This window comes from Xanthomonas fragariae (assembly GCF_900183975.1).
In the GTDB taxonomy this organism is placed as follows: domain Bacteria; phylum Pseudomonadota; class Gammaproteobacteria; order Xanthomonadales; family Xanthomonadaceae; genus Xanthomonas; species Xanthomonas fragariae.
In genome coordinates, this window is record NZ_LT853882.1 from 2464298 (window position 1) to 2521968 (window position 57671).

A 57671-nucleotide genomic window follows, 5' to 3' on the forward strand; every position below is an offset into this window, starting at 1 on the left:
GCTCGCCGTCCAGACGCGTCCGGCCGAAGTCCTGCTCGATACCGAGCAAGGCATCCAGCAGTTGCAGCGGCGCCAGCACGGTGTGCAGCTGCGCCACGGCGTTGATGAAATCGGGCTGGTCTTCGCGGCCCCAGGCAGGCGTACGGTACAGGCGCGACGCCGAAATCAACGTGGATTGCGGCAACACCCCAAGGGCGGCGATGGCCGCGCGCACGCTGGCGTCGGCCTGGCCCAGGTTGGCACCCAGGCCGACAAAGGCAGTGTGCATGCCCTACTCGCCTGCAGGCGCGCCGGTGCGGCGGCGGCGGCGACGCTTGCGCGGCGCGCCCTCTTCGCCCTCGTGATCGGTCTGCGCGGTTTCGATCGCATCAGCCAGCTCCTGGCCGGAAGACTTCTGCGCCTCGCGCCAGAACTCGACATCGGCCGCGTGATCAGCCGACGCAAACTGGCGCAGCACCAGGAAATCGAACGCGGCACGGAAACGCGGATGCGACAAGCTGCGCAACACGCGCTTGCGCTGACGCGAGGAGAACCGCGTCTGCAACAACCAGATTTCCTGCATCGGCAGCGAAAAACGGCGCGGCAGCGCCACACGCTCCAGCTGATGCAAGGTGACCCGGTCGGCGGCGCGACGCTGCGCGTCTTCCGGCAGCACGCCCTGCGCCTGCAAGCCCATCAAGGTGCGGCAGAACGCTGGCCACAGCAGCAACGCGAACAGGAACGCGGGCGACACTGGCTCATCGTTGGCCACGCGCGCATCGGTATTGCGCAGACCTTCCAGCACCATGGCGCGCAGCGCGCCGCTGCGGTTGGAACGCAGCGCAGCCGCACTTTCCGGGAACAGCACGCCGAGCAGGCCGTAACGCTCCAGGCCTTCGAAACTGGCCACGCCGTGCCCGGACAGGAACAGCTTGAGAATTTCTTCGAACAACCGCGCTGGCGCGGCTTCAGACAACAACCCGGCCAGACGCGGAATCGGCTCGGCGGTGCTCGCTTCAATATCGAAATTCAATTTGGCCGCCAGACGCACCGCACGCAGCATGCGCACCGGATCTTCCCGGTAACGCAGCTCCGGGTCGCCGATCAGTTTCATCAGGCGCGCCTGCACGTCTTCGAAGCCGCCGCAGTAATCGCGCACCGAAAAATCTTCGATGGCGTAGTACAAGGCGTTGCAGGTGAAGTCTCGACGGATCGCGTCGTCTTCGATGGTGCCGTAGACGTTGTCGCGTACCAGCCGGCCATTATCCAGCTCACGGTCGCCACTGCCGTCGTCGATGTTGGCGCGGAATGTCGCCACTTCGATGATCTCGCGACCAAACACTACGTGCGCCAGACGGAAACGGCGGCCGATCAGACGACAGTTGCGAAACAGCGCTTTGACTTCTTCCGGCGTGGCGCTGGTGGCGACATCGAAATCCTTAGGATGGCCGCCGACCAGCAGATCGCGGACTGCGCCGCCGACCAGGTAGGCACCGAAGCCGGATTCGCGCAGACGATACAGCACGCGTAGCGCGTTGGGGCTGATGTCCTTGCGCGAGATGGTGTGCTGATCGCGGGGGATGACGCGCAGCGTGAACGGAGATGGAACTGAGGATTCGATGATGGCGCTTCCGTCTTGTGTTTCAGGATTGCCCAACGGCTTTTAGCCCACTATACTAGCGTGCTACAAAAGACGCACCAAACGCTCCCTTCGTCTAATGGTTAGGACGTGGCCCTCTCAAGGCTAAAACAGGGGTTCGAGTCCCCTAGGGAGCACCACCGTCGTCCTGCCGCAGAACACGCCAAAGCCCCGCATTGCGGGGTTTTGGCTTTGTGGGGCACCGGTTGCTGCCGCTCATCGGGCAGCGCGCAACAATTCCGTTGACAGGCCGGGCTGGCATGGCACCGATGGCAATGCCATAGATACATCGCACTGATGCGCACATTGGCTGAGGCCGGTTGCAAGGTCGAGCACTTGCTGCCCGGGCGATGCGATCGACAGCGTGATTCAGTCCTGCGGCCACACGTCGTACCGCGTGTTGGCGCGGCATCGCGTCGGCATCGCTCTTACCGATCATGCCGATACAAAAATCATGTATGGCCCGATAAAGACATGGACCTGGGCAATCGTGCGTCCGCACCGACGCATCGTGCGATCAACGTCGCGCCTGCGCACAGTGATGGTAGATCTGCGTGGATATTTGCACTGCATGGCAACTCCTCAATGGGCAAGTGGATGAACGCCTTCGGCGTCGCTTTCGGTTTCGGTCAGGGCATCGTGGGCATGCAGATTTTCGAGATGGCGTTCTGTCAAATCGAACGAGGCATAGTGCTCGGCCAGCAACTTGCGCAAACCTCGCGCGGCATCTTCGACATACATCAAATCGGCGCCATTCAAGCGCGCAAACACTGACTCATCGATACGCCGTACTGCGGCCTGCACCGGCGTCGCATAGACCTGCTCGCATAGCCCAACCAGCTCGCGAATATCGAACCGCTGCACGCAGGCAATAAACTCCCTCCGCACTTGCGCACCGTTCTGCGACAACGCGAACACCGACGCCCCGCGTGCGTCGCGCGTTGGCCCGACATCGGCATGGATGGCATGTGGCTGCGCCAGATCGAGCACCACGCGCAGCCCATCGACATGCGGGGCGCTGCGGATACGGCATTGGCGCTCCGCTGCCGGACATAAGCAAGACCATCACCAAAAAAGGCCGCGCAATGCGCGCGGCCTTTTTTGATTTTCATGCAGATAGCAGGAATAACAGAAAAATTAGCCTTCCATTTGCTCAAGCTCCTTACCCTTGGTCTCGTGGACGTACTTGAGCACAAAGAATACCGAGATGAGCGCGGCGACGGTATAGATGCCATAGGCGCCGGCTAGGCCAATGCTGCCGAGCAGGATCGGGAAGCTGACGGTGATGGCGAAGTTGGCCGTCCACTGCGCAGCTCCGGCAATCGCCAGGCCCGAGCCGCGGATCTGGTTGGGGAACATCTCGCCCAGCATCACCCACATCACCGGGCCCCACGAGGCGTTGAAGAACACCACATAGACGTTGGCGGCCACCAGCGCGAGCATGCCCATGGCGTCGGACATGGCGAGCTTGCCATTGGGATCCAGCGAAGCCGTGGCAAAGGCGTAGGTCACCATGGCCAGCGACACCGCCATGCCCGCCGAGCCGATCCACAGCAACGGCTTGCGGCCGATCTTGTCGACCAGCATCACCGTGACCAGGCAGGCTCCGATGCTGAGGCCGCCAGAGAGCACGTTGATCAGCAGTGCGTCCTGCTCGGAGAAGCCTACCGCCTGCCACAGCACCGCACCGTAGTAGAACACCACGTTGATGCCGACCAATTGCTGGAACACCGCCAGGCCCACAGCGATCCAGACAATCGGGCGGACCTTGCCGGTGGCCTTGTTGATCAGGTCGGAGAACTTGGGCTTGTGCTGGTCTGCCGACATCGAGGCCGAGATCTCAGTCAACTTGGTCTGCGCGGCGGCGTTGCCGTACAGACGCTTCAACACCACCAGCGCCTGCTCGCGACGACCCTTGACCACCAGAAAGCGCGGGCTCTCCGGGATGACCAGCAACAGCAACAGGAACAGCAACGACGGGACCGCCTGCATCCAGAACATCCAGCGCCATGCGGCCTGCCCGCCCCACAGCGGCTCGGTGGAGGCACCGGCGGCATTGGCGAGCAGATAGTTGCTCAAAAACGCGCAGAACAGCCCACTGATGATGGCGATCTGCTGCAGCGTGGCGAGCCGGCCGCGATAGCGCGCAGAGGCGACCTCGGCGATATAGGCCGGCGAGATGACGCTGGCCGCGCCCACCGCAAAGCCGCCCATCACACGGGCGAGAATGAAAAAGCCGGAGTTGTGCGAAGCACCGGCGCCAATGGCCGAGAGCAGGAACAGCGCCGCAGAAATGATCAGGACGGCGCGGCGACCCCAGCGGTCGGCCAGACGGCCGGCGAAGAAGGCGCCGATGGCGCAACCCAGCAGCATCGAGGCGACTTCGAACCCGGTCTCGGCGGCGCTGGACTGAAAGGTCTGCTTCAGGCCATCGACCGTGCCATTGATCACGCCACTGTCGAAACCGAACAAAAAGCCACCGATCGTGGCCACGCAACTGATCAGGATGATGAAACGGGTGTTCTCGCCGGCATCGGGGGCGCCGTTTATGAAGACACTGGACATGGGTTCACCTGAAAGCATGCAAAGGAGCGGCCACGAAGGTGGCCGACATCGGCCGGCGAGGCAGTGCGCCGCCCGCCACGGGACATCAACGGGTCAGATACTGATTGATCAGGTTTTCATACGCTTCCTGGTGGCCGCTGATCTGCTTGGGCTCACCGCTGCTCGCAGCATAGTCGGCCAGGTCCACCAATGTGCTGGTGCCATCGGCGAAAGCCGCACCGGCAGCGCTGTCAAAGCTGGCGTAACGCTCGGCACGCCAGCGTTCCAACGGCGACGAAGCGAGCAGCGCATGGGCCACTTCCAGCCCGCGTGCGAACGCGTCCATGCCGCCGATGTGGGCCAGGAACAGATCCTGCGGGTCGGACGATTCGCGACGCACCTTGGCATCGAAATTCAGGCCGCCCGATGCCAGCCCGCCCTGACGCAGCACCACCAGCATCGCGCCGACGGTGTCGTACAGATCGGTCGGGAACTGGTCGGTGTCCCAGCCGTTCTGCGGATTGCCGCGGTTGGCATCGATGCTGCCGAGCAAGCCGGCATCAGAGGCGACCTGCAGGTCATGCTCGAAGCTGTGACCAGACAGCGTGGCGTGGTTGGCTTCGATATTGAGCTTGAAATCCTGATCCAGGCTGTGCTGACGCAGGAAGCCGATCACTGTGGCGCTGTCGAAATCGTACTGGTGCTTCATCGGCTCCATCGGCTTGGGCTCGATCAGGAAAGTGCCGCTGAACCCAATGACACGGCCGTAGTCACGTGCCAGGGTGAGAAAGCGCGCCATGTTGTCCTGCTCGCGCTTCATCTGCGTGTTGTGCAGGCAGGCATAGCCTTCGCGGCCGCCCCAGAACACATAGTTTTCGCCGCCCAATTCCACGGTTGCGTCGATGGCGGCCTTGACCTGCACCGCAGCGCGCGCCACCACATTGAAGTCCGGATTGGTCGCAGCACCATTCATGTAGCGCGGGTGCGAGAATAGGTTTGCGGTGCCCCACAACAGCTTGACGCCGGTATCGGCCTGACGCTGCTTGGCAATGCCCACCATGTGCTCGAGATTGCGCTGGTATTGGCCGATGTCGTCGTCATCCGGCGACAGGTCGATGTCGTGAAAGCAGTAGTACGGCACGCCGAGCTTGGTGAAGAACTCGAACGCAGCATCGGCTTTGGCTTCGGCACGGTTCAATGCGGTATTGCCCACATCCCACGGATAGGCGCGCGTGCCCGGGCCGAACGGATCGGCGCCGTTGCCGCAAAAGCTGTGCCAGTAGGCCACTGCAAAGCGCAGATGCTCGGCCATGGTTTTGTCGCCGATCTTTTTGTTGGCGTCGTAGAACTTGAACGCAAGCGGGTTGTCCGAATCGCGGCCTTCGAAGCCGATCTTGCCGATGCCGGGAAAATATTCTTTCGCGCCGATGTAAACAGTGTTGCTCATGGGGTGAGGTGTCCTTCGGTTCTGGGGAGTAAAAGTCAGCCGGCGTAGAGCGGGGTGACGCCACGCAGGTGCTTGAGAAAGTTCTGATAATGCTGCTGATACTGGACCACGCGCTGCGGATCCGGGCGCGCCGATAGCGTGTGGTCGATCTGCAAATGCTCCAGCACCACATCCGACAATGCATCCGCACCGCCGTCATCGCGATCGCAGGCCCACAACGCCTGCAGCCCGGCACCGAAGGCAGCGCCTTCGGGTTGGATTGGCACCACGACCTGCAGGTCGAAGATGTCAGCCACCATCTGCCGCCACTGTGCACTCTTGCTACCGCCACCGGTTAGCAGGATGGTGTCGAACTGCAAACCTGCAGCGACGAACGCATCGAAACCATTGCGCAGGCTGTAGGTGGCCCCTTCCATCGCGGCGCGATAGAAGTGCGCCGGGCTGGTGTTGTGCAGATCCATACCGAACAGACAGCCGCGTGCGGTCGGCAAATCCGGGGTGCGCTCGCCGTTGAAGAACGGCAGCAACACCAAGCCATCGGCACCCGGGGTGGTGCTGGCAATCAGCGCTTCGGTCTGTTCGCGGGTGATGGAAAACATGCGCATCACCGCCTCGGTGGCGACGGTGCAGTTCATGGTGCAGATCAGCGGCAACCAGCCGCCGCTGGAGGAGCAGAACGCGGCCCAGCGTGCGTCGTCGTCCACTACTGGGTGGTCGGCGTAGGCGAACAATGTGCCGGAGGTGCCCAGGCTCATGGTCAGGCGACCAGGCACCACGTTGCCGGTGCCGATCGCAGCCATCATGTTGTCGCCACCGCCGGTGGTGACAAGCACACCGGCCGGAAGATTCAGCGCTTCGGCAGCTGCGTCGGACAACGCATACACCGTGCCCGTTTCGACCAGCGGCGGCAGTGCATCGCGCAGATCGCGCTGTGCATCGACGGCGCCGAGCATGCGCTCGGACCACTGCCGCGTGCGCACGTCCAGCCAACCGGTGCCGGAGGCATCGCCGACCTCGGCGAAACGCTCGCCGGTGAGCCAGAAGTTGACGTAATCGTGCGGCAGCATCACCGTGGTCATTGCCGCATACGCCTCGGGGCGATGCTTGCGCGTCCACGGCAACTTGGAGGCGGTGTAGCCTGCCATGATCGGGTTGCCTGCAATGGCAACGCTGCCTGCCGCGCCACCCACTGCATCCATGATCTGGCCGCATTCCAGCGCAGTGCTGGTATCGCACCACAGCTTCACCGGTGCGGTGACGCTGCCATCGGCGGCCACCGGTACAAAGCCGTGCTGCTGACCCGACACCGAGATGCCGCGCACCTGCGCACGCTGCTCGCCATCGAGCTGCGCAAAGCAATGCACGATGCCGTCGATCCACCACTGCGCCTGCTGCTCGCGGGTGCCGTCGTCGCGGCTGATCAGCTCTATCGGCGCTGCGATGGTGGCGACCACATCGCGCTCTTGCGGATCGTAGGCCACCAGCTTGACGCTCTGCGTGCCCACGTCCAGTCCTATATACAAGCTCATTGCGTCACCAATCGGTTGTTGTCCAAGCCCACCTGCTGGGTGCGGCCTGCGCCCAGTTCCAGGTTCAGGGTCTGCCCTGCGTAGGACAGTTGATAGCGTCCGCCACGATCGCTGTGCAGGCGTGCCTGCTGCAAGCGGCCGTTATCCCATTCCAGGTCCACTCTGGCAGCGCCGCGCACGCGCAAACCGCGCACGCTGCCGCGCGGCCATGCTTTGGGCAATGCGGGCAATAGAAACACACTGCCGCCCCAGCTCTGCAGCAACATCTCGGTGATGCCGGCAGTGCCGCCAAAGTTGCCATCAATCTGGAACGGCGGATGCGCGTCGAACAGATTCGGATAGGTGCGCTCGGGCGCCAGCAGCAATTGCAGAACGCGGTAGGCATGCTCGCCATCGGCCAGGCGCGCCCACAGATTCAGCCGCCAACCGATGCCCCAGCCGGTGGCGTTGTCGCCGCGGATTTCCAGCGAACGCTTTGCAGCAGCGGCAAGCGTGGGCGTGTCGCGCAGATTGATCTGGCTGGACGGATGCAGCGCGTACAGATGCGAGAGGTGACGGTGCTGGATCTGCGGTACCTGCATGTCCCAGTCTTGCTGCCATTCCTGCAACTGCCCCGCCTTGCCGATGCGGTTGGGCGGCAATTGCTTGCGCAACTCACTCAGGCGTTGTGCGAAGTCTGCATCCACCTTGAGCACCTTGCCCATCGTGATGCACTGCGCGAAGAGATCGCGCAGCAGTTGCGCATCCATCGTCGGGCCGGCACACAGCGCAGCATTGAACGGGTGCTGGTTTTCCGGCGACATCGATGGATTGGTCACCATCGCGCCGGTTTGCGGATCGCGCACCAGGGTGGCGACGAAGAACTCCGCCGCGCCCTTGAACAATGGATAGATCTTGCCCAGATACGCACGGTCGCGGCCGTAATCCCAGCGGTCCCACAACTGCTGCAGCAGCCATACGCCACCCATCGGCCACAGGCTCCACTTCGCAGCATCGATCGGCCCGGCCTGGCGCCATAAATCGGTGTTGTTGTGGACCACCCAACCCGGCGCGTCGTACATCACACGTGCGGTGCGCGCGCCGGTCTTGGCAAGATCAAACAACATGGATTCCAGTGGTTCGAGACACTCGTGCAGCGCGTTGGCCTCGCTGGGCCAGTAGTTCATTTCGGTGTTGATGTTGATGGTGTATTTGCTTTCCCACGGCGGCAGCATCAGGTCGTTCCAGATGCCCTGCAGATTGGCCGGCTGCGTACCGGGCCGCGAGCTGCAGATCAGCAAATACCGACCGAACTGGTGATACAGCGCAGCCAGCGCAGGATCGTTTCCCTGAGCAAAACGCTGCACGCGTTCGTCGGTGGGCAGCTGCGCTGCTTCGCTGGTGCCCAGGTCGATCGCCACGCGCCGGAACAACCGCTGGTGATCGGCCAGGTGCGCGCGCAGCACTGCAGTGTAGTCCAGCGTGCCGGCCTTCTGCATGCTTGCTGCCGTCAGCGCAAGCGGATCGCCATCGACTGCGTCGTAGCGTCGGTAGCTGGTAGCGGCCGTAAGCAGCAGCACCACTTCATCGGCGCCTTCGATACGCAGACGGTCGCGTAAATAGCCAACCGTGCCACCCTTGACCTGCGGCAGCACGCGCAATGCGAAACGCAGCTTGCCAACGATACCGGCAAAGCTGCGGTTGCGACCGCTGAACAACAGGCCGCCCCGCTCCACCGTGACCTCGCCGCTCTGTGGACTATCGATGCCCACGCGCAACGAGATGGCGCGCGCACGATCGCACGACAGGCGCACCACGATGCATTGCGATTGCGCCGAAACGAACACCTCGCGCCGATGCAATGCACCGCCGGAACGGAACGTGGTGGTCGCCATCGCGGTATCGAGATCGAGCTGGCGACGATAGTCGCTGATGCCGTCGGCGCGATCGAAATCCAGCAACAGATCACCCAACGGTTGATACGGCATCTGCTTGAGCGGACGCGAAAGCAGCTTGGCGTCGGCCAGCGTTTCGGCCTCTGCATAGCGGCCGGAAAAAATCAGAGCGCGTACCTGCGGCAACGCCGCCAACGCCTCGGGGCTGGTGGCGTCGTACGGGCCTCCTGCGTACAGCGTGTCCTCGTTGAGTTGCAGGCGTTCGTGGGCAATGCCGCCCCACACCATCGCGCCCAGCCGGCCGTTGCCGACCGGCAAGGCCTGTACCCATTCGTTGGCTGGTTCGCGATACCACAGCTGCAAGGCGTCGCCGGCCGCGACGGCAGGCAGCGATTGATTGCCGGCTGCCTTGGCGACTGCCGGCGCAGCAACCGCGGACGCGGCCGGCGCAGCACCCAGCACCGCGAGTGCGGCACCGGTTGCTTTACAGACTTCCCTGCGGGTCAGCACGTGCACCACCGTGCTGCATGACCGGACCTACACGCCCGAGCCTCGCGGCGATCCGGCATCTGCGCACTCACTGACTGACAACGACCTGCGATCATCGACGACGCGCTTTGCCGGACGCAATCTTGCGCTGCAACACGCTGACCGGCCTGCCATCGTACTGGATGCTGGCGTCGGTCTTGGGTTCGAGCGCACCGGCATCCTCGCGCGGGCCGTCGACGAAGCGCACGTTGACGGTGCGCTTGGCCTGCATGCCGGTCCAGCTGCCTTCGCGCTTGCCGATGCTCAGCTCGCCCTTGGCCTGGTTCCAGCTCAGCGGAATGCAGCTGAACTCGCCCTTCTCGTAGCCGTAGCCCTTGCCGTCGTCCTCATACAGCGAGAACTGGCCGTCGGCGCCGGTGTAGACCACCACGGTGAGCGGTGCGTCCGGCGTCTGGTCCACGTATTCCTGCACCGGGCCGGTCGGCACGATGGAACCGGCACGCACGAACAACGGCATGCGCTCGATCGGCGCGGCCGCTTCGATGCTCTGGCCACCTTCGTAGCGCTTGCCGGTGGAAAAATCCAGCCAGCTACTGCCGGCCGGCAGATACACCTGACGCGAGGTGGCGCCGAAGCGGGTGACCGGTGCGACCAGGAACGCCGGTCCGAACAGGTACTGGTCGTTGATGTCACGCACCTTGGGGTCGTTCGGGAAGTCCATCATCATGCCGCGCATGATCACGCCGTCGCGCTGATAGGTGTCGCCGGCCAGGCTGTAGATGTACGGCAGCAACGCGTAACGCAGGCGGTTGTAGTAGACCATGCTGTCGTAGAACGGCGTGCCTTCCGGGGCGATGTTCCAGATTTCGCGGTACGGGAACTGGCCGTGCGAGCGGAGGATCGGCACGAACGCGCCGAACTGGAACCAGCGCGTGTTGAGCTCGCGCCACTCCGGCAAATGCGCCGGGTCCTGGTTTTCGTAGCGCTTCTCCACCGCAAACCCGCCGATGTCGAAGGTCCAGTTGGGCAGGCCCGACAGCGCCATGTTGACGCCCGCGGAAATCTGGTCGTGCATGTCGTCCCAGCGCGAGACGATGTCGCCGCTCCACACTGCCACTGCGTTGCGCTGGGTGCCTGCATAACCCTTGCGCGACAGGATGAACACACGCTTGTCGTCGGCCGCGCGGTCGCCCACGTATACGCCATGCGTGTGCGGTAGCGGGTACGAGTTGAAGAACTCGGTGGACGGGCCCAGCGCGGTCGGCGTGGTGCGTGCCTTGCGCTCGCCGATATCCAGGTTGGAATGCACGTCCGGCTCGTCGGCGTCCATCCACCAGGCATCGAAGCCCTTGCTGTTGAGCTTCTCGTTGACCTGGCGCCAGTAGATCGCCTGCGCTTTTTCCGAATACGGGTCGTAGAACGAGTTCTTGTAGCCCTTGGCGATCCAGTCCAGCTCACCCACTTCGACATTGCGCTTGTACATGAAACCGGCGGCATCCAGTTCCTTGTAGTTGGCGGTGGTGGGATAGAACTTGGGCCAGATCGAAATCATGATCTGCGCGTGCATGTCGTGCACGGACTTGACCATGCCATCCGGATCCGGGAAGTGCTGTGGATCGAAATCGTGCGAACCCCAGGCGTTTTCCGGCCAGTACGACCAATCCAGCACGATGTTGTCCAGCGACAGCTTGCGCTTGCGGTATTCGGCCAGCACGCCAACCAACTCATCCTGGCTCTTGTAACGCTCGCGGCTCTGCCAGAAACCATAGGCCCACTTGGGCAGCATCACCGATTTGCCGGTGAGTTCGCGATAGCCCGCAACCGCCCGGTCGTACGAATCAGCCAAGACGAAGTAGTAGTCGATCATCTGCCCGGCTTCGGACCACAGCGACAGATCGCGGGCTTCGGCGGCAGGCAGCGGGTCGCGATGCAGCAGCGCGATGTAGCTGGGGTCGATCAAGTCCCACTCGACCTTGACGGTATGGCGCTTGCCTGGCTGCAGATCGAGCTTGAACTCGTGATTCCACGGGTTCCAGTTCTGGCGCCAGCGATCGATGACAAGCTTGCCGTCGACGTACACCTTGGCGTACTCGCTCGAATACAGCGAGAAGGTGTGCTCGCCACCGGTGAGCGCTTCGATCTGGCCCTCCCAGGTGACTTGCATGCGGCTGTTCTTGTCCTTGGTGATCGCCTTCTTCGGAAACGTGGTCAGGTCGCTGAGGTACTGATAGTTCACCTCGCTCTCGCGACGTTCGAGAACCTGCTTGCCGTTGATCGCATAGCGCGCGGTCAACGCACCGGTCTTGCCTTTGGCGTCGTAGAGCTTGAGCGTCTTGGGCAGCGGCTGCAGGCCGCGCGGGTCGCCCAGGCGGCTGATCGAATTGTTGTCCCACAGCAGGCCGTACTTGCGGCTGGACACCAGGTACGGCACTGCCATGTCGAGATTGTTCTGCTGCAACTCGACGTTGTGGCCTTTCTGATTCATCCAGCCCTGCTGATGCTGGCCGAAGCCGTACAACGCTTCGTCATCAGGCGACTGAAAGCGCTGACGCACACTCAGATACTGCTTGCCTTCGACTTTGAGCGGGGCAAAGCTGCGCCCGCCGGCCACCTCCGACAACACCGGCTTGCCAGTGGCATCGGCGAAGCTGACATGACCATCGACGGTGGACACGGTAGCGGTGACCTTGCCGGTCTTCAGCTGCACGCTGTCGCCCTGCTCGGCCAGCTGAAATTTGCCCTCGCCCTGCACCGGCACGCGCATCAAGCTGGGGCTGCGCGCGAAATCGCCGTCCGGGTCGGCACTGACGCGGATGATGCCGGCATCGACCACTTGCAGGCGCACCGGTGCGGCGCCCTTGGCGCTCGGCACCACGGTGACGCCATCAGCGGCCTTGCGTACTTCCTGCGCATGCGCAGCATTGGCCAATAAGGCCAGCGACAAAGCCAGACAATGGGCCAGCGCTGTACGCCGATGTGCAGGCGCGGGGCCGGCAAAACGGATGGTGGCTTGCATGTTCACTCCGTTGGATTTGCGAAACGCTGCCGCGGGGGGGGCGGCAGCGCATGGGTTCGATGGATGCAACGTGGCGGAAAGCACGCTACGCAGATGTCCGGTTGCGCAACAGCGCTGGTCGACACGCTTATTCATAGGTCGCCAGCTTGATCTTGAGTAATTGCGGCGCGCTGGAAAAATTTACGCCGTAGTCGGTCTGGTCGCCGTTCCAGTTGCGCTCGAATTTCCAGTCGGTGCCTTCGTAGACGCCTTCTTCGACGCGGTCGTAGAGCATGTTGGCGGTCGCTTCGCTGGCCGGGTGCAAGCTCACGCGCACGTGGTAGCCGGTGACCAGAAATTCGTCCGCGCCCAGCTCCGCGATCAAGGCTGCGCCGATCGGCTCAGAGTTGCCCGGCGGCTTGCCATGGAACCAGAACTGCGGCACGCCATACGTGATCGTGGCGCTCCAACGCTCGTTGAGTTGCAGCTCCTGCACTGCCTGGCCAGGTTCTTCGGCAGTGCCGTGCAGCTTGCCTTCCGAAGCCGCCTTGGCGAACGGACGCATGCCGCGCTTGACCAACTCAAAGCCCAGCGCGAACGGCGCCAGGGTTTCTTCGTTGACGTGCTTGGCGCCCAACGGATAGTTGGAATAGTGCGTGTAATCCATGCCGAACGCCGACCAACCGATGCCGTCATGGCCCAGCGTGGGGAACAGATAACGCGCGTATTCCGGCCGATTGCCGGTTTCGGCAACGAACAAGGCATTGTCCGTACGCGCATAACGCTCCAGCACCGTGGTGTACATGCGGTACTCGGGCATGTAGATGTCCGGTGCCAGCAGATCGATATGCGGGCCGGCGGCCTTCCACACATCGAGCACGTTGTCGGTGGGGCCACCGCTGGCGTACTGACCGGGTTGGCCGGGATTGAACGGGCCGCGCAATGCCGCGTTGACGTACATCGGCAACGGATACTCGGCCTTGCCGGCTGCGGCGACCTGGTCGATGTAACGGCCGATCGACCATGCATGGAAGATCTCGTCCGCGTCGGCACCGAACACCTGCGCCCAGCTGCCCGGCTGCTTGTTCAAATGCGTGAGCAGTTCATCCGGCACCGGGCCGTCGAACAGTTTCTGCGCCATCGGCGAGAAGTCGCGCACGCTGCCGTAGGTGCCCGCCTCGTTCTCCGGCTGGATCATGATCACGGTGTGCTGCGGATCGACCTGCCTGAGATGCTGCATGAAGGCGACAAACGCCTTGCGATCGGCATCCAGCGTGGCCTGCGCATGCGGCGACAGCGAGCCGATCGCCTTGCCTTCGCGCGTCACCACCCGCGGGAAGCGCTGGTTGTCGGTCTTGACCCAATGCGGCGCATACGCCGGGCCGTTGTTCTTCCAGGTCGCAAACCACAGCAGCACCAGCCGCACCTTGTGCTCGCGCGCCTGCGTGAGCAGCATATCGACGAAGGAGAAATCGAACTGGCCTTCTTCCGGCTCGACCTGTTCCCAGGCGATCGGCACCTGCACGGTGTTGGGGCCAAGCACCTGCATCGCCGGCCACACTTTATCCATGACGCCAGGGTAATTGCTGGAGTTATTGACCTGCGCGCCCAGAATCAGGAACGGCGCGCCATCGACCATCAACGCGTGTTTGCCGTCCTTGCTGACGAACTGCGGCATCGGCGTCTGCGCAGCCGGCGCGTGTAAGGTCGCCGACCGCGTCGCTGCAGTGTTGGCAGCCGCTGCGACGGCGGCCGATTGAGATGTGTCGTGCTGCTCGCCGGACTGACACGCGGCCAAAGCCAGCGTCAACGCAGGCAGTAGCAGCGGACGCAGACAACTACGCGCGCCGGAGTGGCAAGTCACACGCACAACGGGGGAATGCATGGACATAAGGCTCCGTGTCACCAGGTATCGGTGCGGAATGGGGAAACAGGAAGGTTCTGGCGATTGACCAGATTGGCGTCGTCCGGGTTCTCGCTCCAACCGTAACGCACTGCCACCGGTGCACGCGCCGCATCGCTGCGCACGATCACCCGGTCGCCATCGATCTGCGCGGTGGCCGGATAAAAGTGCTGGTCGGCGCCAGCAATGCGCAAGCCCTGCGCCGCACCGCCGCCACGCACCTGCAACGCGCTGCCTTGCAGATCCAAGCTCAGCACTGCCTGACCATCGGCGAAGCTTGCGCGCTTGAACACCGGTGCGCTATACACCAGAGTTTCGCCATAGGCGACATGCCGCGCTGCCAGCGCCAAGCGATGGCCGACATCGCGCTTGTTGGTGGGATGGATATCGGTGGGGTTGCCGATATCGATGATCACCGCCTGCCCGGTTGCCGGCAGTGCCAGCGTCTTAGACTGCGACTCACGCAACAGCGCCCACGGACTCAGCTCGCCCTTGTCGCCGCCGGCTTTGAAGTTGGCCAGCTGCACCCACAGAAACGGCAGCGTCTTTGCGCCGCGTTCGCCGCGCCATTGCTGGATCATCGCAGCGAACTGTTCGCGGTATTTCACCGCACCGGTGTCGCTGGCATTGGTTTCGCCCTGGTACCAGATCACGCCCTTGACCGGGAACGGCTGCAGCGGATGAATCATCTGGTTGTACAGCAGCGTGGGCAGCTGATTCTGGTTGTCGGCAAACGATACGCGTACCGCGGCCGGGCGGAATTTCCAGCCGCCCAATGCACGCTTGGCGTCAGCCTTGGACCGTACGAAGCGCTGCGCGTCCGGGCCATGCATGCCGCCGCCGCCATTGAGGTCTTCCACGCGCACCGCGATGTGATTCACACCGGCATGCAATGCCGAGGCAGGCACGCTATAGACGCGCGGCAGGTTCCACTGCTTGACGGTCTCGCCGACCTGGGTGCCGTTGACGTAGGTGATGTCCGATTCGTCGATCTGGCCGACGCCAAGCGCAATGCCGGCCTTGGCCTCGGCTGGACTCAAGGTGACTGTGGTGCGGTACCAGGCGATGCCGTCCATGCCTTTATAACCGCTGGATTCCCATTGCTGGGTGACCGGGATGCTGTCCCAGTCGCTGTCGTCGAAATACGCTTCGCGCCATTGCGGGGTATCCCCTTCCACCTTGGGCCAGCGCGCGATGCGCTTGTCGGTGGCAGCCTGCGCGGCGGCATCGCGCTGCTTACTCGCCTTGATCGCGCCTTGGTTCTGATCGGCAGTCAAGCTCTGCGAGGCCGCATCCATCCACGCCTCGATGGAACTACCGCCCCAGGTGCTGTTGATGATGCCGATCGGCACGCCGGTGCTGGCACGCAGCTCCTTGGCGAAGAAGTAACCGACTGCGGTGAATTCACCAGCGTTCTCTGGCGTCGCAGCCTTCCAGTCGCCACCGGTCAGACCTGCCTGCGGCTGCACCGACCACGACTTGGGCACCTTGAAATGCCGCAATTGCGGGTCGTTGGCGGCAGCCACCGCTTGCGGGCCGTCGCTAGCCTGCGCAAGTGCGAACTCCATATTCGATTGCCCGCTGGCCAGCCAGACATCGCCGACCAGCACATCGCGCACCTGCAACTGGCCGCCATCGCCCTGCACGCTCAGCACGTACGGTCCGCCGGCGTTGTGTGCGGGCAAACTGACTTTCCACTGTCCTGTTGCATCGGCCTTGGCGCTAGCACGCTTGCCGTCGAAGCCGACCGTGATTGCAGCATTGGGCGCTGCCCAGCCCCATACCGGCATCGGTTGGTCGCGCTGCACCACCGCGCCATCGGCAAAAAGCAGCGGCAGCGTCGGCAGCGCCCAGGCGCCGGGGCTGGCCAGCATCAGGCCCAACAGGCAACTGCGGCGAACGAAAGAAGCGGTCATGCAGTGATCTCCAAAGTCGGTGCGGCCACTCGGCGCGCACTGATGCAACGACGCATATCGCCGGACCGGACACGCACTTGCTACGGCGCGCTCTACAGGCTGGCCCGCAAGGTCAGGCCATAGCGACGATCGTTGATCACGAAATCGCGGTAGCGCGAGGCAGTGCCCAGATAGCTTTCGCGCCGGGTATCGAGCAGATTCACGCCGTCCAGCGAGATCGACCACACAGCATTGATGTTGAAACGCAGCGAAGCATCCAGCTGGCCGAAGCCCTTGTTGTAGACCGGCAGATTGTCGGTGCCGTTGCCTGCGGTGGTCACCAGCCAGTCGCTGCGCCAGTTGTAGGCCACGCGGCCCTGGAAGCGCGAGGTTTCGTAGCTGAGGATCGCGTTGTAGCTGTTCTTGGACAGCCCTTCCAGCGGCACCGTCAACGCTTGCCCATTGGTATCAATGGCGATGGGGCTCGGCGCCTCGCTATCGACATAGGTGTAGTTGGTCTGCAGGCCGAACCCGCTCAGCCAGCCAGGCAGAAAATCGAAGAACTGCGTGTAGCCCAGTTCCGCTCCGCGGATCTGGCCGGTATCGCCGTTGACCGGGCGGGTGATCTGCCACGGAACGGGCTGACCATTTTCGTCAAGGTATAGCTCATTGAAGACTGCATTGGCGATGAAGCCTTCGACCTTCTTGTAGAACACAGTGCCGTACATCATCGACCCCTGCCCGAAGTACCACTCCAGCGCGGTGTCGAACTGATCAGCCTTGACCGGCTCAAGCTCTGGATTACCAGCCGTACCAGTGCGGGTCGAAGCACCAGAACTGCTTGGGTCAATACTCAAGCTCAGATTGGGGTTCAAGCGGTCAAACGGCGGACGCGAAATGCCGCGCGAGGCCGCAAAACGCCATTGCAACTGGTTGCTCAGCATCCAACGCAGGTTCAAGCTCGGCAGCACGTCGGTATAGGTCTGCTGTGCAGCTACCGGAATGAGCCCACCGCCCTCGCCCGCTGTACCGGTGCGAACACCCTGCGACCCGACTTCGGTGCGCACCACGCGCACGCCGATATTGCCGTCGAATGGAATCGCGTCGCTGCCCACGCCAAAGCGCAGCACGCCATAGGCTGCATAGGTCTGCTCGGTTTGCGTATTGATGTTGTTGGGCGCAAATTCCAGCGGGCTGGCACCGAAAGTGGCCAGGGTCTGCGCATAGTTGGCCACTGCGGAGTAGGCTGCGGTCAGGGTCGGCCCGAAGGTGTGGCTCTGACCACGGAAGAAGTCGGTAATCGGATTTGTCACCACGCCTACCGTCGGGTATTGCGAGAACGGCGCGCCGTCGCAATTGTTGATGCACATAAAGCGGTAAATATTGCCCTTGGTCTCGGCATCACGGTCGGTATAACGCAAACCTGCCTTGAAGCTGCGTGCAAAGTCGCTGTCGAATGCCAGCTCCATGTCGGCGCGCCAAGCGAACTCGGTGCCCTTGTTGTCGTCCTTGTTGTCCACATGGTAACGCCAGCCGTCGTAGTTGTTGACGTCGGTCAGATAGCCTTCGGCGCCGCTGGCATCGGTCACCGACAAGCGCGGCAGGTCGCCACGAAAATCGACGTTGAACTGCGGGCTGGTGTCTTGCCCGGTGGCCAGGATGTAGCGCGTACCGGTGGTGGTGGCATCGACATATTGAAAGTCGGTGCTGACATTCAATTTTTCGTTGACCCGCCATTTGGCGCCCAGCGAGTAATCGGTAGTGACCGAATGACGCTCGGTCAGGCTGGTGTTGGATTCGGTCGGCACGTTCTGGAACGAGCCGTTGACGAACTCGTTGCGATTGTTGACCTGGATGCCGGGCAAGCCTTGAATGGCTGTCTGTCTAGTCAACGCAAAAAACGAATAATCCTGCCAATGGAAGTTGTAATCCGAACGCAGCACCTGCGTATAGACCTCGACCGCATCGTTCGGACGCCACTGCATCGCAAATGCACCGGTCTTGCGCTTACGCTCACCGACGGTAGTGTTGATACCGGCACCGTGCGGCACTGACACGCCCTGGCCTTCATAGCCCGGCAGATCGGTCTGCGTGTACCACGGCTCGATCGAAATGGTGTCCTGCCGGAACGGGCTGGTCTGCTGCGAATAGTTCACCAGCAGGCCGATCTCGCCGATGCCGGTCTGCCAGCGGTCGCTGTACATGCCCGAGAACGCCGGCTTGCCGTCGTCGGCCAAGTCGTAGTGATCGTACTGCACGCTGCCGGCGATCTTGCGGCCTGCGTAATCGAAAGGCAGACGCGTGCGCAGATCCACGGTGCCGCCCAGGCCACCTTCGATCATGTCGGCCGACGGGTTCTTGTAGACGTTGACGCCGCCGAGCAGTTCGGCCGACACGTCTTCGAAGCTCAACCCACGGCCGTCGTTGGCGGTGAAGATGTCACGGCCATTGAGTTCGGTCCGCACCTGGGTCAGTCCGCGGATCGCGATCGAACTGCCTTCGCCATAGTTGCGCGAGATCTGGATGCCGGAGATGCGCTGCAGCGCTTCGGCAACATTGTTGTCTGGCAGCTTGCCGATGTCTTCGGCCACGATCGAATCGACGATCTGCTCGGCGTTCTGCTTGACCAACTGCGCCTTGGTGACGCTGCTGCGCGTACCGGTGACCTGCACGGTGTCCAGCTGCTGGGTGATGGCCTCCTGCACCGGAGCTGCAGTGGTGGTTGCATCCTGCGCGTAAGCCTGCGCGCTCAGCAGCGTGGCCACACTCAGTGCCATTACGGAGCGACGGAAATCACGGATCGAACGCTGACCCACAGTCCGGCCTGCCGGCATGTGGCGATGGTGCACTGACATGGTGTTCCCTCCCAGGACGCATGTGCTGCTAGTTTTCGCAGGCCGGCGCGCGAACGCCCCGCCCGTCGTTGTGCTGGCCTGACATCCGGCCGCGACAAGGGCCGAGGCTGGTGAATGCGTGGTAATCCTGATCGGGTTTACCCTACGGTTGCGGAGGCAGCATAGGGTGCGCTTGTCAGGCCATACCAATGAAATATTCCTGGAAAGGTATTCAATATAAAAATAGCAACACCAAAAAAACCGGCCAGTCTGACATCACGGGGCCAGACCGCTGGATTCGCCGTGGCAGGCTCAATTCTGCGAGACCGCGCACACTTGCTGCGTGATTGCCCCCACTTACCAGTTTATGCGCAGCACTAGCCAGTCGCCTCTGAAAAACCCCCAATACCCAATCACCACTACGCTTTATAGGTCGCACAGGCGTGGCAGAACGACCAGTTTTCGCTATGCTGAGGTCTGGTTTCTGGCAATTTCTGCCCATGCGTACACGCCGTCCTGCTACTGGGCACGTACCTGCCGACGCGTTGTTTCGTTCGCGGTTGGAGAACCAGATCGATCTGCGGCATCCGTCGGCGCAATTGAGCCAACGGATGCCGTGGGCCGCCTTGGAACAGGCGCTTTCGCGACATTTTCCGGCCACTGCGGCCGCTGGCGGTCGTCCCGCACTGCCGGTGCGTTTGATCGCCGGTTTGTTGTATCTCAAACACGCTTACGACCTTTCCGATGAAGCGGTCTGCGAACGGTGGCTGGAAAATCCGTACTGGCAGTTCTTCACCGGTGAGGTCGTGTTCCAGACGCGTTTGCCGTGCGATCCGAGCTCGCTGACACGCTGGCGGCAGCGCTTGGGTGAGGCCGGCATGGAAGAGCTACTCGCGCACACGATCAATGCCGTCCATGTGATGAAAGCGGTGGATGCGCGTGAGGTATCGCGCGTGATCGTGGACACCACGGTGCAGGAAAAGGCGATCGCGTATCCGACCCACAGTCGTTTGCTTGAAGTGGCCCGCAAGAAGCTGGTGCTGCTGGCCAAGCGTTACGGCAGTGCACTACGACAGAGCGACGCACGCCAAGGCCCGGCGTTGAGCCGTTTTGCCCGGCTCGGCTGTTTAGACAACGTTCCCGACGAGACCACGATTCTCAACTTTCGCAGCTTGCTGGAAACCCATGGCCTTGCTGTGCGGATGCTGGAGGCCGTCAACGCGCATCTGGTGCGCAAGGGTCAGAGCCTGCGTTCCGGCATGATCGTCGATGCGACTCTCATCGCTGCGCCCACCAATCTGTGGATTGTACGCCGGTAGTTGTTGCCGGCCAGGGGATAATGCTGTCTGGCGGCAGCCAAAGTTGCCAGATAACCGTAGAAATCGCATCGTATGCGTCAAATTTGTGCGCTATTGGCACGCAGCAGGCTGGAATTTTAGAGGTCCGGTGCGTTGTTCAGGGCTTCCCTAGGCAATCCAAACAGTGCTTTTCGCAACGACCTGATTCTCGCCTACACCAAAACCTACTGATGGCGTCATCGCCAGGGAGCATGCAATGGGTAGTGATCGCGATACTTCAAAGACCTGGGCCGATGGCGTGGCAACCTATCCGGCAACTGCGCGGGATTTGACTGCTTCTGGTCAGCCAGCAGAATCCGCACACTCGTTTATTTGTGGTCTGCTTCGATGGAACCGGCAATGACAAGTACAAGGACACTGAGCACATTACCAATATCGGAATTTTGGATAATCAGGTGCAAACGGCGAAGAGTAATAATGTCAAAAATATAGGCGGCTACTACGTTCCAGGCGTAGGCACCCAGGACGATACCCTTAACCGGAGCCTCAATGCTGCAGTAGGCTACAGCTATGGGCCACGGATGGAAGAGAGGTAGAAAAACTCCCACATCACACCGGGCAGGTCACAGGACGACGCGGGCAATGCCGTGAGCACATTGCGGGTAGTGGGCTATAGTAGATTTTCCTCCCCTTCCCACAGGTGGCCCCATGGCTGTGCGACCTCATTGCATACCGCAGCACCGTGCAGCGCTCCCCCTGCTGCTGTGCGCCGTCTTCGCCCACCCTCTGACTGGATGTTCACGCATGAACACGCCTGCCAACGATCCTGCCGCCATTCACCTGATCGGCAATATTCCCGTCGATGCCCACAACACCGTGCATATCGATACCCGCAAACCGATTCCGTTTAGCAACCATGCGTTCGGGGCGATGTGTTACGACACCTATGGCTGCAAGGTGCTGTACGACGGCAGGTATGCGGCCAACTTTCCCGAAGATGAGAAGCGAATTTCATCGGCTTCGCTGGGTGACGTCTACCCTGACAATCTTAAAGCCAATACGATCGGCATTCGCAACTTCCCGAACTTCCCGCCCCCTGCCGAGGTGACGTGGCGCTCCAAGGATGGCCAGCCGCATCATGCCCTGGTCGACCTCAATGCCATCTTCAAAGACAAGGTGGTGCTGCATCATGTGCAACAAGAGCAGTTGCCGCCAGTCCTGCGGGCGGATATCTCTCCGCATATCATCCTCGAAGTGAATGACCGCACCATCAATGTATATATGAAGGCGATGGTGCAGACGACTGTGCAACAGAAGCCGGGCAACGAATATAGTTATTTTCGCAACGACTTGATCCTCGCCTACACCAAGACCTACTGATGGCGAATTTGCCAGGGAGCATGTAATGGCTAACGCTAGTAACGACAAGAAGAAATGGGCCGATGGTGTGGAAACCTATCCGGCGACTGCACAGGATTTGGCTGTCTATCAAAAAAGCCGCGATGCGCTGTCACAGTTCCAGGCTCCCCTGCTGGTCAGCCAGAACAATCCGCACAGCCGTTTGTTCGTAGCCAGCTTCGATGGCACCGGCAATGACAAGTACAAGGACCCCGAGCACATCACCAATATCGGCACTCTGGATGATCAGGTGCAAACTGCAGTAAGTAACGGCGTTAAAAAGATCGGCGGCTACTACGTCCCAGGGGTAGGCACCCAGGACGATGCCTTCACTCGCAACCTCGACGGTGGTCTGGGCTACAGCTATGGGCCACGCATGGAAAAAATGTATTTGGAATTCATCAACCAAGCCAGCGACTGGAAGAAAGAGGATCCGCAAGCCGAGATAAGCATTGTCTCCACCGGCTTCAGCCGTGGCGCGGTCACCGCCGCCATGTTCACCCGCATGGTCCACGAGCGTGGCATCCAAAACCCAAGGGACATGCAGATCGACCAAGGCCCAAACGGCGAAATCCTAAAACTCACCCCAATCCACCCGCCGCTGGTCCCGCCCGGTCGTACCGCGCAGGTGGCGGGCTTGCTCGACCCGGTGGCCACCGGCGACATGAACCTGCGCGACACGCGCCTGCCGCCATCGGTGGTCTCGGGCCTGCAACTCAGCGCCCGCGACGAGCGCCGCGATATGTTCCCGGCCAAGGACATCATCGATCCGGGCCGCACCCAGGATGGGCGCCTGCTCAATCTGGTCAATCCGGGCGCGCATTCGGACATCGGCGGTTCCTACCGGATCGATGGCCTGTCCGTGCGCAACGGTGACCTGCTCACCGATTATGTCAACACCCTCAGCGACACGCCGTTCCTGCAACCGCGCACGGTGTCCACTGCGCCGGAAATGAACGTCATCCACCGTTCCGAGCAGCACCAGACTTTCTACACCACTACCATCGCGGCCACCCTGGGCAGCCGCGCACATGTGAAGGACCTGGCGGGTACCGCGGCCAACCTCAATCGCACCGATGCTCAGGACCTGGATACCGGCTTGCGCGCGCAGTTTCCCTTGCGCCCGGTGGCCGTGTCGCCGGAACGCACCGATTCCTCGGTGCCGGCGTTCGCGCTGCACAATGGTGCTGCCGACGCGCCAAGCTGGCAGCCGCAGATGCAGATGCAGCAACTCCAGCACGCGCGCGAGCGCAGCCATGCGCCGCAGCAGTGGCAGGTGCCGATGAAGGCAGATGCGCAGCAGGAGGCGCGGGCAGCGGCCGGCAAGCTGCCCTCCTTGCATGAGGACCCGGACGCATTCCTGGACCGCATGCTGGCCGCCGCACAGAGCGGCGAGCGCGATCAATTCCGGCAGATGACGCAGATCCTGGCCAATGAACCACCCGGTCGTGCGTTGCGCGCCGAGGCCATCGAGACGGTGAACCAGCAGGAACAGCAGGCAGCCCAGCAGGCGATTCAGGCGCAGCAACAACAGCAACAACAGCAGGAAACGATGCGCATCGGTGGGCGCAGCATGTAACGGTCGTCAGCAGCAAAGGAAGATGCACGATGAATGCAAAAGACCCGCTGACGTTGGTCAGCAAGGCCGCCTCGCTCATGGAGCAGTTCGAGCGCCGCTGCAATGAAATGGAGCAGCAGCAACGCCAGCTTGCGCAGCAGCTGGAGCAGGTGACGCAGTCGTTGCCCGGGGTGATGACCCGTTCGGCCGAGCAGACCTTGCAGCGCGTGCCCGACACGTTGGTGAGAAATGTCCAGCGGGGGATGGACCAGTCGGTCGCCGGTTTCGAGAAGCGGCTGCAGCACGCCGGTAGCTTGATCGGGGGAGGTGCGCAGTCCCTGTCCGATCAACTCAAACGCATCGAGCGGGCGCAGCGCCTGCTGCTCTGGAAAGGCGCGGCGGTCGTGGCCGGAAGTCTGCTGGTGTTGCTGGGCGGCGGCGGATGGTTGCTGGCCCACTATCGCCAGCAAATTGAAGACAACCAGTTGCGTGCGGAGTTGTTGCGCGCCTACAACGCCGCCGACGTAACCCTGTGCAACGGCCGGCTATGCGCCAATGTCGAGACCAAGGGCCAGGCCTACGGCGATCGCCGGCAGTATCGACAGGTCAAACCGCGCTGATTCCGGCGGCAAGTACACGATGGCACCCCCTGCCGTCTCAAGGGCCAGGGCAATGTGTTGCGCGCCATAATGTGACTGTCGGCGACACCTTGCGCAGAATTGCATTCCTGTGAGTCTGGCTTCGACCGATCATGGTGCGGCCCACGGTGCAAACAGCAGCACCGGTTGCGGTCGTCACCCGACGAAACTGATTTTCAGGACCGGCTAGACCGACGACTCCGGCGCCCGCAAACCGGGATACAAGCGCCGCGCGGTAGTGCGCAGCGCCTGCAAAACGCGCTCGGCACCAGGCGGCAAAATGTAATTGCGCCGACGAATGATGCCAAACGACTCCATCCGCACGCCCAATTCGATCGGCAACACGGTCAGCAGCTTGGCCTGGATCAGCGGCGTCAACGATTCCACCGGCAAAGCGGTGAGCATGTCGGTGCCGCGTAACAGCGCCGAGGTGACAGGCAAGGACGAGGTTTCAATCGCATTGGTCGGCGTCTGCACGCCGTGCTCCAAGAACATCGAATCCAGCCGCGCGCGCAGCATGCTATCGGCCGGCGGCAGGATCCAGCCATGCCGCACCAGATCCGCATGCTGCAGACCGGCCCGGCTGGCCAGCGGGTGACCGGCGCGCGCAATCACCGAATGCGGCTCGTCGGCCAACGGCTCGAATTCCAACTCGCCCACGCTTTCCGGCCCCAGGATGCGGCCGATCACGATGTCGAGCTGGCCATCCAGTAACTTGGCCACCAGCGGACGGCTGTAGTCCATCTCCACCCGCACCAGGATGTCCGGAAACTCGCGTTTAACCTCGGCGATCGCCTGCGGCACCAAGTTGGTGCCCGGATTGACCACGGTCCCGATCGAGGCCTGGCCCATGCGGCCCGCGCGCAGCGCGGCGATTTCTTCCTGCGCCCGGCCGATCTCCGACATCGCCGCACGGGCACGACGGATCAGCACTTGGCCATACCAGGTTGGCTCGACGCCACGGGCATGTCGCTCGAACAGCTTCACCCCGAGCATGTCTTCCATTTCCGCCAGCAGCTTGGAGGCTGCCGGCTGGGTCATGCTGGCGGCCTCGGCCGCGCGCAATACCGAGCGCTGCTCGTGCAAATGCAGCAGTAACAACAGTTGACGCGTCTTGAGCCGGGCTGCGTTGAACCAGGGAGTACCGGAATGTGCCATGGAGTGCCCTTGCAGCCGTGTATTCGTCGGAGGAATAGGATATTCCGAAAATTTCATTTGCCGCGCATATCTCCCCGCGCGAGGCTACCGGACGCTCCAGCAGGAGCCCCACAGCTCCCCCGACGTTGCCGACCAGTCGGTCGCCAGCGGACGCTTTCCGCTCTATCGCGAGTAACACAATGACCTCAGAAACCACAGCCAGCCCGTTCGCCCTGCCGCTGATCGCCATCCTGCGTGGCATCACGCCGGAAGAAACGCTCGACCATGTCGGTGCGCTGATCGACGCCGGCTTCGACGCGATCGAGATTCCGCTCAACTCGCCGCGCTGGGCCCAGAGCATTGCCCTTGCCCAGCAGACCTATGGCGAGCGCGCCTGGATCGGCGCTGGCACCGTGCTGCGCAACGAAGACGTCGACACCCTGGCAGAGATCGGCGCACGCTTTATCGTTACCCCGAATACGCGCCCATCGCTGATCCGCCATGCAGCCGCGCGCGGGCTCACCGTGGTGGCCGGCTTTGCGACCGCCAGCGAGGCGTTCGACGCCATCGATGCCGGCGCGACGATCTTGAAGTTGTTCCCCGCAGCCACTTACGGCGCGGCGCATGTGCGCGCGCTGCGTTCGGTGCTGCCCAAGCACATTCCGGTCTATGTGGTCGGCGGCGTCAGCCTGCAGACCCTGGCCGGCTTCAGCGCGCAGGGCGCTGATGGCGCCGGCATCGGTGGCGAACTGTACAAACCCGCGCAATCACTCGAAACGACCCGAACGCATGCACGCGCCTTCGTACAGGCCTACCAGGAACTGCAAGGATGAAGATCACCCGCCTCACCACTTACCACGCTGCACCGCGCTGGCTGTTCCTCAAGGTCGAGACCGACGAAGGCATCACCGGCTGGGGAGAGCCGGTCATCGAAGGCCGCGCACGTTCGGTGGAGGCCGCCGTACACGAACTGGCCAGTTACGTCGTCGGTAAGGATCCTGCGCGCATCAACGACCTGTGGCAGACCATGTATCGCGCTGGTTTCTACCGCGGCGGCGCCATCCTGATGAGCGCCATTGCCGGTATCGACCAGGCCTTGTGGGACATCAAGGGCAAGGCGCTGGGGGTGCCGGTGTACGCGTTGCTGGGCGGCCTGGTGCGCGACCGGATGAAGACGTATCGCTGGGTCGGCGGCGACCGCCCCGGCGCGATCATTCAGCAGATCACCGATTACCGCGCACTGGGCTTTGATACGTTCAAGTTTAACGGCACTGAGGAAATGAAGCTGATCGACAGCGCGCGGGCCGTCGATGCTGCGGTGGTCAAGGTTGCCGAAATCCGCGAGACCTTCGGCAGCACCATCGACTTCGGCATCGACTTCCACGGCCGCGTCGGCGCGCCGATGGCCAAGGCGCTGCTGCGCGAACTGGAGCCGTTCAAACCGCTGTTCGTCGAAGAACCGGTGCTGGCCGAACAGGCCGAGTATTACCCGCGCTTGGCTGCGAGCACCTCGATTCCGCTGGCAGCCGGCGAGCGCATGTTTTCGCGCTTCGAATTCAAGAACGTGCTGTGCGCCGGCGGCATCCAGATGGTGCAGCCGGATCTGTCGCATGCCGGAGGCATCACCGAGTGCGTCAAGATCGCCGCGATGGCCGAAGCCTACGATGTCGGCTTCGCACCGCACTGCCCGCTCGGCCCGATCGCGCTCGCTGCATGTCTGCATGTGGACTTCGTTTCGCACAACGCGGTGCTGCAGGAACAGAGCATCGGCATCCATTACAACGAGGGCGCCGACCTGCTGGATTACGTGATCAACAAAGAAGATTTTCACTGTGTCGATGGCAGTATCGCCGCCCTGCCCAAGCCCGGGCTCGGTGTGGAGATCGACGAAGAGATGCTCAAGCGCGCAAACGAAAATCCGCCGGATTGGCGTAACCCGGTGTGGCGTCACCCCGACGGCAGCATCGCCGAATGGTGAGCACGCCCGAACACACCGCCGTGCTGGCTGTCGACAGCCGCTGCACACATGGCGAAGGCGTGCTGTGGTGCGAGCAACGTGAAGCGCTGTACTGGGTCGACATCAGCGAAAAACGCCTGTGGCGGCACCATCCGCAGAGCGCGCATACACGCTACTGGATGCTGCCTGATCGCCCGGGCTGCATCGGACTGATGGACGACGGCCGCGTGCTGATCGCGCTGGCCAAGTCGCTCTGCATCGCCGACCCGGACAATACCGACGGCGATGAGTTGCCGCTCGAAAAACTGGCCGACGTCGAAGCCGACAACCCGCTCACGCGCAGCAACGATGGCCGCGCCGATCGCAATGGCAACTTCGTGTTCGGCACCATGGACGAGCACGACGACAAGGCCGCGCGCGGGGCGATGTATCAGTTCTCGCTGCGCCATGGTTTGCGTGCGCTGCCGCTGCCCGGCGTGTCGATCCCCAACTCGATCTGCTTCAGCCCCGACGGCCGCACCTTGTATTACTGCGATTCGGTGCGCCCGCACATCTTGTGCTGCGATTACGATGCCGATAGCGCGCAGACCGGCAACACGCGCGTGTTCGCCACGCTGGACCGCGACGATGCCGAGCCGGACGGCTCCATCATCGACAGCGAAGGTCATCTGTGGAACGCGCAATGGCGTGCCTGGCGCGTGGTGCGTTATCGCCCCGATGGCAGCGTGGAGCGCATCGTGCAACTGCCGGTCAAGCACGCTACCTGCAGCGCCTTCGGTGGCGCCGCGCTGGACCGCCTGCATGTGATCAGCTCGCGCCTGGACCACAGCGCCGAAGAGCTGGCCCGCACACCCGAAGCCGGTAGCCTGTATATCTGCGACGTGCCGATCAACGGCCTGCCCGAGAGTCGGGTGGCCAGCGCATGATCGCCATCGACTGGGGCACCAGCAGCCTGCGCGGCTATCTGCTCGACGCCCACGGCAAGGTGCTTGAGCAACGCCGCGGCAGCGACGGCATCCTGGCCTGCCAGGGCCGCTTCGCCGAGGTGCTGAGCAAGCTGATCGACGGCTGGCAAGGCCCTGTGCTACTCTCGGGCATGATCGGCAGCCGCAACGGCTGGGTCGAACAGCCGTACCTGCCCTGCCCAGTTGATACCGCCGCGCTTGCCCAGGCACTGCGCAGCAACGACGACCTGCTGGCCGGACGCACGTTGTGGTTCGTGCCTGGCGTGAGCACTGGCGAACGCGGCGGCGTGCCCGATGTCATGCGTGGCGAAGAAACCCAACTGGTCGGCCTGATCGCCGCACTCGGCGACGGCGAGTACATTGCCTGCCTGCCCGGCACGCACAGCAAATGGGCGCGCATCGCCAACGGCCAGCTGACCGGTTTCGCCACCGTCATGACCGGAGAGCTGTACGCCTTGCTACGCCAGCACAGCATCCTGGGCAAGCTAATGCAGGACGATCATGCCGACCTGGACACCGGCGCGTTTTTGCAGGGTGTGAACCGCAGCGCCGAACTTGGCGGCCTTAGCCACCACCTGTTCGGCACCCGCACGCTCGGCCTGTTCGACCGGCTGTCCACACAAGCACTGCCGTCCTACCTCTCGGGCCTGTTGATCGGCCACGAACTGCGTGACCACCGCGGCAACCACGTCACCGTCTACCTGGTCGGCAGCCCCGCCCTGGCTAAACGATATGCGCTGGCGCTGGCGCATCTAGGTGTCAAAACCCAGCTGTATTCGGAACAACTGGCGGCCGCCGGATTGTTCGCACTGGCCAAGCAGCGCAAGTTGGTCTGACCGGAAACTCTGCAGGGAAAAGCAAACAAAGCCCCTTTCCCCGGGGAGAAGGATTGGCCTGAGACAAAACTGAAGGCAGCCACCGAACGGACTAGGCTTGAAGTCCAGCAACCCCACACCCACTACCGGACTGCTTTAGAATTGACGGGCTTAACGCCGGATTCCGCCATGCCTTTTGTTGTCACCGAGAACTGCATCAAGTGCAAATACACCGACTGCGTCGAGGTCTGTCCGGTGGATTGCTTCCACGTCGGCCCGAACTTCCTGGTCATCGACCCGGACGAGTGCATCGACTGCACCTTGTGCGAACCAGAATGCCCGGCCAACGCAATCTACCCGGAAGACGACGTCCCAGCCGGCCAGGAAGCCTTCGTCGCGCTCAATGCCGAACTTGCCAAGGCCTGGCCGGTTCTCACCGTGCGTCAGGAACCGCTACCCGATGCCGCCCAATGGGATGGCAAGCCGAACAAGTTGCCGCTGCTGCAGCGCTGAGGCAGCGCGGCGCGCGATATCCGGCGAGACACTTGTCGACGACGCAGCACTGAGACACCGCACCGAAACGTAAAACGGGCGCCCAGGGCGCCCGTTTTACTGTCAAACATGCCGCAACGACCTCAGCTACCCAGCTTGCCCTTGAGCGCAGTGATCACCGCCAACGGCGCTGCCGCCGTTGCCGGCATACCACGCGGATCCACGGCCGACACATAGCTGCCGGCATCGGTCTTGACCACGCGCACCAAGAAGCTGGAGCCCTCGTAAGTCACGTCGTAGGAACCGAGCATCTGCGCCTTGCTGGCGATGGTCAGGCCCGCAATGTCGGCCAATGCCGCGCCGACCTTGGTAAACACTTCATCGCGCTCGCCTGGCACGGTGAACCCGCTGTTGGCGCTTGCCGACGGTGCCGAGGTGTTCTGCTGGGTGGTCGACGCCAGCGTCGGCACCTTCATCGCACCGGAGGTGTCGGGCAGGTTCAGATCCGGCGGCACTTCCAGCGGGCGGGCTTCCGGGGCCAGCGCGTAGTCACCGCGTGCGCCCTTGTGAAACCAGCTGCAACCACTCGTCGCGGCGACGGTGGCGGTCGCCAGCAACGCGAGCGAAAGCACGCGGACGGGGGAAACGAAATGAGGCATCGATAAATCTCCTGGGTCAGGCCGCGAGCATTTCGCGGCTGGAAAGCGCTTCCAACGCAATCGCGTCGGCGGCAAGGCGGTCGGCGGCAGGCTGGTGCGCCGCAGAAAGTGGCAATAACGGCAAGCGCAGGCCGTGGCCGATCCCGGCGCGCTGCAGCAGCGCCTTGACCGGGGTGGGATTGGATTCGATACCGCAGAAGCTGTGGTACTCGCTCAGGCGCGCGTCCCAGGCAATGGTGGCCTCGCGCTGGCCATCGCAGGCCAGATCGCACAAGCGCCGGTACGCTGCCGGCAAGACATTGGACGCCACCGAAATCAGCCCCGCAGCGCCGGACAGCATCGACTGCGCAGCGCTGCCGTCGTCGCCACTGAGCAGCACGAAGGTGTCGCTACGCAACGCAACCAGCGCGGCAATGCGCTCAGGTTCGCTACGCGCCTCCTTGATGCCGACGATATTCGGATGGTCGACCAGCTCGGCAACCGTTGCCGGCAGCAGATCGCAGCCGGTACGTGCAGGCACGTTGTACAGCACCACCGGCAACCCGCCGCTGTCGGCGACCGCCAGGAAGTGCGCTTTCAAACCGGCCTGGGTGGGACGTACGTACGGCGGCGTGACTACCAGCGCGTACTGCGCACCCAGTGTGGCGGCACGGCGCGTCTGTGCGATGGTCTTGGCAGTGCCCGACAGCCCGGTACCGGCCAGCACCGGGACACGACCGACCACCTGCGTAACGGCGGCGCGCAACAGCATGTCGTACTCATCGTCGCTCAGCGCGGCGGCTTCGCCGGTGGAGCCGGCAACCACCACTCCCTGCACTCCACCGCGCAGCTGCTGTTCCAGCAGCCGCCGCCAAGCATCCAGGTCGAGCGCGCCATCGGGACCGAAAGGGGTCGCCAGTGCGGTGATGATGCCGGAAAGGGACAAGATTCTGTTGCTCTTACGTGACAGGAAAAGGCCCGCGCACGCGCGGGTTGCGACCACCTGCATGTTACTTGCGGCGCGAAACCACGGGCAAGTATGCTGGTCACCGCCAGGGCGCCTGCCCGGGCGGCCATTCAGCCTGATGCAATGCCGGAAGCCCCTTTGACCGACTCTACACCTCGGCCTTCGCCGACCGAAAATCACCTCCTGATCAATGCCTATACGACGCATCCGGAGTCCCCCCTGTTGCCCGTCACCCGCCGCATCGCCGACAGCGGCTGCAATCTCGTGGACGCCCGCCTGGCCACGGTAGGGCGCGACGTCTCGGTCACCGCCCTGGCAACTGGCTCCTGGGATTCGGTCGCCAAGCTCGAAGCCATGCTGACCCGGCTGGAACGCGAGGAAGGCCTCAAGCTGGTGTGGTACCGAACCGGCCCCAAGCAGACCCAGTCCAACCTGCTGCCCTACATCGTCGAGGTCATTGCCGCCGACAAGCCGGGCATCCTGTTTCAACTGGCCGATTTCTTCGACCGCCAGGGCATCACTATCGAGAACCTGCAGAGCACGCGCTACCGCGCCATGCAGACCGGCGCGGAGATGTTCTCTGCGCAGGTGACGATCGGCGTGCCGGCCAACATGCACATCGCCGCATTACGCGATGATTTCCTGGAATTCTGTGATCACCTCAATCTCGACGCGATCATGGACCCGATGAAGTTCTAAGGCAGCAATACCGATGGCCATCGCGATCTCCGCGCTGAAACAGATGTTCGACCACATCCGCTCCGAGACCGACTGGAATCTCGATGGGCCGTTGCGCTGGGAATATTTCTTCGCCGACCCGGCGCAACAACCGCTGCAACAACTTGCCGAGCAACTGACCCAGGACGGCTACCGCGTCATCGATATCTTTCTCGGCGAACGCGACGAGGACGATGGCGACGACGAAGAGTCGTATTTTCTGCACGTGGACAAGCTGGAACGTCACAGCATCGAGTCGCTGAATCAGCGCAATGCAGAGTTCGACGCACTTCCCAAACGTTTCCATGTGGCTGCTTATGATGGGATGGACGTCGGCCCGGCATGACCGCGCCGTACGCCCCTCCACTTAGGGCTGAGCAACGATGACCGACGCTGTACTGGAATTACCCGCTGCAACCTTCGACCTGCCGCTGTCGCTGTCCGGCGGCACCCAGACCACCTTGCGCGGTTATGCCGGCAAATGGGTGGTGCTGTATTTCTATCCGAAGGACAGCACGCCCGGTTGTACCACCGAAGGCCTGGACTTAAACGCACTGCTGCCGCAGTTTAAAAAGGCCGGCGCCGTTGTGCTTGGCGTCTCGCGCGATTCGGTGAAGTCGCACGACAACTTCTGCGCCAAGCAAGGATTTGCGTTCCCGCTGATCAGCGATGGCGAGCAGGCCCTGTGCCGCGTCTTCGATGTGATCAAGGAAAAAAACATATACGGCAAGCAGGTGCTCGGCATCGAGCGCAGCACCTTCCTGCTGTCGCCCGAGGGGCATGTCGTGCAGGCCTGGCGCAAGGTCAAGGTCGCCGGCCATGCCGAGTCCGTGTTGACCGCATTGAAGGCGCACGCCAAACAGTGACGCCCTTCGTTTCCCGCATCCTCCATCACCCTGCCCCGCAGGCGTGATGGCTCGCCCCTGCTCCATCACTTGGAAAACCCAATGACCCGAGGCAAGCGCATCTACGTGCTGGACACCAACGTGCTGATGCACGATCCCACCGCGCTGTTCAAATTCGAAGAACACGATGTGTTCCTGCCGATGCAGGTGATCGAGGAGCTCGACAACGCCAAGAAGGGCACCTCCGAAGTCAGCCGCAACGCGCGCCAGGTCAGCCGCTTTCTGGACGAGTTGCTGGAGAACGCCAACGCCGAGCAGATCCAGGCCGGCATTCTGCTCAGCCATCCACAAGGCATCCAGCTCAAGGGGCAGGCCGCAATCGGCCGGCTGTATTTCCAGATTCATCCAACCGACCCGGGCCGCACCTTCGGCGCGCTGGTTCCGGACAACAAAATCCTGGCCGCCGTGCTGGCGCTGCGCGAAGAAAACCAGGATGTGCCGGTCATCCTGGTGTCCAAGGACATCAACCTGCGCATCAAGGCCTACATCAGCGGCTTGAATGCGGAGGACTACCAGAACGATCGCGCGCTGGACGATTTCAGCCTTTTGTTCACCGGCGCCGTCGAGCTGCCGGAAGACTTCTGGCAGAAGCACAACGAAGACCTGCGCAGCTGGAACGAGCGTGGCCGCACGCATTACGAGATCGTGCTGGCCGACGATGAAGACTGGTATCCGAACCAGTACCTGTATCTGCCGGGCGAGGACGAGGTCGAACTGCGCGTGGCCAAGGTCGGAGGCGGCAAGGCCACGCTGTGCTTGGTCGACGATTTCCGCAGCGGCCAGCACGCGGTGTGGGGCATCGTGGCGCGCAACCGCGAGCAGAATTTCGCGCTCAATGCCTTGATGGACCCGGAGATCGACTTCGTCACCCTGCTCGGCACCGCCGGTACCGGCAAAACCCTGCTCGCGCTGGCCGCCGGCCTGGCGCAGACGATGGACCAGCAGCGCTATCGCGAAATCATCATGACCCGCGCCACCGTCAGCGTGGGCGAAGACATCGGCTTTTTGCCCGGCACCGAAGAAGAAAAGATGACCCCGTGGATGGGCGCACTGACCGACAACCTGGAAGTGCTCACGCACAACCAGGAAGGCGGCGCCTGGGGGCGTGCGGCGACCAACGATCTGCTCGCCAGCCGCATCAAGATCCGTTCGATGAACTTCATGCGCGGGCGCACCTTCCTGTCGCGCTATCTGATTTTGGACGAGGCGCAGAACCTCACCCCGAAACAGATGAAGACGCTGATCACCCGTGCCGGCCCCGGCACCAAGATCGTGTGCCTGGGCAACGTCGAACAGATCGATACGCCCTACCTCACCGAAACCACCTCCGGCCTGACCTACGCGGTGGATCGCTTCAAGGCCTGGCCGCACAGCACGCACATCACGCTGCGGCGTGGCGAACGTTCGCGCCTGGCCGACTTCGCCTCAGAGGTGCTGTGATGCAGGCGCTACGCGGCGCTGCGGCGCTCGCTGTGATCATGCTGGCCGGCTGCGCCACCACGCAGCCGCCATCCAGCGTGCCGACCAACATCAAGAACGGGCAGTCGTGGGTCATCACTCGCCGGAGCGTTGCCGAGCAGGTGCTGGACACCTGCTCGCGCGAAAGCCCGGCGCGCCATCCCGACCAGACCACCAGCTATTGGACACCGAGCCGACAACAGATCGAACAGCTCGAATCCCGACAGGACGCATTGACGCCCGCCATCCCCGATCCACGCGATTTCGACCGGCAATACGTGGGCGTGGTGATCCAGGGCCAGCAGCTGATTTACATCAACGCGTTCAAGCTGCCGAACGATCCACCAGTGAAACCGGCTAGGAAGGCGATTCAGGTCTGCGGCGGTGGCAGCGCATTCTGGGGCGCGCTGTACGACCCGCAGACCGGTGCGTTTTCGCACATTGCGGTGAACGGAACGCCGTGACGACGTAGGTGCCGGCATCGCGCACGCAAACACAAACACTCTGCACAGCGGCAACCGGAGCAGTGCAGAATCGGCGCATGACCACGCCCAGCACGCTGTCCGCCATGACCATCGCCGGCTCCGATTCCGGCGGTGGTGCCGGCATTCAAGCCGATCTCAAGACCTTCGCCGCACATCGCGTGCACGGCCTATCGGCGATCGCCGCCTTGACCGCGCAAAACACCCGCGCAGTCACTGCCGTGCATATCCCGCCGATCGCGTTCTTGCAGGCGCAGATCAATGCTTGCTTTGCCGATTTCCAGATCCAGGCCGTCAAGCTCGGCATGCTCGCCAACCCCGAAGTCATCCATTGCGTGGCCGACCTGCTCGAAAAACATCGCCCACCGTTCGTGGTGCTCGACCCGGTGGTGGTATCCACCAGCGGCGCGCGCTTGCTCGAAGACGCCGCACTGGATGCGCTGCGCACACGCCTGCTGCCGCTGGCCACCCTGATCACGCCCAACACGCTCGAAGCCGAGCTGTTGACCGGTCGCCATATCGACGATGCCGACGCCGCCGAGCACGCCACCGCCGCCTTACTCGAACTTGGCGCTAACGCCGTACTGCTCAAGGGCGGCCATCTGCACGAAGGCGCGCGTGTGATCGACCGCTTCGACGACGGCGTCACCCAGGACATGTTTATGCATCCTCGTCTGCAGGTCGATGCACACGGCACCGGTTGCAGCCTGTCGGCGGCAATCGCTGCGCAGCTGTGCCAGGGCTTGTCGTTGCTCAATGCCTGCGAAGCGGCGATCGACTATGTTGCGCGCGCCATCCGCCTCGGCCAGTCGCCCGGTCATAGCGACGTACTTTTGCTCGACCATTTCGGTGCCGCGCCCAGCGCATGAGCGGGCACAGCACGCTCGCCGCCAGCGCCGCCGACGGACACAAGTGGCAAGTGATCCGCTGCGCGCTGGCGCGGCCGGTCGCCACGCTGCTGCGGCTGCCGGCGTTCGGAGCGGCGCGGTCTTGCCGATGAGGTCGACGGCAATCGAATTTCATAAAGGGATTGACGAGTACGACAGGCATCCGCATAATTCCGCTGCTGACGAAGCGCCCGTAGCTCAGTTGGATAGAGTACCTGGCTACGAACCAGGCGGTCGGGAGTTCGAATCTCTCCGGGCGCACCATCTTCAGAACATGAAAAAGACAACTGTAAGTTGGTGTCTTTTTAGTTAGAAAGGTCCCATCCTTTCGCGTCAGATCTGCAAGCCAAAACAAGATATGCGCCCGTAGCTCAGTTGGATAGAGTACCTGGCTACGAACCAGGCGGTCGGGAGTTCGAATCTCTCCGGGCGCACCAATCTTGAAGAAAACGACCAGCTTGCTGGTCTTTTTTTGCCTGTCGTTTAATGGTGCGATCAGGCTGTCGCGCCGAGAGCATCCGCCCGCCGACCACCACCGCTAACCGACGTAGCCGGCTAACATCGCCGCCAGCACCACACCACTGCGGCCGAGCTCAGCTCGGACCCAAAGGGGAGCAAGTCCTGCACCTGATGTGCAAACAACCGCACCGACGCATGCCCACAGAGATGCACCGAAGGCGTCGTAGCGCAAGAATGCTGCCGGACCGCACGCGTAGTGCGCCGGCCATCGGCACCATCGACAACCTGGGTACGAACTTGGCCATCGCCAGCACCCGCACGCCCCAGCGCGAAAGGAAACGCTCGGTCTTTTTCACGTAGGTATCGCGCGACATCGACAACCGGCACAACGACTGCTCCTTGGCGAGCACCAGCGCCAATCCGTTCTGTTCGATCAAGCCTTGCATGCGACGCCCCTGCGCGACTGCGAGCGGCCCTTATCCGCTATTCGTCGCACGTGCGACTGCCTGTGGCAGCGACGGAACGATACGTTTCGGCAAGCGACTGCAACCAGCCCTCGAACAGGCCTTCGCTGCGCAATGCGCGACGCCACCATCCCAACGCTTCGCCTTCCTCGCCCGGTCGCCACGCCAGATAAAAGGTTTCGTCGGGTTTGTGGGTTTCCACCTGCACTTCGCGCAGCCGGCCATCCTGCAACGCGCCGCGCGCATACGGCTCGGGCAGGAAGCCGTAGCCGGCACCGGCAAGTTGCAGCAGCAGCTTGGTCTGCATGTCCGGAACGGTGAGCACATCGCGGCCGGACAACAAGCCGACGGTGCGTGGCAGCAGACGCCGCCCAGAATCCGCCACTGCGATCGCGCGGTGCTCGGCCAGCTCGGCTGCACCCAACGTGCCGGCGCCCGCCAGCGGATGCGTGGACGCCACTGCGAACACGAAGCGCAGCATACCGATCAGCTCAGCGACATACCCGCCACCACTTGGCCCCTCCCCCGCCGCAACGATCAGGTCCACGCGCCGGTCCAGCAACGCCTCCCAACTGCCCGATAGCGACTCGCTCAACACACGCAAGCGTGTGCTGTCGGCCACCGTGTAGAAGTCCAGGATCTGCGCCTGCAGCAAGGCGACCGGCAGGATCGCATCCAACCCAATCGCAAAGTCCGATTCCCAGCCCGACGCCACCCGTCGTACCCGCACTTCCAGCTCCTGCGCGGCACGCAACAGATGACGCCCTTCGCGCAACAGCTCGCACCCGGCCTGAGTCGGCGTTGCCTTTGGCCCCACTCGCTCGAACAGCTGCACACCCAGATCGTCCTCCAGCTTGGACACCATGTAGGAAATCGTTGACGGCACCTTGAACAACGCCTTGGCCGCGGCTGCAAACGACCCTCGACGGTCGATCGCATCCAGGATTTGCAAGGCTTCCAAGCTGATTTTCATTGTTCGATTTTTTCGATGATACCGGCCAAATCTACTCGCTTTTTCTCTCTGGCGCGAAAGCAGAAACTAATTATCAATCCGCTGGGATACCGATTCACGCCCCCGGCACCATTTGAATCTTTCAAGGAGAAGCGCCATGTTGAACGTCCGCAAGAGTGAAACACGTGGCCGCGCCGAGCATGGCTGGCTGTCCTCGCGCCATACCTTTTCCTTCGCCAGCTATCGCGACCCGCGCCACATGGGCATCGGCCCGCTGCAGGTGATCAACGAAGACAAGGTGCAGCCGGGCGAAGGCTTCGGCACCCACGCACACCGCGACATGGAGATCATTTCCTACGTTTTGGGCGGCGCGCTAGAGCACAAGGACAGCATGGGCACTGGTTCGGTGCTGCATTACGGCGATGTGCAGCGGATGAGCGCCGGCAGCGGCGTCACCCACAGCGAGTTCAATCACTCGCCCAGCGAGCCGGTGCATTTTCTGCAGATCTGGGTGGTGCCCAAGCGCAACGGTATCGAACCTAGCTACGAAGAGAAACACTTCGACGCAGACAGCAAGCGCAACCAGTTGCGCCTAATCGCCTCGCCCGATGGCGAGGACGGCTCGCTACGCCTGCACCAGGACGCGCGCCTGTATGCCTCGATCCTCGACGGCGGCGTGCGCCTGCGGCAGCCACTGGCTGAAGGCCGCATCGGCTACGTGCAGTTGGCACGCGGCAACCTAAGCGTCAACGGCCAAGTGCTGTCGGCCGGCGATGCGCTGCAGGTCACCGGCGAGCCGGAGATCGTGCTGGCCGATGCACGGGATGCGGAAGTGCTGGTGTTCGATCTGCCCAAGTAAGCAGCGGACGTAGGTCGTATAACGCGTTGCGACATGTTCGCGTGCTGCACGCCAGCCACTCGATGAAACAGACAAGCCCGCTTCGGTCGGCTTTGTCTTACGCGGACCTTTGGGTGAATGGCGCCGCTATCGCTGCAAGCTTTTGCGTAGCTGCCTCGATAAGGCTGCGTCGCACGCGCTGCGGACCCGCATCGCGGTTACGCCGCCTGCGGCTTGACGTGTTGCATGACACGCAGATCGACCTGCTCAGCGGACCCGTAGGCAGCACCGTAGACCAGTGCAAACAAAGCATCCGGCTCAGCCTCCGAGACACGTGCAGAACGCTCCAGATCATCGACCAACTGCACCTGATCGCGTGCTTGCACACCGATACCGACAGTGGTGTTGATAACCTCGCCGGTGCTTGCCACCGATTCCATCGAGCCCATAGCCCCTCACCTGCAAAAATTTCTGGTTGGCATCGAGCACCGTGCCATCGAGCGAAACTCGAAGACCGCCATCACCCTGTCGATCGCGTCGATCCGCCTCTCAAAATCGGCGGCCTGGCGCACCTGCGAGGTGATCTCGGCGGCGTACTTCACAGCGCGATACGTCCCCTGCCGGATCGATCTGTAGGCGTTCGAGTAGATGCGATAGGCGCATCACGTCAAAATCCGGCATACCACGGATAAGACATGGCGGTCTGCACAAGTAACCACTCACCGACATGACGATCCGTCGCTGCATCAATCGAACCGTCACGCATCAGGCGCACGCAACCACTCGTGTGACACCAGCAGCAGCCCATCCCTCATCCGCGATGGCAACAATTGACGCGCGAGAAGACGGTATCGATCAAGAAGCTACCTGCGCATCGCGTCGCATGCATCGCACGGCCAGCTTGATAGCATTCGAAGCGCAGCCTCACCGCAAGGCTGAGCATGACTGCAGTGCGTGCGGCACTTACCGGGACACCCGGGCACCCGACAAGCACGAGACAACCGGAGCGAGGTCTTTCAAGGATTTTGGCGATGACTTTCGCAGGCGCCGCGATGTACACAGGCGCGGCGCCACATGGCCATCGCATGCATGCGACAACGTGAGGCAACTAGACGACCCGCCTTAGAATGGCTAACAAAACGACTGCGTAGCCCCCAGGCGGGCGCACCCGGTGCTTGGAATCTCATGTACCACTCGTGCACTGCGGTTCCTCCGCGCCGTCCGCACCCATCTGGCGAATGCTCGCTACGTTTTCATAGCCACTCTTACTCACATGAGTCCTTATGACTGAAACGTGTGCATGCAACAGGACGATTGAACTTGCCAAAACGGACGCCAAAAAGCGCTACTAATGTGGAAATACCGGCAGCAGGCTGCATACATTTGTAAAGTTGGTTTGCTGTCCATTACAAGGAGGGGCCTGCCGGCCACGACTTGGAAGCGGGGAGCGATGAAGCATTGATCGATGCGTTTTGACTCAATGCCGGCACGCACTTCAATTAGCTATTGCAAAACAACGGATTCGGGTCGCCGTAGAGGCGCTGGTACCGCGCTCAAATGCCCTAACAAAGGGCCCAACCCAAATGAAAACGCCCGCAAATCATTGATTTGCGGGCGTCTGAAACACTGGCGGAGCGAGAGGGATTCGAACCCTCGATAGAGCTTTTGACCCTATACTCCCTTAGCAGGGGAGCCCCTTCAGCCGCTCGGGCATCGCTCCAATTTTTGCTGCCTGCCGCGATTTCCGTGGCAGGCCGCGAAGAATACCGGGTAAGAGGGGCTAACGTAAACCCTTTGCAACGATCAATTCGAAGAATCGTCGCTGCGATGCGCGCCCGAGGCGACGGGCTCATCCCCACGCTGGATGCGCTGATAGATTTCTTCGCGGTGTACAGCTACATCCTTGGGTGCGGTAATACCAATGCGCACCTGATTACCCTTGACGCCGAGCACGGTAACAGTGACCGAGTCGCCGATCATCAAGGTTTCGCATACCCGGCGAGTGAGGATCAACATTTTGCAAATCTCCTTGAACCGGTGGATTTCCCACCAGCATCGACGGCCTCCTAGATGAGACGCGCCCTGGATAAAGGGAATAGACAGAAAATAATAGCGTGAGATCCCGCTAGCCAGCAAGGCATAGCAGGCCAAGTGTTCAGCCCAAGTGTTGCTTGACCCAGGATGGCACACCGTCGAGTGCGGTAGCAAGGGCGGGCCCGTCCTCGCCGCCACCCTGGGCGAGATCCGGACGGCCTCCGCCCTTGCCCCCGATCTGAGTGGCGATATGGCCGAGGAGTTCCCCCGCCTTCACCTTGCCAGTTGGGCTGCCATTCACACCAGCGACGAGGGCGATTTTGCCGTCAGCGGCACCCGCCAGCACGATCACCGAATCGCCCAATTGCTGCTTCAAACGATCCATCGCATCGCGCAGCGCCTTGGCATCGAAGCCTTCCAGACGCACTGCGACTACCTTGACGCCTGCCACATCAACTGCACGGGAACTCAGATCTGCTGTCGCACCGGAAGCCAGCTTGGCCTTGAGCGATTCCAGCTCACGCTCCAGCCGCTTCTGACGCTCGGTGAGTGCACGTACCTTGTCGACCACCTCGGTGGTATTGCCGCCAAGCAGACTGGCTACCTCGAGCAAGCGACGCTTTTCGTTGGCCACGTAATCCAGTGCACCCTGTCCAGTAACCGCTTCGATGCGGCGCACACCCGAGGACACGCCACCTTCGGAGGTGATCTTGAACAAGCCGATGTCGCCGGTGCGAGTGACATGCGTGCCACCGCAGAGCTCGGTTGAGTAGCCGCCCATCTTGAGCACGCGGACGTTCTCGCCATATTTTTCGCCGAACAAAGCCATTGCACCGAAGTCCAACGCTTCTTGCATAGCCATGTTGTGCACTTCAACGCCGTGGTTGGTTCGCACCTCGGCATTGACTTTGCGCTCGATAACAGCGAGCTCTTCAGCGGTGATTGGCTGGAAGTGGGAGAAGTCGAAACGCAAGCGATCAGGCGCAACCAGCGAGCCTTTCTGCTGCACATGCGTTCCCAACACTTCGCGCAATGCGGCATGCAACAGATGCGTTGCCGAGTGGTTGAGGATGGTCTTGCCGCGACGTTGCACGTCGATGCCACCTGCGAGCACATCGCCCAGCGCAAGCGCGCCCTCGGTGATGCGTCCGATATGGCCGTGGAACTGGCCGGCGAACTTCTGTGTGTCGAGGATGTCGATGGAGACGTCGGTACCGCTCAGCTGGCCACTATCACCGACTTGGCCACCGGACTCGGCATAGAACGGCGTGCGGTCGGTAAATACGATGACCTCATCGCCCGCTTCTGCACGTTCGACCGGACGGCCCTGCTTGAGCAACGCGACGACTTTGAGCGCATCGGCATCGTGCGATTCATAGCCGAGGAACACCGTCGGCGACATGGTTGCGACCAGATCGGCCGGCAATGCGACGCCACCGCCGAACTTGCCTGCCGCACGCGCGGTCTCGCGCTGACGCTCCATGGCGAACTTGAAGCCCTCCATGTCAACGCGCATGCCGCGCTCGCGCGCGATATCGTCAGTCAGATCGACAGGGAAGCCGTAAGTGTCGTAGAGACGGAAGGCATCGGCACCGGGAATAACGTCCTGCGAGCGCGAAGCGAGGTCGTCGAAGATCTTCATGCCGGCGTCCAGCGTCTCGGCAAAGCGCTCCTCTTCGGCCAGCAAGGCACGCTCAACCGTCTCGTGCGCCGCCATCAGCTCCGGATAGGCTTCGCCCATTAGCTCGACCAGGGTCGGCACCATCTTGCTGAAGAACGGCTGGCGTACGCCCAGCATCCAGCCATGCCTCAGCGCACGCCGGATGATCCGGCGCAGCACGTAGCCGCGGCCTTCATTGGACGGCAGCACTCCGTCTACGATGAGGAACGAACACGCGCGGATGTGATCGGCGATCACCCGCAGCGACTTGGTCTCCAGGTCGGTGATGCCTGTCAGTGCGCTGGCATTGCCGATCAGCGCCTGGAACAGGTCGATTTCGTAGTTGGTGTGGACGTGCTGCAGGATCGCGGCCAGACGTTCCAGCCCCATGCCGGTGTCCACGCAGGGGGCCGGCAGCGGTACCAAAGTGCCATCGGGCTGGCGGTCGAACTGCATGAAGACCAGATTCCAGATCTCGATGAAGCGATCGCCATCTTCGTCCAGCGAACCGGGCGGACCACCGGCAATGTGATCGCCATGATCGAAGAAGATCTCGGTGCACGGGCCGCACGGGCCGGTGTCGGCCATTTGCCAGAAATTGTCCGATGCGTACGGCGCGCCCTTGTTGTCGCCGATGCGTACGATGCGACTTACCGGAATTCCGATCATGTCGCGCCACAGTTCGAAGGCTTCTTCGTCGGTGTGATAGACCGTGACCAGCAGGCGGTCGGCCGGGAGCTTCCAGACCTGGGTCAGCAGCTCCCACGCCCATGCGATGGCGTCTTTCTTGAAATAGTCGCCAAACGACCAATTGCCCAGCATTTCAAAGAAGGTGTGGTGACGTGCGGTATAGCCCACCGAATCCAGATCGTTGTGCTTGCCGCCCGCACGCAGGCAGCGTTGCACGTCCGCGGCGCGCACGTAGCTGCGCTTTTCCGCGCCAAGAAAGATATCTTTGAACTGGACCATGCCGGAATTGGTGAACAGCAAGGTCGGGTCGTTGCCCGGCACCAGCGGCGCGGATGGCACGATGGTATGGCCCTTCCCCTCGAAGAACGCAAGGAAGTCAATACGGATCTGGGAAGTGCTGAATTTGGCAGGTGCGTTCATGGGCTGGCATTAGGCGGGCGGCAGTCCCAGTCACCCAACGAGATGTGGGCGCAGATGAGCGGAACAACCTTAAACCGCCAAGAGTAGCAGCCCTGACGCCCTCAGTCCTCAGTCGTCAAGGTCGAAGCGCGTGGCACTGCGAATGCTGTTGCCATCAAAACCACGCCGGGCCAGCAAATCGGCGGCCTTGCGCCGCTGCGGCAGATCAACAGGCCCCTCCTCACCGAACCGACGACGGATCAGATCGCGTGCGTTCTCTGTCCAATCGCCTTCAAAGGTGGACATAGCAGCACTGATGGCATTGCTATCCAGGCCATGGGTTCCGAGTTCAGCACGAATATGCAGGGGGCCATAGCCCGAGCCCGCACGATTACGCACTACCGCGGCCGCAAACCTGGTGTCATCCTGCCAGCCTTCGCCTGTAAGGCGATCGACGGCGGCTTGCGCAGCTTCCGGCTCGATCCCCCGTGCCATCAGCTTCCGATTCAATTCCTTGCGCGAATGCTCGCGACGCACCAGCAGACCAAGTGCGCGCTGGACCGGTGTCTGTTCCTTTAAAGCACGTCCCCGCTGTAGCGCGGGCTCTTGCTCGTCCATCATGAGGTGTCCTGAACCGCCAAAATCAATTGCTAAATCAATGCGCCGTCCGTGGCACCTGCCCTCCTGGCCTTCGATAGATCTACCGCGAAGAGAAACGGCACTGACTCCGCCGTCCCCGTGATAGAAAAACTTGCAGCGTGATCACAATTGCCGCATACCACCGTTACGTAGCCAGCAGCCAGGTGCAGACGGTGCTTTGAACCGCCAAGTACCACGTGTACATGACGGTTTCCGTGCATCACCGACACTGGTCCCTGGTTACCAGCGCGGGGTCGTTCCGGCGAAACTTATTCTTTCTCGGCATCGTCTGCTTCGCGCGGCGCTTCGGCAGGCTGGAACTTCTCGCGCAGCTCGGCTTCCAGCCGGACGGCAACCTGCGGGTTATCGCGCAGGTAAGTACGGGCATTGTCCTTACCTTGCCCGATGCGCTCCTCGCCATAGCTGTACCAGGCGCCGGCCTTATCGACCAATTTGGCTTCCACGCCCATGTCGATCAACTCGCCTTCGCGGCTGATGCCCTCGCCGTATAGGATTTCGGTCACGACCTGCTTGAACGGCGGCGCCAGCTTGTTCTTGACCACCTTGATCTTGGTCTGGTTGCCGATGATCTCGTCGCCCTTCTTGATCGCGCCGATACGACGGATATCCAGACGCACCGAGGCGTAGAACTTCAGCGCGTTGCCGCCGGTGGTCACTTCCGGGCTCTGGCCCGGCATCATGACGCCGATCTTCATACGCAATTGGTTGATGAAGACCACCAGGGTGTTGGAACGCTTGATGTTGCCGGTCAGCTTACGCAGCGCCTGGCTCATCAGACGAGCCTGCAGACCTGGCAGCTGGTCGCCCATTTCGCCTTCGATTTCTGCCTTCGGGGTCAGTGCGGCAACCGAGTCGATCACCACAATGTCCACCGAGCTGGAACGCACCAGCATGTCGGCGATTTCCAGCGCCTGCTCACCGGTATCCGGCTGCGACAGCAGCAGGTCGTCAACATTGACGCCCAGCTTGGCTGCATAGATCGGGTCCAGTGCGTGCTCGGCGTCGATGAAGGCCGCAGTGCCGCCCTTTTTCTGGCACTCAGCAATCGCCTGCAGGGTAAGGGTGGTTTTGCCCGAGGATTCCGGGCCGTAGATTTCAACCACGCGGCCCTTCGGCAGACCACCGATCCCCAGTGCGATGTCCAGCATCAGCGAGCCGGTCGGAATAACTTCGACCGCCTCGATCACGCGGTCGCCCATGCGCATCACCGAGCCCTTGCCGAATTGTTTTTCGATCTGGCTCAGTGCAGCAGAAAGGGCGCGCTTCTTGTTCTCATCCATCTGGGTGATCCTTGTCAGTGATTTCGGTATGGGGCTAATGTAGCGGCGGTGTATCACACAAGCTGAGACTGGAGGCGACACACTTAGATTAGGGATGCGATAACTGCGGTGGCAGCGGGGAATCCTGCAGTACCGGCTCGGGAAAAAGCCAGCACAGCCATCGGCACAGTGCTCAGCGATTTGGCCTCAACAGCCCACAATACAGGCCCTCGATCGCGAAATCCTGATCCGGCAGCACTTCGATCGGTGCGTAATCTGGATTGCGCGGCAGCAGCCGGATGCGATCCTTGCCGATCTTCAGCAATTTGACCGTGATCTCTTCATCGATCCGCGCCACCACGATCTGCCCCGAGCGCGCATCGCGGGTGCGATGCACACCGATCAGGTCGCCATTGAAGATGCCTTCGTCGCGCATCGAATCGCCCTGCACCTTGAGCAGATAGTCCGGCGACGGCGAGAAGAACACTCGATCCAGCACCACGAAGTCATCCAAACCGATATCGGCGCCGATCGGCAAACCCGCCGCGACGCGGCCCAGCACCGGCAGACGCAGGACGTTGTCGCGGAAGGGCTCGCCCACTGGCGGCGTGCGCGACTGCGCGCCCTGCCCGGCTAGACGGATGCCGCGGGCTTGGCCAGGCACACGACGAATTGCGCCGGCCTGCTCCAGTGCCTCCAAATGGTACTGTGCCGCGCGCACGCCCTTGAAGCCAAATGCACGCGCGATCTCAGTCTGGGAAGGCGGAACGCCGTCTGCATCGATGTGCTTGGCGATCAAGGCCAGGATAGCTTGCTGGGTTTCGGTCAGGTCCATAGTTAGTAGTATTACTACTAATTTCCGCCCGCGCAATACCTGCGTGGCTGCGTGCCCGCAGCGCCGCGGAGGGTGTCAGGAGCCTGGCAGCGCTCTAACGCCGACTGCGCCAGATCGAGAACAAAATCCAGATACCGCAGAGCGCCGCGCCGATGAAGCCGCTCACACCCAATGCGAGTAGCCAGCGGCTGGCGCTGCCGCCGACACTGTTCATGACGATAGACGAGCCGATCACCAGTGCGGCGGTGACGATGCCCATCGTGAGCCGATTGGCAGCACGGTCGACCTGCTCGCCGAACTCACGCAACGCGCGTGTTTCCACGTGTAGTTGCAGTTTGCCGCGACGGGCGGCCTGCAGCAGACGCTTCAGGTCACGCGGCAGATCGCCAATTAGATCGATCGCGCCGGTCACGGTGCGACGGCTACGTCGCAACATCGCGCGTGGTGCATAGCGCTGCAGCACCACGCGTTCGAGATACGGGCGCGCCTCGGTAGCCATGTCGAAATCTGGATCGAGCTGACGCCCCATGCCTTCGAGCGTGAGAAAGGCCTTGATCATCAGCGCCAGATCCGACGGCAGCGTCAGCCCATGATCGCGCAGGATGGAGGTGACATCGCCAAGCATTGCGCCGATGCGCAATTCCTTTAGCGGAACGCCGCGATATTCATCGACGAACGCGCCGATGTCCTGCTGCAAGCGCGATTCGTCGATATCCAGGCTGGTTCCGGCCCATTCCAGCAATACGTCGATCACCGCTTCGGCGTCGTAGCTCACCATGCCGTGCAGCAGTTGCGCGACCTGGAACCGGCGCTGCTCGGAGACGCGCCCGACCATGCCGAAATCGATGACGGCGATGCGGCCGTCGCGCAGATAGAAAATGTTGCCCGGATGCGGATCGGCATGGAAGCAACCGTCCTGCAGCACCATCTTCAGCACGATGCCGGCACCGCTGCGCGCAAGCGCCTTGCGGTCCAGGCCGGCCGCATCGACAGCGATCAGATCACGCCCCGGAATGCCGTCGATGAACTCCTGCACGTTGAGCGATTCGCACGTCCACTCCCAATACACGGCCGGCACCACGACCTGCGGATCATGCGCAAAGTTGGCTGCGATGCGTTCGGCATTGCGGCATTCGGCAGCGAAGTCCAGTTCGCGCCGCAGCGAGATGGTGAATTGCTGCACCACTTCGGCAGGGCGATACCGCTTCAAATCGGGCGCGCGGGTTTCGACGATTTCGGCGAGCCGCGCGAGCAGGCGCAGGTCCGCATCGATGGTGTCGCCGATGCCGGGGCGACGGATCTTCAACACCACCGGTGTGCCATCGGCCAGCCAGGCGCGGTGCGTCTGTGCCAGCGATGCGGCCGCCAGCGGTTGCTCGTCCAGGCGTGCGAACACGCTTTCCGGCTCCATGCCCAGCGCTGCGACAAGTTGCGGACGGATTTGCTCGAACGGCAGCGCCGGCGCCGCGTTCTGCAGCTCGCTCAACTCTTCGATCCATTCCGGTGCCAACAGATCCACGCGTGTGGCCAGCACCTGCCCGAATTTGACGAAGGTCGGTCCGAGTTCTTCCAAGGCACGTCGCACGCGCATTGCGGCGGACATGGGCAGGCGGCCCTCGGCGTTATGCCAATGCAACAGCCTGCCGGCGCGTTCGAGCACATCGGCAAGCCCGATGCGGCGCACTACGTCGCCAAAGCCGTAACGCATCAGGACCGAGGCGATTTCCTGCAAACGCCCGAGATCACGAACGGTGCTGAGTGCTTCCCACATCAGCGCAGCACCTGCATTTGCGGAACCGTCAGGCGCTGCGTAAAGTCACGCCGCGCAATGTTATGCAGTGTCGAGAAAAAAGAGGCGGGAGCAGAAAGCGAACGCATCGGCACGCGGGTCAGCAATGGGACTTTGTTTGTAGCCGATCTGCCCGCCGCTGTCGCGCCCTCGTCGGCTGCGGGCTTACGAGTGGCTAACAAAACGTAGCGAGCAGTGGACAAGTGGGTGCGGACGGCGCGGAGGAACCGCAGTATACGATGGGTACATGCCTATTCCGAGCGCGGCCCGCGCCCGCCTGGCGGCTGCGCAGCCGTTTTGTTAGCCACTCTTAGCGCAAGTTGCGTTGGGCCCGCACAGCCGCGTGTCGAACATGCAGCTCCGCAGTCCAGGGCAAACACCTCAATAGCGCAATTGTAAGGTCACGCCATAGGTGCGCGGTGCACCCAGAAACGCATTCCACGAACCGGCCTGCAGCGGCGTATCGATGACGATCTGCCGGTAGGTTGCGTTGCTCAGATTTTCCGCCCACGCTTCCAGCAGCTAGCGCTTGTCATCGGCGCCGATGCCTAACCGCGCATTGAGCAAGGTGTAGCCCGGTTGCGACTTCTGCGGATCCAGATCGGTGCCTGCGTTGTAGTCGGAGGAGTATTTGGCGCCGAGGTTGAAACGACCGGTCAGTTGGTTGCCAAGCGCATGTTCGTAGGTCAGCGACAGATTGGCCGACCAGCGCGGCGCAAAGCTCAAACGGCTGCCGGGAAGTCGCGTCAGATCCGCATCCGGTAATGGGCCATCGCCATACGCGGTGTCCGTATAGCTGAGCCCGCCCTGCAACATCAGGCACGGCACTGCGCCCTGCCACAGAATTTCCGTATCGATTCCGCGCGACACCACGGTAGGAATAGCGCGCACCACAAAACTTGTGCCGAGGAAATTGTTGAGCTGAAAATCGCTGAAATCCTGGTAGAACAGTGTCGTGTTTAACAGTAGATTGCAGCCGAGCCAGGTGGTCTTGGCGCCAAGCTCATAACTGTCGACGAACTCGCCCGGAAATGCAGTGTCGTCCACCGGCAGGATTCCTTGTACGCCGCTGGACAAGCCGTCGGATGACTGCACGCGATCCAGATTGGGGTTCAGCCGACATACGTGTAAAAATAGCTCATACGTTCGCATTTCATCTATCACATCAGTGCGTTAGCGGATATTTTGGGCAGAAAAGCTACACCGCCAGTGCTATTGCAGCGGCACTGGGCTGAAGACGCGCAGGCCCTGGAGCCGCCCGATGCCTCCAGGACAATTTGGCCAACCTCGCGTCGTGCCAGCCAGGGCACCAGCTTGCGATGACCGGCCGCGCGTTGGCCTTGGCGATCGCCACCGCCCCGCCTGGCGGTGGTTACGCCATCGCTGGTCAGCGTGTTGGTGGCCGCAAACCCCAGGCGCCATCGGCCAGCACGCGCACCCCACTGGATTCGGCGTTGACCACGTTCTCCACCTGCCCCTCGCTGGTGATCACGAACTGGCGCAGATAGTGGCCTAAGCGCACATCGCAATAACTGGCGCCGACTGCCTTGGCGGTGCTCAGCGCGGTATCGGACAAGCGCCGGCTGCGTACGGCATCGTTGGGCGTGAGCAACTGTTCGGCGGCGATCAGGCGGGTGTTCGGCAACGTCAAGCCAGCAGCACCGATGCCCGACAGGGTGAGGAAGGTACGACGGTCCACGGCAGTTCTCTATCGCATGGCGCGCGGCGATGCGATGCCGGACACAGGGCGGCCGTGGAACGTCGCGCCGCAGTGCGGGCAGCGGGAGCGCCCGCATTGATCCAGATACCTAGTCGCCCCTGAAAAACCCCAACCACCCAACGACCGCAAGGCCTTGATGTCTGCACCGGCGTGCCAAAACTACCAGTGTTCGCTACGCTGAAGGCTGGTTTCTTGCAATTTCCGCCCATGCGTACACGCCGTCCTGCTGCCGAAGACAGACCCGCCGACGAGTTGTTTCGTTCGCGGCTGGAGAACCAGATCGATCTGCGTCATCCGCTGGCGCGGCTGAGCCAACGGATGCCGTGGACGGCGTTGGAGCAAGCACTTTCATCGCGCTTGCCGGCCACCCAGGCCGGTGGCGGTCGGCCGGCATTGCCGGTTTGCTCTACCTCAAACACGCCTACGACCTGTCCGATGAAGCGGTGTGCGAGCGCTGGCTGGAGAATCCGTACTGGCAGTTCTTCACCGGTGAGGTCGTGTTCCAGACGCGCTTGCCGTGCGATGCCAGCTCGCTGACGCGCTGGCGGCAGCGCCTGGGTGAGGCCGGGATGGAAGAGCTGCTGGCGCACACCATCAACGCCGCACATGCCATGCAGGCGGTGGACGCACGCGAGTTGTCGCGGGTGATCGTGGACACCACGGTGCAAGAGAAGGCGATCGCCTATCCGACCGACAGCCGTTTGCTGGAGGTGGCACGCAAGAAGCTGGTTTTAGTGGCCAAGCGGCACGGCATCGGATTGCGGCAGAGCTACGCGCGGCAAGGCCCGGCCCTGAGCCGCAAGGCAGGTCGGTATGCGCATGCGCGCCAGTTCAAGCGGATGCGGCGCATCTTGCGACGTCAACGCACAGTGCTGGGACGGCTCATGCGCGACATCCAACGCAAACTCGATCAGGTAAACACCGGCGTGCGCGAGCGCATCGCTGTCTGGCTGGAACGTGCGCAACGGCTGTACACGCAGCGTCCGAAGGACAAACAAAAACTGTACGCATTGCATGCCTCGGAAGTGGAATGCATTGGCAAGGGCAAGGCGCGTCAAGCGTACGAATTCGGCGTCAAGGTCGGCATTGCGGTCACCGCCTGCAAGGGATTGGTCGTGGGTGCGCGCAGCTTCCCGGGCAACCCGTACGACGGCGATACCTTGGCCGAGCAGCTGGAGCAGACACGCGGGTTGCTGCAGGATGTGAGCGTAGAACCGACGGTGGCGATTTGCGTCGCTGCAGGCTGAAAGGTGCACAAGGCGATGCGCTGCACGTGCTCGGCTGCGCCGCCGGCTACAACCTGCGCTGGCTGCTGCGCTGGATCGCGTTTTTGCGTGCCTGGATGCGGGCGATGGGATGGTCATCCTTGAGCGCCGTGCCGCTGTCACCGACGGCACTTGGCGCTTGAAGGGGATTTTTCAGGGACGACTACCTATGTCCCGTTTGCACACTTCTGCGTTGCGGCACATCGAAACGTCAACCGCCGTAGCAGAACCGAGCACGACCACTGGCGAGCGCAAACCGGTTCCCGCAGGCTGCGCGACTCGCGGCTTGCGCCACGCCGGGTCAAGGGCGGCAAGCAGCCACTTTCATGCAGTACACCAGGGACATCCGATGAACCTCTCTCTTTGCACCATCGTGGCGATCGCCGTTGCCGCCTGCGTGCCGCCGTGCACGGCCGTGGCCGCCGACTGGTACGTCGCACCCACCGGCAACGACGGCAATCCCGGCACCCGCGCCGCCCCCTTTGCCAGCGTGATGGCTGCGCAGGCCGCCGCGTCCAGTGGCGATACCGTTTACCTGCGCGGCGGCACCTATCGCCTGAGCAGCGCCAACATCAGCGTGGTGCGGCAGCCCTACGCCGTGGTCAACGAGATCACCAAGCCCGGCATCGCCTATGTCAACGTCGCCAACGAGCGGCCGGTGTTCGACTTCTCTGCGGTGACGCCCACCGGCCTGCGCGTGGCCGCATTCCGGGTGGCCAGCAACAACTGCGTCTTTCGCGGATTCGAGGTGGTGGGTGTGCGGATCACCATTGCAGACCGCCTGACCCAGTCCGAAGCATTCCGCGTTGACCGCGGCAACGGCAACCTGTTCGAGAATCTGGCGATCCACGACGGCCAGGCGATCGGCTGGTACCTGGTTTCGGGCAGCGACAACCGGGTACACAACGTCGATGCCTATAACAACCGTGGACTAAATGCCTTCTCCGATGGAAATATCGACGGTTTCGGCGTGCACCCGACGCTTGCGGGAAGCACCGGAAACCTCATCGAAGGCAGCCGCGCATGGTTCAACAGCGACGATGGCTTCGACCTGATCAATGCCGCTGCCGCAGTCACCCTGCAACGCAACTGGTCGTTCTACAACGGGTACGACAGCGCATTCACCCCGCTGGGCAATGGCGCAGGCTTCAAGGCAGGCGGCTACGGCCGCAACGGAAGCGATTATCCCAAGCCGGTGCCGCGCCATATCGTGCGGTTCAATCTGGCAGTGGGCAATCGATCCAACGGCCTCTACGCCAATCACCACATCGGTGGGCAGGAGTGGATCAGCAACACATCGATCAAGAACGGCCGCGCCAACTACGACATGCAATCCACCTTGAGCGACAACCTCACCGACGTGCCTGGATACGACCACCATCTGGCCAATAACCTGGGATTCGGAACGCGCATCGAAATGATCAACCTGGGGTCTGCGAGCGAGAACGATATCGGCCGCAATTCGTTCAATCTTCCCCTTGTCGTCAGTGCAGGCGATTTCGTCAGCCTGGACGAGCGCCAGCTCATGCGTCCGCGCCAGGCCAACGGCGACCTACCCATCATCACCTTCGCCACCCTGGCCCCGGGCAGCGCGTTGATCGACGCCGGCGCCGATACCGGTGAGGCCTTCAACGGACGTGCACCGGACCTGGGGGCATTCGAGGCGCCTTGATCCGGACGATGGCGCCAGCCGCCTGGCCGGCGGTTAGCGCCATCGTGCCCGGCAGGATTAAGGGTCGGCAGGGATTCGTGTAAAAGACCTTTACTGACAGCGAGTTAGCTCACTTTCAGGGGATGTAAGCCGGTGAACCGCCCCCGGCTTCCGGCACTCCGCATGCCGTCTGGTTCGATGCCCCCAGCTCCAGCGCCCGCGCTGCCACGCCTGACCGAGCTGGCCCGCGTGCATGCTGGACCGCGACCTGCCCGCTTGGCGGTTTAGCACTGGTCTCGCGCCATCTTATGAATGTGATCGAGGACGAAGTAATACGTTGGCCTAGAAGCAACACTTCTCCAATACGGCTATTACTTCCGGTTCGGTGCGTCGCAAAAATTACTAAAAATTTACAGTGATTTAACTATCAAGCCAGAAGAAATAACGTGAGAAAATTTAAATCGAAATGCATGCTTGGCACATGCATCGTTGGAAGCATCTTTAGCGCGGGTGCAGCGGCGCAGGTCGCTGCAATAAACAATACTGGCCGTGCCGAGGCTATGTCTGCATGGGAAACTACGCTCAAGCACGAGGCTCCGGTTATGGAGGGCTGCTTTAGCTCGACGTTTCCGGACATGGGGTGGCAGGCGGTACGCTGTGGCGCACCGCCGAAGTTGGTCATGAAGCCACAGCACCTTACCAGCGGCAACGTTCGTACCGACACCGACAACCGCGTGCTCATCACCGGCAATGGCTATGACTACGCTGCACGCACGGGCATGCTCACCCATTCAGCCGTCGGCTCGTTCCCGAGCGTAAGCGGCGTGACCACTGGGGTAGTTCAATACTCGCTGCAAATCAATACCGACAACGACAGCAACCCCGCCGCTTGCGCGCAGTTCGGTTTTTCTTCATGCAAGACCTGGCAACAGTACGTCTACTCCAGCGACGCCGACGAAGACTCAAGTAATGGCTTTGACCCGGTCATCTTCATTGAAAGCTGGGTATATGCGAACAGTACCTCGGAATACGAGGCGGCGGGTTGCCCGTCCGGCTGGGATGCTTACGCAGGCAACGCTTGCGTGATTAACAGCGAAGCGGTGCGAGTACCTCTGGTGCCAGTTTCGGGCATCGCTGGTGTCAAGCTGACAGGTTCTGCGACCTCGGGGGGCGTGGATACCGTGTCGTTCTCGGTGAACGGAAGGGCCTACAGCGTGAGTCAGCGCGCCTCTACGGTGGATATCAATAAGATCTGGCGCCTGACCGAATTCAACATCTTCGGCAACGGCGCCAGAACTCAGACGGTGTCGTTTAATCGCGGCTCGCACGTCACGGTAAACGTAGCCGTAAACGATGGTACGACAAATGCCCCGACTTGCCTGGGCAATGCCGGCAAGACATTCGAGCAGAACAACCTGACGCGTGGTAGTTGCACCACCTTTGGTGGCGCTTCGCCCGGCATTAGCTTTCCTCAAAGCAACTGACTATTTGCGTCTGGGGAGGTTTCGTCCTTCCCAGACGTTACTTGTTCGCCAACCGGGCGCACTTGCCGCAGCTGCTCCAAGAGCTGTTCCAGCGTGCTCAGACGTACCGTGGCCCGTGAGGTGTCCGCCTCGGCGTGTTCCCGGCGCTGGCGCTCTTCGACCAGCTCGGTCCGTGCCGCAGCCAGTTCGGCGCGCACGCCTTCCAGCGCGTGGGCATCTTGGGTCCAGCGTGCCTGCAGGGCTTGGTGCTCGGCGGCCGTCAGGCGCAGCGCGTCGTGCTCGTGTTGCTGGGCATCCGCCCGCTGGCGTGCCTGCACCAGTTCACACTCCAGGCGGGTCTGGCGTTCCAGCCACTGGCCGTTCTCCCGGTTGAGCTGCATCAGGTCGTGGTTCTTGGCGGTCAAGGCCTCGTTGAGGGTCGGCAGGGGTTCGTGTAAAAAACAGCTAAAAGTGAGCTAACTCGCTGTCAGTAAAGAATTTTTCACGAATCCCTGCCTGCTCTCGTGATCGGCCATCGGAAAGACGATTGTCGTCTGCGTAGCTGCCGGCTCATTCATGTCCTGGCTGCGCCGCCGGCTACAATTGGCGATTGTCGCGACTAGGCCAGATTGCAAAGCGCTCTCGCTGCGACGTCCCCCCGTCCTGAGTAGCGGCCGGGTTTAGAGTCCGGGGTTGATGATATCGGTGTTGGCCAGCTGTTGGGCATACGCGGATGGCGTCATGCCGCCAATTGCTTTCTTGGGTCGGTCCTCGTTGTATTCGCGTCGCCAGCGTTCGATCTCGGTGCGCGCATGCAGCAGTGTCGGAAACCAGTGTTCGTTGAGGCATTCGTCGCGTAACCGGCCATTGAACGATTCAACGTAGGCGTTCTGATTCGGCTTGCCGGGCTGGATCAGCCGTAACTGCACGCCACGTGCATGCGCCCAGGCCACCATCGCCTTGCCGCAAAACTCCTTTTGCCTTTATCGGTGCGGATCACCTGCGGCAAGCCGCGGCTGATGGCCAGCCGATCCAGCACACGCGTCACGCCATGGCCGAAAATCGCACGCTCCGTAAGCTCCCCAGCCTGACAGACACCGCATAAGTAGTCGCACCTGAAAAACCCCAACCACCCAACGACCGCAAGGCCTTGATGTCTGCACCGGCGTGCCAGAACTACCAGTGTTCGCTACGCTGAAGGCTGGTTTCTGGCAGTTTCCGCCCATGCGTACACGCCGTCCTGCTGCCGAGCACATGCCTGCCGATGAGTTGTTTCGTTCGCGGCTGGAGAACCAGATCGATCTGCGTCATCCGCTGGCGCGGCTGAGCCAACGGATGCCGTGGACGGCGTTGGAGCAAGCACTTTCATCGCGCTTGCCGGCCACCCAGGCCGGTGGCGGTCGGCCGGCATTGCCGGTGCGACTGATTGCCGGTTTGCTCTACCTCAAACACGCCTACGACCTGTCCGATGAAGCGGTGTGCGAGCGCTGGCTGGAGAATCCGTACTGGCAGTTCTTCACCGGTGAGGTCGTGTTCCAGACGCGTTTGCCGTGCGATGCCAGCTCGCTGACGCGCTGGCGGTAGCGCCTGGGTGAGGCCGGGATGGAAGAGCTGCTGGCGCACACCATCAACGCCGCGCATGCGATGCAGGCGGTGGACGCACGCGAGTTGTCGCGGGTGATCGTGGACACCACGGTGCAGGAAAAGGCGATCGCCTATCCGACCGACAGCCGTTTGCTGGAGGTGGCACGCAAGAAGCTGGTGTTACTGGCCAAGCGGCACGGCATCGGATTGCGGCAGAGCTACGCGCGGCAAGGCCCGGCCCTGAGCCGCAAGGCAGGTCGGTATGCGCATGCGCGCCAGTTCAAGCGGATGCAGCGCGTCCTGCGACGTCAACGCACGGTATTGGGGCGGGTGTTGCGCGACATCCAACGCAAACTCGATCAGGTAAACACCGGCGTGCGCGAGCGCATCGCTATCTGGCTGGAACGTGCGCAACGGCTGTACACGCAGCGTCCGAAGGACAAACAAAAACTCTACGCATTGCATGCCCCGGAAGTGGAATGCATCGGCAAGGGCAAGGCGCGTCAAGCGTACGAATTCGGCGTCAAGGTCGGCATTGCAGTCACCGCCTGCAAGGGATTGGTCGTGGGTGCGCGCAGCTTCCCGGGCAACCCGTACGACGGCGATACCTTGGCCGAGCAGCTGGAGCAGACACGCGGGTTGCTGCAGGATGTGAGCGTAGAACCGACGGTGGCGATCGTGGACCTGGGCGATCGCGGGCGCGAAGTCGATGGCGTGCAGGTCCCTGCATCGCGGCAAGGCCAAGACGCTGACGCGACGGCAATGGCGCTGGATCAAGCGACGGCAGGCAGTGGAGCCGGTGATCGGACATCTGAAAGACGACTGCCGGTTGCGTCGCTGCAGGCTGAAAGGTGCCCAAGGCGATGCGCTGCACGTGCTCGGCTGCGCCGCCGGCTACAACCTGCGTTGGCTGCTGCGCTGGATCGCGTTTTTGCGTGCCTGGATGCGGGCGATGGGATGGTCATCCTTGAGTGCCGTGCAGCTGTCACCGACGGCACTTGGCGCTTGAAGGGGATTTTTCAGGGACGACTAAGTAGATCTTTCTGGCATCGTTTCCTCAGCCAGGAGGTTCTATGCGCAGATCAAAGTTCACAGAGACGCAGATCGTCACGACGCTCAAGCAGGCCGACGCCGGCGTGCCCGTCAAGGACATCTGTCGCCAGGTCGGTATCAGCACAGCGACGTACTACCAGTGGAAGAGCAAGTACGGAGGCCTGGAGGCTTCGGAGCTGCGGCGGGTCAAGGAGCTTGAGTCCGAGAACGCCAAGCTCAAGCGGATGTACGTCGAGTTGGCGCTCGACAACGCGGCCATGAAGGACCTCATCGCAAAAAAACTCTAGGGCCGGCGCGCAAGCGCGAGGCCGTGCGGTACCTGATCGAGGTGCACGCGCGGCCGCTGCGTCGGTCCTGTGCATGCGTCGGGCTTGCACGTGCGGCGTGGTATGCGCCACCGCTCGACTGGACAGTACGCGATGCCGAGTTGATCGCGGCGATCGCACGTGTCGTCGAAGATCGGCCCAGTCGCGGCTTCTGGAAATGCAGCCACGTGCTGCGTAGGACGCGTCCTGACTGGAACCCGAAGAGAATCTATCGCGTGTACAAGGCCATGCGGCTCAACCTGCGCCGCGCTGCGAAGCGGCGGCTTCCCAAGCGCGAGCGTGTCGCGCTGTATGTCCCAAGGTTGCCTAATACCGTCTGGTCGGTCGACTTCATGAGCGACGCTTTGACGTGCGGCCGACGCTTCCGCACCTTCAACGTGGTCGACGACTTCAACCGCGAGGTGCTCCACATCGAGGTGGATACCTCGATCAACTCGCATCGTCTGGTGCGCGTGTTTGAGCAGATCAAGCACGATCATGGCCTGCCGCAGGTCGTGCGTTCCGACAACGGGCCCGAGTTCCTGGGCGACGCATTTACCAGCTGGCTGGAGGTCAATGGCGTGGCGATCAACTACATCCAACCCGGCAAACCGAACCAGAACGCCTTCATCGAACGCTTCAACCGTACCTTCCGGGAAGAAGTGCTCGACCAGCACCTTTTCACCCGCCTCGACGATATCCGCGAAGCCACCCATTGGTGGATGATCGATTACAACGAAGAGCGACCCCATGACGCGCTCGGCGGCCTAACGCCCACCGAGTACCGCAACCAACACGCCAGAAGGTCTACTTTTGATGTGTCTGCTTGACGGAGAAGCTTACGGCTCCACCTCGATGGCGACCGCTTCGTGCGTGGCGTCGTCCACGATCACCAGACACTTGATCGCCCTGCCTTCGGCAGTGCGGTCGAACACGAAGTCCATCGACCACACCTGGTTGGCTCGCAATGGCCGCAGCAGCGGCTGACGCTCGCCCACTGGCACTTTCTTGCGCTTGCGGCGCCGGACCTGCAACTGCTTTTCGCAGTACAGCCGCTCCACACGCTTGTAGTTCACGATGCGGCCTTCCTGTCGCAGTTTGAGATAGATCATCCCCACGCCATAGCGGCGATGACGATGCGCCAACGCACA

General features: G+C 62.2%; 42 protein-coding genes, 4 tRNA genes, 2 other RNA genes and 9 pseudogenes (2 of these 57 running past the window's edge). 26 read left to right on the top strand and 31 right to left on the bottom strand.

The annotated features are described in order from the left end of the window. On the bottom strand, positions 1–268 hold the 5' portion of the coding sequence (gene folK, locus PD885_RS11390) for a 2-amino-4-hydroxy-6-hydroxymethyldihydropteridine diphosphokinase (RefSeq protein ID WP_002813729.1). Its footprint begins 218 nt before the window's first position; the window shows 268 of its 486 coding nt (coding positions 1–268); the start codon lies at positions 266–268; its stop codon lies off the left edge, out of view. 3 nt (positions 269–271) lie between these two features. Next, positions 272–1636 carry a polynucleotide adenylyltransferase PcnB gene (gene pcnB / locus PD885_RS11395; protein ID WP_002813731.1) on the bottom strand — a complete coding sequence of 455 codons (1365 nt, stop codon included), beginning with the start codon at positions 1634–1636 and terminating at the stop codon, positions 272–274. Positions 1637–1683: 47 nt separating this feature from the next. Here pcnB and PD885_RS11400 point away from each other — a divergent pair. Beyond that, positions 1684–1758: transfer RNA gene (locus PD885_RS11400), tRNA-Glu, on the top strand. A gap of 442 nt (positions 1759–2200) precedes the next feature. Here the strand turns inward: PD885_RS11400 and PD885_RS11405 are convergent. From PD885_RS11405 to PD885_RS11445, 9 genes and pseudogenes are all read right to left on the bottom strand, one after another. Continuing rightward, positions 2201–2617 (bottom strand): annotated as a pseudogene (locus PD885_RS11405) (GTP cyclohydrolase, FolE2/MptA family); the annotation flags it as partial. A gap of 138 nt (positions 2618–2755) precedes the next feature. Beyond that, positions 2756–4183 carry a sugar porter family MFS transporter gene (locus PD885_RS11410; protein ID WP_002813736.1) on the bottom strand — a complete coding sequence of 476 codons (1428 nt, stop codon included), beginning with the start codon at positions 4181–4183 and terminating at the stop codon, positions 2756–2758. An 85-nt stretch (positions 4184–4268) separates the two neighbouring features. Then, positions 4269–5609, bottom strand: coding sequence for a xylose isomerase (gene xylA, locus PD885_RS11415; RefSeq protein WP_002813738.1), 1341 nt, complete (start codon positions 5607–5609; stop codon positions 4269–4271). Positions 5610–5644: 35 nt separating this feature from the next. Continuing rightward, the gene (gene xylB, locus PD885_RS11420) at positions 5645–7138 is read right to left on the bottom strand and encodes a xylulokinase (protein WP_002813741.1); all 1494 of its coding nucleotides are present in this window, start codon (positions 7136–7138) and stop codon (positions 5645–5647) included. After that, a complete protein-coding gene (locus PD885_RS11425; RefSeq protein ID WP_040763005.1) occupies positions 7135–9522 on the bottom strand; it encodes a glycoside hydrolase family 95 protein in 2388 nt (795 codons plus the stop codon). Before PD885_RS11425 ends, xylB begins: the two co-directional genes overlap by 4 nt. Before the next feature lie 91 nt (positions 9523–9613). Continuing rightward, positions 9614–12517 (bottom strand): TIM-barrel domain-containing protein, encoded by a 2904-nt coding sequence (locus PD885_RS11430; RefSeq protein ID WP_002813746.1) that lies wholly within the window; start codon positions 12515–12517, stop codon positions 9614–9616. Positions 12518–12644: 127 nt separating this feature from the next. Then, positions 12645–14387 carry a GH35 family beta-galactosidase GalD gene (galD, locus tag PD885_RS11435; RefSeq protein WP_040762995.1) on the bottom strand — a complete coding sequence of 581 codons (1743 nt, stop codon included), beginning with the start codon at positions 14385–14387 and terminating at the stop codon, positions 12645–12647. Positions 14388–14398: 11 nt separating this feature from the next. Then, positions 14399–16315, bottom strand: a complete 1917-nt coding sequence (locus tag PD885_RS11440; protein ID WP_002813750.1) for a sialate O-acetylesterase — start codon at positions 16313–16315, stop codon at positions 14399–14401. A 92-nt stretch (positions 16316–16407) separates the two neighbouring features. Continuing rightward, on the bottom strand, positions 16408–19149 hold the full coding sequence (locus tag PD885_RS11445) for a TonB-dependent receptor (protein WP_088056887.1): 2742 nt from the start codon (positions 19147–19149) through the stop codon (positions 16408–16410). Between the two features lie 479 nt (positions 19150–19628). On the opposite strand from PD885_RS11445, the pseudogene PD885_RS11450 reads away from it, so the two are divergent. From PD885_RS11450 to PD885_RS11470, 5 genes and pseudogenes are all read left to right on the top strand, one after another. Then, a pseudogene (locus PD885_RS11450) lies at positions 19629–20426 on the top strand (transposase); the annotation flags it as partial. A gap of 374 nt (positions 20427–20800) precedes the next feature. Next, entirely contained in the window at positions 20801–21022 is a 222-nt protein-coding gene (locus PD885_RS11455) for a phospholipase effector Tle1 domain-containing protein (RefSeq protein ID WP_002813759.1), read from the top strand. Between the two features lie 208 nt (positions 21023–21230). Further along, entirely contained in the window at positions 21231–21806 is a 576-nt protein-coding gene (locus tag PD885_RS11460; protein ID WP_002813762.1) for a hypothetical protein, read from the top strand. 25 nt (positions 21807–21831) lie between these two features. Beyond that, positions 21832–23403 carry a phospholipase effector Tle1 domain-containing protein gene (locus PD885_RS11465; protein ID WP_088056888.1) on the top strand — a complete coding sequence of 524 codons (1572 nt, stop codon included), beginning with the start codon at positions 21832–21834 and terminating at the stop codon, positions 23401–23403. 29 nt (positions 23404–23432) lie between these two features. Beyond that, complete coding sequence (locus tag PD885_RS11470; RefSeq protein ID WP_088056889.1) at positions 23433–24002, top strand: relaxation protein; 570 nt, start codon at positions 23433–23435, stop codon at positions 24000–24002. A 204-nt stretch (positions 24003–24206) separates the two neighbouring features. Here the strand turns inward: PD885_RS11470 and PD885_RS11475 are convergent, their stop codons facing one another. Next, positions 24207–25178, bottom strand: coding sequence for a LysR family transcriptional regulator (locus tag PD885_RS11475; RefSeq protein ID WP_002813767.1), 972 nt, complete (start codon positions 25176–25178; stop codon positions 24207–24209). Positions 25179–25357: 179 nt separating this feature from the next. Here PD885_RS11475 and PD885_RS11480 point away from each other — a divergent pair, with 179 nt between their 5' ends. The 5 genes from PD885_RS11480 to fdxA all read left to right on the top strand — a co-directional run bounded on the left by PD885_RS11480 (position 25358) and on the right by fdxA (position 29407). Then, complete coding sequence (locus PD885_RS11480) at positions 25358–25990, top strand: 2-dehydro-3-deoxy-6-phosphogalactonate aldolase (protein WP_002813769.1); 633 nt, start codon at positions 25358–25360, stop codon at positions 25988–25990. Then, positions 25987–27135, top strand: a complete 1149-nt coding sequence (gene dgoD / locus PD885_RS11485) for a galactonate dehydratase (protein WP_002813772.1) — start codon at positions 25987–25989, stop codon at positions 27133–27135. The genes PD885_RS11480 and dgoD overlap by 4 nt, the downstream gene beginning before the upstream one ends. Continuing rightward, on the top strand, positions 27129–28040 hold the full coding sequence (locus PD885_RS11490) for an SMP-30/gluconolactonase/LRE family protein (RefSeq protein ID WP_002813775.1): 912 nt from the start codon (positions 27129–27131) through the stop codon (positions 28038–28040). Before dgoD ends, PD885_RS11490 begins: the two co-directional genes overlap by 7 nt. After that, complete coding sequence (locus tag PD885_RS11495; protein WP_002813777.1) at positions 28037–28915, top strand: 2-dehydro-3-deoxygalactonokinase; 879 nt, start codon at positions 28037–28039, stop codon at positions 28913–28915. The genes PD885_RS11490 and PD885_RS11495 overlap by 4 nt, the downstream gene beginning before the upstream one ends. A gap of 168 nt (positions 28916–29083) precedes the next feature. Continuing rightward, positions 29084–29407: a ferredoxin FdxA gene (gene fdxA, locus PD885_RS11500; protein ID WP_002813779.1), complete on the top strand. Its 324-nt coding sequence runs from the start codon at positions 29084–29086 to the stop codon at positions 29405–29407. Between the two features lie 122 nt (positions 29408–29529). On the opposite strand, the gene PD885_RS11505 is transcribed toward fdxA, so the two are convergent. Together PD885_RS11505 and dapA are read right to left on the bottom strand one after the other, a co-directional pair. Beyond that, entirely contained in the window at positions 29530–30045 is a 516-nt protein-coding gene (locus PD885_RS11505) for a hypothetical protein (protein WP_002813781.1), read from the bottom strand. 16 nt (positions 30046–30061) lie between these two features. Beyond that, positions 30062–30970, bottom strand: a complete 909-nt coding sequence (dapA, locus tag PD885_RS11510) for a 4-hydroxy-tetrahydrodipicolinate synthase (protein WP_002813784.1) — start codon at positions 30968–30970, stop codon at positions 30062–30064. Between the two features lie 93 nt (positions 30971–31063). Here dapA and PD885_RS11515 point away from each other — a divergent pair, with 93 nt between their 5' ends. The 8 genes from PD885_RS11515 (at position 31064) to PD885_RS11550 (ending at position 35877) form a co-directional block, all read left to right on the top strand. Then, a complete protein-coding gene (locus tag PD885_RS11515; RefSeq protein WP_002813792.1) occupies positions 31064–31690 on the top strand; it encodes a glycine cleavage system transcriptional repressor in 627 nt (208 codons plus the stop codon). Between the two features lie 13 nt (positions 31691–31703). Then, positions 31704–32054, top strand: a complete 351-nt coding sequence (locus PD885_RS11520) for a ribonuclease E inhibitor RraB (protein ID WP_088056890.1) — start codon at positions 31704–31706, stop codon at positions 32052–32054. A gap of 37 nt (positions 32055–32091) precedes the next feature. Next, positions 32092–32574 (top strand): peroxiredoxin, encoded by a 483-nt coding sequence (locus PD885_RS11525; protein ID WP_088056891.1) that lies wholly within the window; start codon positions 32092–32094, stop codon positions 32572–32574. Positions 32575–32655: 81 nt separating this feature from the next. Then, entirely contained in the window at positions 32656–34053 is a 1398-nt protein-coding gene (locus tag PD885_RS11530; protein ID WP_002813802.1) for a PhoH family protein, read from the top strand. After that, positions 34053–34535, top strand: coding sequence for a hypothetical protein (locus tag PD885_RS11535; RefSeq protein WP_002813804.1), 483 nt, complete (start codon positions 34053–34055; stop codon positions 34533–34535). Before PD885_RS11530 ends, PD885_RS11535 begins: the two co-directional genes overlap by 1 nt. A 77-nt stretch (positions 34536–34612) precedes the next feature. After that, entirely contained in the window at positions 34613–35422 is an 810-nt protein-coding gene (gene thiD / locus PD885_RS11540; protein WP_002813806.1) for a bifunctional hydroxymethylpyrimidine kinase/phosphomethylpyrimidine kinase, read from the top strand. Positions 35423–35627: 205 nt separating this feature from the next. Continuing rightward, positions 35628–35704, top strand: a tRNA-Arg gene (locus PD885_RS11545). A gap of 96 nt (positions 35705–35800) precedes the next feature. Continuing rightward, a tRNA-Arg gene (locus tag PD885_RS11550) sits at positions 35801–35877 on the top strand. Positions 35878–35891: 14 nt separating this feature from the next. Here PD885_RS11550 and PD885_RS11555 read toward each other — a convergent pair. Together PD885_RS11555 and PD885_RS11560 are read right to left on the bottom strand one after the other, a co-directional pair. Further along, positions 35892–36294: pseudogene (locus tag PD885_RS11555) on the bottom strand (DedA family protein); the annotation flags it as partial. 88 nt (positions 36295–36382) lie between these two features. Beyond that, positions 36383–37336, bottom strand: coding sequence for a LysR family transcriptional regulator (locus PD885_RS11560; RefSeq protein WP_002813809.1), 954 nt, complete (start codon positions 37334–37336; stop codon positions 36383–36385). Between the two features lie 136 nt (positions 37337–37472). On the opposite strand from PD885_RS11560, the gene PD885_RS11565 reads away from it, so the two are divergent. Next, positions 37473–38174: a pirin family protein gene (locus tag PD885_RS11565; RefSeq protein WP_002813812.1), complete on the top strand. Its 702-nt coding sequence runs from the start codon at positions 37473–37475 to the stop codon at positions 38172–38174. Between the two features lie 197 nt (positions 38175–38371). Here the strand turns inward: PD885_RS11565 and PD885_RS20775 are convergent, their stop codons facing one another. Both PD885_RS20775 and PD885_RS11570 read right to left on the bottom strand, forming a co-directional pair. Continuing rightward, the gene (locus tag PD885_RS20775) at positions 38372–38602 is read right to left on the bottom strand and encodes a hypothetical protein (RefSeq protein ID WP_040762997.1); all 231 of its coding nucleotides are present in this window, start codon (positions 38600–38602) and stop codon (positions 38372–38374) included. Next, positions 38568–38787: pseudogene (locus tag PD885_RS11570) on the bottom strand (chemotaxis protein); the annotation flags it as partial. The pseudogene PD885_RS11570 and the gene PD885_RS20775, both read right to left, overlap by 35 nt. A 551-nt stretch (positions 38788–39338) precedes the next feature. Between PD885_RS11570 and PD885_RS11575 the strand changes: the two are divergent. Then, a non-coding RNA gene (locus tag PD885_RS11575) (sX9 sRNA) lies at positions 39339–39414 on the top strand. Between the two features lie 366 nt (positions 39415–39780). Here the strand turns inward: PD885_RS11575 and PD885_RS11580 are convergent. The 10 genes and pseudogenes from PD885_RS11580 to PD885_RS11625 form a co-directional block, all read right to left on the bottom strand. Further along, a tRNA-Ser gene (locus tag PD885_RS11580) sits at positions 39781–39873 on the bottom strand. Positions 39874–39956: 83 nt separating this feature from the next. Further along, positions 39957–40169 carry a carbon storage regulator CsrA gene (gene csrA / locus PD885_RS11585; RefSeq protein WP_002813814.1) on the bottom strand — a complete coding sequence of 71 codons (213 nt, stop codon included), beginning with the start codon at positions 40167–40169 and terminating at the stop codon, positions 39957–39959. 139 nt (positions 40170–40308) lie between these two features. Next, positions 40309–42957, bottom strand: a complete 2649-nt coding sequence (gene alaS, locus PD885_RS11590) for an alanine--tRNA ligase (protein ID WP_002813815.1) — start codon at positions 42955–42957, stop codon at positions 40309–40311. 108 nt (positions 42958–43065) lie between these two features. Further along, positions 43066–43554, bottom strand: coding sequence for a recombination regulator RecX (recX, locus tag PD885_RS11595; RefSeq protein ID WP_002813816.1), 489 nt, complete (start codon positions 43552–43554; stop codon positions 43066–43068). A 290-nt stretch (positions 43555–43844) separates the two neighbouring features. Further along, entirely contained in the window at positions 43845–44876 is a 1032-nt protein-coding gene (gene recA, locus PD885_RS11600; RefSeq protein WP_002813818.1) for a recombinase RecA, read from the bottom strand. A 172-nt stretch (positions 44877–45048) separates the two neighbouring features. Further along, positions 45049–45690 carry a transcriptional repressor LexA gene (gene lexA, locus PD885_RS11605; protein ID WP_002813825.1) on the bottom strand — a complete coding sequence of 214 codons (642 nt, stop codon included), beginning with the start codon at positions 45688–45690 and terminating at the stop codon, positions 45049–45051. A gap of 94 nt (positions 45691–45784) precedes the next feature. Continuing rightward, on the bottom strand, positions 45785–47461 hold the full coding sequence (ubiB, locus tag PD885_RS11610; protein ID WP_088056892.1) for a 2-polyprenylphenol 6-hydroxylase: 1677 nt from the start codon (positions 47459–47461) through the stop codon (positions 45785–45787). Positions 47462–47652: 191 nt separating this feature from the next. Then, positions 47653–47728: non-coding RNA, sX9 sRNA (locus tag PD885_RS11615), on the bottom strand. A 273-nt stretch (positions 47729–48001) separates the two neighbouring features. Then, complete coding sequence (locus PD885_RS11620) at positions 48002–48574, bottom strand: TonB-dependent receptor domain-containing protein (protein ID WP_040762998.1); 573 nt, start codon at positions 48572–48574, stop codon at positions 48002–48004. Positions 48575–48806: 232 nt separating this feature from the next. Continuing rightward, a pseudogene (locus PD885_RS11625) lies at positions 48807–49178 on the bottom strand (PmbA/TldA family metallopeptidase); the annotation flags it as partial. Positions 49179–49406: 228 nt separating this feature from the next. Here PD885_RS11625 and PD885_RS11630 point away from each other — a divergent pair. The 3 genes and pseudogenes from PD885_RS11630 to PD885_RS11640 all read left to right on the top strand — a co-directional run bounded on the left by PD885_RS11630 (position 49407) and on the right by PD885_RS11640 (position 53599). Then, positions 49407–50607, top strand: a pseudogene (locus PD885_RS11630) (IS5 family transposase). Between the two features lie 206 nt (positions 50608–50813). After that, on the top strand, positions 50814–52136 hold the full coding sequence (locus PD885_RS11635) for a right-handed parallel beta-helix repeat-containing protein (protein ID WP_040762999.1): 1323 nt from the start codon (positions 50814–50816) through the stop codon (positions 52134–52136). 425 nt (positions 52137–52561) lie between these two features. Then, positions 52562–53599: a hypothetical protein gene (locus tag PD885_RS11640; RefSeq protein ID WP_082244341.1), complete on the top strand. Its 1038-nt coding sequence runs from the start codon at positions 52562–52564 to the stop codon at positions 53597–53599. Here PD885_RS11640 and PD885_RS11645 read toward each other — a convergent pair. Beyond that, positions 53587–54003 carry a hypothetical protein gene (locus tag PD885_RS11645; protein ID WP_002813842.1) on the bottom strand — a complete coding sequence of 139 codons (417 nt, stop codon included), beginning with the start codon at positions 54001–54003 and terminating at the stop codon, positions 53587–53589. The genes PD885_RS11640 and PD885_RS11645 overlap by 13 nt on opposite strands. A gap of 255 nt (positions 54004–54258) precedes the next feature. Continuing rightward, positions 54259–54650 (bottom strand): annotated as a pseudogene (locus PD885_RS11650) (integrase core domain-containing protein); the annotation flags it as partial. Between the two features lie 152 nt (positions 54651–54802). Between PD885_RS11650 and PD885_RS11655 the strand changes: the two are divergent. Both PD885_RS11655 and PD885_RS11660 read left to right on the top strand, forming a co-directional pair. Next, positions 54803–56171 (top strand): annotated as a pseudogene (locus tag PD885_RS11655) (IS5 family transposase). A gap of 64 nt (positions 56172–56235) precedes the next feature. Beyond that, positions 56236–57350 (top strand): IS3 family transposase gene (locus PD885_RS11660; protein ID WP_172404512.1). Its coding sequence is split into 2 segments (ribosomal slippage): positions 56236–56488 and positions 56488–57350, totalling 1116 coding nucleotides; the frame shifts between segments, so codons are not numbered across the junction. 15 nt (positions 57351–57365) lie between these two features. On the opposite strand, the pseudogene PD885_RS11665 reads toward PD885_RS11660, so the two are convergent. Beyond that, positions 57366–57671 (bottom strand): annotated as a pseudogene (locus PD885_RS11665) (IS3 family transposase); its annotated part runs 188 nt beyond the window's last position; the annotation flags it as partial.

Coding starts and splice junctions, on each gene's coding strand:
- PD885_RS11410 (WP_002813736.1), bottom strand. CDS start 4,183: ATGTCCAGTGTCTTCATAAACGGCGCCCCCGATGCCGGCGAGAACACC.
- xylA (WP_002813738.1), bottom strand. CDS start 5,609: ATGAGCAACACTGTTTACATCGGCGCGAAAGAATATTTTCCCGGCATC.
- xylB (WP_002813741.1), bottom strand. CDS start 7,138: ATGAGCTTGTATATAGGACTGGACGTGGGCACGCAGAGCGTCAAGCTG.
- PD885_RS11430 (WP_002813746.1), bottom strand. CDS start 12,517: ATGCAAGCCACCATCCGTTTTGCCGGCCCCGCGCCTGCACATCGGCGT.
- galD (WP_040762995.1), bottom strand. CDS start 14,387: ATGTCCATGCATTCCCCCGTTGTGCGTGTGACTTGCCACTCCGGCGCG.
- PD885_RS11440 (WP_002813750.1), bottom strand. CDS start 16,315: ATGACCGCTTCTTTCGTTCGCCGCAGTTGCCTGTTGGGCCTGATGCTG.
- PD885_RS11445 (WP_088056887.1), bottom strand. CDS start 19,149: ATGTCAGTGCACCATCGCCACATGCCGGCAGGCCGGACTGTGGGTCAG.
- PD885_RS11460 (WP_002813762.1), top strand. CDS start 21,231: ATGAACACGCCTGCCAACGATCCTGCCGCCATTCACCTGATCGGCAAT.
- PD885_RS11465 (WP_088056888.1), top strand. CDS start 21,832: ATGGCTAACGCTAGTAACGACAAGAAGAAATGGGCCGATGGTGTGGAA.
- PD885_RS11470 (WP_088056889.1), top strand. CDS start 23,433: ATGAATGCAAAAGACCCGCTGACGTTGGTCAGCAAGGCCGCCTCGCTC.
- PD885_RS11475 (WP_002813767.1), bottom strand. CDS start 25,178: ATGGCACATTCCGGTACTCCCTGGTTCAACGCAGCCCGGCTCAAGACG.
- PD885_RS11480 (WP_002813769.1), top strand. CDS start 25,358: ATGACCTCAGAAACCACAGCCAGCCCGTTCGCCCTGCCGCTGATCGCC.
- dgoD (WP_002813772.1), top strand. CDS start 25,987: ATGAAGATCACCCGCCTCACCACTTACCACGCTGCACCGCGCTGGCTG.
- PD885_RS11490 (WP_002813775.1), top strand. CDS start 27,129: ATGGTGAGCACGCCCGAACACACCGCCGTGCTGGCTGTCGACAGCCGC.
- PD885_RS11495 (WP_002813777.1), top strand. CDS start 28,037: ATGATCGCCATCGACTGGGGCACCAGCAGCCTGCGCGGCTATCTGCTC.
- fdxA (WP_002813779.1), top strand. CDS start 29,084: ATGCCTTTTGTTGTCACCGAGAACTGCATCAAGTGCAAATACACCGAC.
- PD885_RS11505 (WP_002813781.1), bottom strand. CDS start 30,045: ATGCCTCATTTCGTTTCCCCCGTCCGCGTGCTTTCGCTCGCGTTGCTG.
- PD885_RS11515 (WP_002813792.1), top strand. CDS start 31,064: ATGCTGGTCACCGCCAGGGCGCCTGCCCGGGCGGCCATTCAGCCTGAT.
- PD885_RS11520 (WP_088056890.1), top strand. CDS start 31,704: ATGGCCATCGCGATCTCCGCGCTGAAACAGATGTTCGACCACATCCGC.
- PD885_RS11525 (WP_088056891.1), top strand. CDS start 32,092: ATGACCGACGCTGTACTGGAATTACCCGCTGCAACCTTCGACCTGCCG.
- PD885_RS11530 (WP_002813802.1), top strand. CDS start 32,656: ATGACCCGAGGCAAGCGCATCTACGTGCTGGACACCAACGTGCTGATG.
- PD885_RS11535 (WP_002813804.1), top strand. CDS start 34,053: ATGCAGGCGCTACGCGGCGCTGCGGCGCTCGCTGTGATCATGCTGGCC.
- thiD (WP_002813806.1), top strand. CDS start 34,613: ATGACCACGCCCAGCACGCTGTCCGCCATGACCATCGCCGGCTCCGAT.
- PD885_RS11560 (WP_002813809.1), bottom strand. CDS start 37,336: ATGAAAATCAGCTTGGAAGCCTTGCAAATCCTGGATGCGATCGACCGT.
- PD885_RS11565 (WP_002813812.1), top strand. CDS start 37,473: ATGTTGAACGTCCGCAAGAGTGAAACACGTGGCCGCGCCGAGCATGGC.
- PD885_RS20775 (WP_040762997.1), bottom strand. CDS start 38,602: ATGGGCTCGATGGAATCGGTGGCAAGCACCGGCGAGGTTATCAACACC.
- csrA (WP_002813814.1), bottom strand. CDS start 40,169: ATGTTGATCCTCACTCGCCGGGTATGCGAAACCTTGATGATCGGCGAC.
- alaS (WP_002813815.1), bottom strand. CDS start 42,957: ATGAACGCACCTGCCAAATTCAGCACTTCCCAGATCCGTATTGACTTC.
- recX (WP_002813816.1), bottom strand. CDS start 43,554: ATGGACGAGCAAGAGCCCGCGCTACAGCGGGGACGTGCTTTAAAGGAA.
- recA (WP_002813818.1), bottom strand. CDS start 44,876: ATGGATGAGAACAAGAAGCGCGCCCTTTCTGCTGCACTGAGCCAGATC.
- lexA (WP_002813825.1), bottom strand. CDS start 45,690: ATGGACCTGACCGAAACCCAGCAAGCTATCCTGGCCTTGATCGCCAAG.
- ubiB (WP_088056892.1), bottom strand. CDS start 47,461: ATGTGGGAAGCACTCAGCACCGTTCGTGATCTCGGGCGTTTGCAGGAA.
- PD885_RS11635 (WP_040762999.1), top strand. CDS start 50,814: ATGAACCTCTCTCTTTGCACCATCGTGGCGATCGCCGTTGCCGCCTGC.